The sequence below is a fragment of the Bacillus sp. FSL R5-0709 genome, assembly GCF_038004785.1.
In the GTDB taxonomy this organism is placed as follows: Bacteria; Bacillota; Bacilli; order Bacillales; family Bacillaceae_G; genus Bacillus_A; species Bacillus_A mycoides.
This window is the reverse complement of sequence record NZ_JBBORT010000001.1, coordinates 2,904,315-2,961,985: the sequence shown is the minus strand read 5'-3', so window position 1 is coordinate 2,961,985 and position 57,671 is coordinate 2,904,315. Positions and strand designations below refer to the sequence as shown.

The 57,671-nt window shown below is 36.4% G+C and carries 50 protein-coding genes and 3 pseudogenes (2 of these 53 cut by a window edge); 45 read left to right on the top strand and 8 right to left on the bottom strand.

The features are described 5' to 3' along the window. The 9 genes from MKX37_RS15155 to MKX37_RS15115 form a co-directional block, all read left to right on the top strand. Nucleotides 1-443, top strand: the 3' end of a protein-coding gene (locus MKX37_RS15155) for a rhamnulokinase (protein WP_078422126.1). Its footprint begins 1,051 nt before the window's first position; the window shows 443 of its 1,494 coding nt (coding positions 1,052-1,494); the start codon falls outside the window, past its left edge; the stop codon is at nt 441-443. 1 nt (nt 444) lies between these two features. Next, nucleotides 445-2,235 carry an L-fucose isomerase gene (locus MKX37_RS15150; RefSeq protein ID WP_078422127.1) on the top strand — a complete coding sequence of 597 codons (1,791 nt, stop codon included), beginning with the start codon at nt 445-447 and terminating at the stop codon, nt 2,233-2,235. Between the two features lie 195 nt (nt 2,236-2,430). After that, entirely contained in the window at nt 2,431-4,500 is a 2,070-nt protein-coding gene (locus MKX37_RS15145) for a bifunctional aldolase/short-chain dehydrogenase (protein WP_078422128.1), read from the top strand. Nucleotides 4,501-4,650: 150 nt separating this feature from the next. Further along, nucleotides 4,651-8,121 (top strand): glycosyl hydrolase family 95 catalytic domain-containing protein, encoded by a 3,471-nt coding sequence (locus MKX37_RS15140; RefSeq protein WP_078422129.1) that lies wholly within the window; start codon nt 4,651-4,653, stop codon nt 8,119-8,121. Between the two features lie 723 nt (nt 8,122-8,844). Beyond that, entirely contained in the window at nt 8,845-10,929 is a 2,085-nt protein-coding gene (locus tag MKX37_RS15135) for a sigma-54 interaction domain-containing protein (RefSeq protein ID WP_078422130.1), read from the top strand. A gap of 1,372 nt (nt 10,930-12,301) precedes the next feature. Next, complete coding sequence (locus tag MKX37_RS15130; protein ID WP_078422131.1) at nt 12,302-13,756, top strand: YfcC family protein; 1,455 nt, start codon at nt 12,302-12,304, stop codon at nt 13,754-13,756. Nucleotides 13,757-13,789: 33 nt separating this feature from the next. Further along, a complete protein-coding gene (locus tag MKX37_RS15125) occupies nt 13,790-14,914 on the top strand; it encodes a M20 family metallopeptidase (protein ID WP_078422132.1) in 1,125 nt (374 codons plus the stop codon). 29 nt (nt 14,915-14,943) lie between these two features. Further along, the gene (locus MKX37_RS15120) at nt 14,944-15,123 is read left to right on the top strand and encodes a hypothetical protein (RefSeq protein ID WP_078422133.1); all 180 of its coding nucleotides are present in this window, start codon (nt 14,944-14,946) and stop codon (nt 15,121-15,123) included. 169 nt (nt 15,124-15,292) lie between these two features. After that, entirely contained in the window at nt 15,293-15,655 is a 363-nt protein-coding gene (locus MKX37_RS15115; RefSeq protein ID WP_078422134.1) for a hypothetical protein, read from the top strand. A 529-nt stretch (nt 15,656-16,184) separates the two neighbouring features. Here the strand turns inward: MKX37_RS15115 and MKX37_RS15110 are convergent. The 3 genes from MKX37_RS15110 to MKX37_RS15100 all read right to left on the bottom strand — a co-directional run bounded on the left by MKX37_RS15110 (nt 16,185) and on the right by MKX37_RS15100 (nt 16,912). Next, entirely contained in the window at nt 16,185-16,367 is a 183-nt protein-coding gene (locus MKX37_RS15110) for an HAD family hydrolase (protein ID WP_252195478.1), read from the bottom strand. After that, nucleotides 16,310-16,600, bottom strand: a complete 291-nt coding sequence (locus MKX37_RS15105; protein WP_254865752.1) for an HAD hydrolase family protein — start codon at nt 16,598-16,600, stop codon at nt 16,310-16,312. Before MKX37_RS15105 ends, MKX37_RS15110 begins: the two co-directional genes overlap by 58 nt. 102 nt (nt 16,601-16,702) lie before the next feature. Next, nucleotides 16,703-16,912: a hypothetical protein gene (locus MKX37_RS15100; protein ID WP_235713481.1), complete on the bottom strand. Its 210-nt coding sequence runs from the start codon at nt 16,910-16,912 to the stop codon at nt 16,703-16,705. Between the two features lie 1,337 nt (nt 16,913-18,249). Here MKX37_RS15100 and MKX37_RS15095 point away from each other — a divergent pair. From MKX37_RS15095 to MKX37_RS15085, 3 genes are read left to right on the top strand one after another with little or no spacing between them, the layout of a single operon-like run. Continuing rightward, complete coding sequence (locus tag MKX37_RS15095) at nt 18,250-19,842, top strand: spore germination protein (RefSeq protein ID WP_078422135.1); 1,593 nt, start codon at nt 18,250-18,252, stop codon at nt 19,840-19,842. Then, complete coding sequence (locus MKX37_RS15090; protein WP_078422136.1) at nt 19,839-21,026, top strand: Ger(x)C family spore germination protein; 1,188 nt, start codon at nt 19,839-19,841, stop codon at nt 21,024-21,026. Before MKX37_RS15095 ends, MKX37_RS15090 begins: the two co-directional genes overlap by 4 nt. A 27-nt stretch (nt 21,027-21,053) precedes the next feature. Beyond that, complete coding sequence (locus MKX37_RS15085; RefSeq protein WP_078422152.1) at nt 21,054-22,142, top strand: GerAB/ArcD/ProY family transporter; 1,089 nt, start codon at nt 21,054-21,056, stop codon at nt 22,140-22,142. Between the two features lie 180 nt (nt 22,143-22,322). Here the strand turns inward: MKX37_RS15085 and MKX37_RS27465 are convergent. Beyond that, nucleotides 22,323-22,406 (bottom strand): annotated as a pseudogene (locus MKX37_RS27465) (YxeA family protein); the annotation flags it as partial. A 125-nt stretch (nt 22,407-22,531) separates the two neighbouring features. Between MKX37_RS27465 and MKX37_RS15080 the strand changes: the two are divergent. The 4 genes and pseudogenes from MKX37_RS15080 to ppsA form a co-directional block, all read left to right on the top strand. Continuing rightward, nucleotides 22,532-22,837: pseudogene (locus MKX37_RS15080) on the top strand (hypothetical protein); the annotation flags it as partial. A 303-nt stretch (nt 22,838-23,140) separates the two neighbouring features. Next, nucleotides 23,141-24,406 (top strand): Y-family DNA polymerase, encoded by a 1,266-nt coding sequence (locus MKX37_RS15075; RefSeq protein WP_078422137.1) that lies wholly within the window; start codon nt 23,141-23,143, stop codon nt 24,404-24,406. Beyond that, nucleotides 24,403-24,744, top strand: a complete 342-nt coding sequence (locus tag MKX37_RS15070) for a YolD-like family protein (RefSeq protein WP_002165494.1) — start codon at nt 24,403-24,405, stop codon at nt 24,742-24,744. Before MKX37_RS15075 ends, MKX37_RS15070 begins: the two co-directional genes overlap by 4 nt. A 130-nt stretch (nt 24,745-24,874) precedes the next feature. Continuing rightward, nucleotides 24,875-27,481, top strand: coding sequence for a phosphoenolpyruvate synthase (gene ppsA, locus MKX37_RS15065; protein WP_078422138.1), 2,607 nt, complete (start codon nt 24,875-24,877; stop codon nt 27,479-27,481). Between the two features lie 55 nt (nt 27,482-27,536). Here the strand turns inward: ppsA and MKX37_RS15060 are convergent, their stop codons facing one another. Continuing rightward, entirely contained in the window at nt 27,537-28,154 is a 618-nt protein-coding gene (locus MKX37_RS15060; RefSeq protein ID WP_016127224.1) for a TetR/AcrR family transcriptional regulator, read from the bottom strand. Between the two features lie 170 nt (nt 28,155-28,324). Between MKX37_RS15060 and MKX37_RS15055 the strand changes: the two genes are divergently transcribed. The 12 genes and pseudogenes from MKX37_RS15055 (at nt 28,325) to MKX37_RS15000 (ending at nt 40,593) form a co-directional block, all read left to right on the top strand. Continuing rightward, the gene (locus MKX37_RS15055) at nt 28,325-29,506 is read left to right on the top strand and encodes a YhgE/Pip domain-containing protein (RefSeq protein WP_016127223.1); all 1,182 of its coding nucleotides are present in this window, start codon (nt 28,325-28,327) and stop codon (nt 29,504-29,506) included. Between the two features lie 424 nt (nt 29,507-29,930). Next, the gene (locus MKX37_RS15050; RefSeq protein ID WP_002013637.1) at nt 29,931-30,629 is read left to right on the top strand and encodes a response regulator transcription factor; all 699 of its coding nucleotides are present in this window, start codon (nt 29,931-29,933) and stop codon (nt 30,627-30,629) included. Next, nucleotides 30,622-31,716, top strand: coding sequence for a HAMP domain-containing sensor histidine kinase (locus MKX37_RS15045; protein ID WP_002165502.1), 1,095 nt, complete (start codon nt 30,622-30,624; stop codon nt 31,714-31,716). The genes MKX37_RS15050 and MKX37_RS15045 overlap by 8 nt, the downstream gene beginning before the upstream one ends. A 202-nt stretch (nt 31,717-31,918) precedes the next feature. Continuing rightward, nucleotides 31,919-32,970, top strand: a pseudogene (locus tag MKX37_RS15040) (efflux RND transporter periplasmic adaptor subunit). Then, nucleotides 32,967-33,641, top strand: coding sequence for an ABC transporter ATP-binding protein (locus MKX37_RS15035; RefSeq protein WP_078422139.1), 675 nt, complete (start codon nt 32,967-32,969; stop codon nt 33,639-33,641). Before MKX37_RS15040 ends, MKX37_RS15035 begins: the two are co-directional and overlap by 4 nt. A gap of 2 nt (nt 33,642-33,643) precedes the next feature. Continuing rightward, a complete protein-coding gene (locus tag MKX37_RS15030; protein ID WP_059038084.1) occupies nt 33,644-34,828 on the top strand; it encodes an ABC transporter permease in 1,185 nt (394 codons plus the stop codon). 186 nt (nt 34,829-35,014) lie between these two features. Further along, nucleotides 35,015-36,382 carry an FtsX-like permease family protein gene (locus MKX37_RS15025; RefSeq protein WP_078206970.1) on the top strand — a complete coding sequence of 456 codons (1,368 nt, stop codon included), beginning with the start codon at nt 35,015-35,017 and terminating at the stop codon, nt 36,380-36,382. A gap of 222 nt (nt 36,383-36,604) precedes the next feature. Next, nucleotides 36,605-37,039 carry a ferritin-like domain-containing protein gene (locus tag MKX37_RS15020; protein ID WP_002013647.1) on the top strand — a complete coding sequence of 145 codons (435 nt, stop codon included), beginning with the start codon at nt 36,605-36,607 and terminating at the stop codon, nt 37,037-37,039. 215 nt (nt 37,040-37,254) lie between these two features. Continuing rightward, nucleotides 37,255-37,722, top strand: coding sequence for a DUF2691 family protein (locus MKX37_RS15015; RefSeq protein WP_033730759.1), 468 nt, complete (start codon nt 37,255-37,257; stop codon nt 37,720-37,722). Nucleotides 37,723-37,745: 23 nt separating this feature from the next. Continuing rightward, nucleotides 37,746-38,261: a GNAT family N-acetyltransferase gene (locus tag MKX37_RS15010; protein WP_002084694.1), complete on the top strand. Its 516-nt coding sequence runs from the start codon at nt 37,746-37,748 to the stop codon at nt 38,259-38,261. Continuing rightward, a complete protein-coding gene (locus MKX37_RS15005; protein WP_033730757.1) occupies nt 38,262-39,140 on the top strand; it encodes an aminoglycoside phosphotransferase family protein in 879 nt (292 codons plus the stop codon). Nucleotides 39,141-39,264: 124 nt separating this feature from the next. Next, nucleotides 39,265-40,593 carry a YjiH family protein gene (locus tag MKX37_RS15000; protein WP_033730756.1) on the top strand — a complete coding sequence of 443 codons (1,329 nt, stop codon included), beginning with the start codon at nt 39,265-39,267 and terminating at the stop codon, nt 40,591-40,593. A 67-nt stretch (nt 40,594-40,660) separates the two neighbouring features. On the opposite strand, the gene MKX37_RS14995 is transcribed toward MKX37_RS15000, so the two are convergent. Beyond that, the gene (locus MKX37_RS14995; RefSeq protein ID WP_078422140.1) at nt 40,661-41,053 is read right to left on the bottom strand and encodes a hypothetical protein; all 393 of its coding nucleotides are present in this window, start codon (nt 41,051-41,053) and stop codon (nt 40,661-40,663) included. A gap of 458 nt (nt 41,054-41,511) precedes the next feature. Here MKX37_RS14995 and MKX37_RS14990 point away from each other — a divergent pair, with 458 nt between their 5' ends. The 15 genes from MKX37_RS14990 to pcp all read left to right on the top strand — a co-directional run bounded on the left by MKX37_RS14990 (nt 41,512) and on the right by pcp (nt 53,694). Further along, the gene (locus tag MKX37_RS14990) at nt 41,512-41,856 is read left to right on the top strand and encodes an ArsR/SmtB family transcription factor (protein ID WP_000014568.1); all 345 of its coding nucleotides are present in this window, start codon (nt 41,512-41,514) and stop codon (nt 41,854-41,856) included. A 29-nt stretch (nt 41,857-41,885) separates the two neighbouring features. Further along, nucleotides 41,886-42,401 (top strand): SRPBCC domain-containing protein, encoded by a 516-nt coding sequence (locus MKX37_RS14985; protein ID WP_002013656.1) that lies wholly within the window; start codon nt 41,886-41,888, stop codon nt 42,399-42,401. 88 nt (nt 42,402-42,489) lie between these two features. Next, nucleotides 42,490-42,870: a VOC family protein gene (locus MKX37_RS14980; protein WP_002033018.1), complete on the top strand. Its 381-nt coding sequence runs from the start codon at nt 42,490-42,492 to the stop codon at nt 42,868-42,870. A gap of 159 nt (nt 42,871-43,029) precedes the next feature. Beyond that, a complete protein-coding gene (locus tag MKX37_RS14975) occupies nt 43,030-43,617 on the top strand; it encodes a GNAT family N-acetyltransferase (protein ID WP_002128007.1) in 588 nt (195 codons plus the stop codon). Between the two features lie 322 nt (nt 43,618-43,939). Continuing rightward, nucleotides 43,940-44,572, top strand: coding sequence for a YdcF family protein (locus tag MKX37_RS14970; RefSeq protein ID WP_002128006.1), 633 nt, complete (start codon nt 43,940-43,942; stop codon nt 44,570-44,572). 154 nt (nt 44,573-44,726) lie between these two features. Next, nucleotides 44,727-45,875 carry an acyl-CoA dehydrogenase family protein gene (locus tag MKX37_RS14965; RefSeq protein ID WP_050000594.1) on the top strand — a complete coding sequence of 383 codons (1,149 nt, stop codon included), beginning with the start codon at nt 44,727-44,729 and terminating at the stop codon, nt 45,873-45,875. 823 nt (nt 45,876-46,698) lie between these two features. Then, nucleotides 46,699-47,376, top strand: coding sequence for a copper homeostasis protein CutC (locus MKX37_RS14960; protein ID WP_002033012.1), 678 nt, complete (start codon nt 46,699-46,701; stop codon nt 47,374-47,376). A gap of 23 nt (nt 47,377-47,399) precedes the next feature. Further along, nucleotides 47,400-47,951, top strand: coding sequence for a signal peptidase I (gene lepB, locus MKX37_RS14955; protein WP_002013664.1), 552 nt, complete (start codon nt 47,400-47,402; stop codon nt 47,949-47,951). A 156-nt stretch (nt 47,952-48,107) separates the two neighbouring features. Then, complete coding sequence (locus MKX37_RS14950; protein WP_002165511.1) at nt 48,108-48,860, top strand: IclR family transcriptional regulator; 753 nt, start codon at nt 48,108-48,110, stop codon at nt 48,858-48,860. Between the two features lie 14 nt (nt 48,861-48,874). Then, nucleotides 48,875-49,588: a 5-oxoprolinase subunit PxpB gene (gene pxpB, locus MKX37_RS14945; protein ID WP_002127997.1), complete on the top strand. Its 714-nt coding sequence runs from the start codon at nt 48,875-48,877 to the stop codon at nt 49,586-49,588. Then, nucleotides 49,579-50,568 (top strand): 5-oxoprolinase subunit C family protein, encoded by a 990-nt coding sequence (locus tag MKX37_RS14940; protein ID WP_078422141.1) that lies wholly within the window; start codon nt 49,579-49,581, stop codon nt 50,566-50,568. Before pxpB ends, MKX37_RS14940 begins: the two co-directional genes overlap by 10 nt. 18 nt (nt 50,569-50,586) lie before the next feature. Then, nucleotides 50,587-51,348, top strand: coding sequence for a 5-oxoprolinase subunit PxpA (pxpA, locus tag MKX37_RS14935; protein ID WP_050000596.1), 762 nt, complete (start codon nt 50,587-50,589; stop codon nt 51,346-51,348). Between the two features lie 22 nt (nt 51,349-51,370). Next, a complete protein-coding gene (locus MKX37_RS14930) occupies nt 51,371-52,066 on the top strand; it encodes a DUF969 domain-containing protein (RefSeq protein WP_000593391.1) in 696 nt (231 codons plus the stop codon). A 1-nt stretch (nt 52,067) separates the two neighbouring features. Continuing rightward, nucleotides 52,068-53,030, top strand: a complete 963-nt coding sequence (locus MKX37_RS14925; RefSeq protein WP_001021656.1) for a DUF979 domain-containing protein — start codon at nt 52,068-52,070, stop codon at nt 53,028-53,030. A gap of 16 nt (nt 53,031-53,046) precedes the next feature. Further along, nucleotides 53,047-53,694 (top strand): pyroglutamyl-peptidase I, encoded by a 648-nt coding sequence (pcp, locus tag MKX37_RS14920; RefSeq protein ID WP_002127993.1) that lies wholly within the window; start codon nt 53,047-53,049, stop codon nt 53,692-53,694. Between the two features lie 497 nt (nt 53,695-54,191). Here the strand turns inward: pcp and MKX37_RS14915 are convergent, their stop codons facing one another. Continuing rightward, entirely contained in the window at nt 54,192-55,679 is a 1,488-nt protein-coding gene (locus tag MKX37_RS14915; RefSeq protein ID WP_002127991.1) for a peptide MFS transporter, read from the bottom strand. A gap of 225 nt (nt 55,680-55,904) precedes the next feature. Beyond that, nucleotides 55,905-56,141 (bottom strand): DNA cytosine methyltransferase, encoded by a 237-nt coding sequence (locus MKX37_RS14910; RefSeq protein ID WP_078203533.1) that lies wholly within the window; start codon nt 56,139-56,141, stop codon nt 55,905-55,907. An 83-nt stretch (nt 56,142-56,224) separates the two neighbouring features. Here MKX37_RS14910 and MKX37_RS14905 point away from each other — a divergent pair, with 83 nt between their 5' ends. Then, nucleotides 56,225-56,953, top strand: coding sequence for an NAD-dependent protein deacylase (locus tag MKX37_RS14905; protein ID WP_002127990.1), 729 nt, complete (start codon nt 56,225-56,227; stop codon nt 56,951-56,953). Between the two features lie 257 nt (nt 56,954-57,210). After that, nucleotides 57,211-57,671, top strand: partial view of a peptidoglycan D,D-transpeptidase FtsI family protein gene (locus MKX37_RS14900; RefSeq protein ID WP_176126844.1) — the 5' portion only. The gene runs 1,696 nt beyond the window's last position; the window shows 461 of its 2,157 coding nt (coding positions 1-461); its start codon is at nt 57,211-57,213; its stop codon lies off the right edge, out of view.

Here is a 57,671-nt window from a genome sequence, read left to right as displayed (position 1 = left end):
TGCCAAAACAAATCCGGGATTTCTGTATAAAGAGTGGTCAACAACCGCCTGAAACGGAAGGAAGTTTCCTTCGTTGTATTTTGGAGAGTCTTTCACTCAGGTACAGGTGGGTCTTAGAGAAACTGGAAGTTTTAACTGGAAAATCGATAGAGGTTATCCATATGGGCGGTGGTGGCATTCAAAATGATTTGTTTTGTCAATTTACCGCAAATGCGACAAACCGCCCTGTTATAGCAGGACCGGTTGAAGCGAGTGCGATTGGAAATGCATTATCGCAATGGATTGCACTTGGGAAAATAAAAGATTTAAAGGAAGGTAGAGAAATTGTTGAAAGTTCGTTTCCTGTTAAACATTATCAACCTCAAAATCAATCAGAATGGCAGGAAGCATACGGCCGTTTTATCGAAATAATTGACCAAAATGTAATGAAAAAGGGGTTTTAAAATGAAAACTGTTCATAATAGATTTTACAATAAATTACCAAAAGTCGGTATAAGACCGACTGTTGATGGGAGAAGAAATGGTGTACGTGAATCTCTTGAAGATATGACGATGAATCTAGCAAAATCGGTAGCGAACTTATTAACTGAAAATTTGCGTCACTATAATGGGGAAGCAGTAGAATGTGTCATTGCTGATACATGTATTGGTGGTGTGGCTGAGTCGGCTAAAGCAGCTGAAAAATTTGCAAGAGAGGGAGTCGGTGTTTCTATCACTGTTACACCATGCTGGTGCTATGGTTCTGAAACGATGGATATGAATCCCGACATTCCAAAAGCAGTATGGGGATTTAATGGAACAGAACGTCCAGGGGCAGTGTATCTTGCGGCTGTCCTAGCCGCCCACAATCAAAAGGGTATTCCGGCTTTCGGAATATACGGGAAAGATGTGCAAGATTTAAGTGATACATCCATTCCTGAGGATGTGCAGGCAAAACTACTTCAATTTGCAAAGTCTGGTCTTGTTGTTGCCGCTCTAAAAGGGAAATCGTATCTTTCGATGGGGTCTGTATCTATGGGGATTGCCGGTAGTACAGTCCAACCTGAATTTTTCCAGGATTATTTAGGAATGAGAAATGAATACATTGACATGTCTGAATTCGTAAGAAGGATAGATGAAGAGATTTATGATAAGGAAGAATATGAAATGGCTTTAAACTGGGTAAAAGAGTATTGCCTAGAAGGCCAAGATAATAATACGGAAGACATGCAAAGGTCAAGGGAGCAAAAGAATAAAGATTGGGAAACTAGCGTCAAAATGACGTTAATTGCAAGAGATCTTATGGTTGGAAATCAAAAATTAGAGGAACTTGGCTATGGTGAGGAAGCGCTAGGATACAACGCCATTTCTGCAGGCTTCCAAGGTCAGCGTCAATGGACGGATCATTTCCCGAATGGTGATTTTATGGAAACAATTTTAAATTCCTCCTTTGATTGGAATGGAATTCGTCCGCCATACATTATGGCTACTGAAAATGACAGTTTAAATGGAGTCACGATGCTATTTGGTCATTTATTAACAAATACGGCTCAAGTTTTTGCGGATGTAAGAACGTATTGGAGCCCGGAGGCAGTAGAACGTGTGACAGGTCATAAACTTGAAGGATTGGCAGCAAATGGATTTATTCATATGATTAACTCCGGTTCAGCTGCACTTGATGGTACAGGACAACAAACGAAAGATGGAAAGCCTGTTATAAAACCGTTTTGGGAAATTACGGAGGAAGAAGTTCAAAACTGTTTGGCAGCTACTTCCTGGAGACCGGCTTCAACAGGGTATTTCCGCGGAGGTGGATTCTCGAGTGATTTCTTAACGAAGGGAAATATGCCTGTAACAGCAGCCCGTCTCAACCTTGTTAAAGGATTAGGTCCGGTTTTACAAATTGCAGAAGGCTATACGGTTGAAATACCAGAAGAGGTTCACGACATATTGGATAAGAGAACCGATCCAACTTGGCCAACAACTTGGTTTGTGCCAAATTTAACAGGAGAAGGTGCCTTTAAGGATGTTTACACCGTAATGAATAATTGGGGTGCCAATCATTGTGTAATAAGTTACGGACACATTGGCAACGATTTAATTACTCTTGCTTCGATGCTCAGAATCCCTGTAAATATGCATAACGTCAAAGAGGAGCAAATCTTTAGACCGAGTGCGTGGGGAATGTTCGGAACAAAAGATCCAGAAGCAGCAGATTACCGCGCCTGCCAAAACTTTGGCCCATTATACCATTAATGAAAAGATCCCCTGATTGTATATCGGGGGGTACTATAGAGCATATTTTTCCGCATTGGAATGAAAGTACTTTACATGTAAATGAATTGTAGTACTTAAAAGAATCGCAAGTAATATGAAACTCTTGAACATACGGATACACACTATTTTAGTATCTGAAATAATAGAACAATAAAAAATAACGGGGGTAAGAATATGGTTAATAGCTTATGGAACGAAACAAAGGCATCACAATTATCGCAAGGAGTAGACGAATTAGTTTATCGTTCGAATTTAATTGGAACAGACCGTGCAGTATGTAATTGGGGCGGTGGAAACACATCGGTAAAGACATTTGAAAAGGATTTTCGTGGTCATGATGTAGAGGTCATGTGGGTTAAAGGAAGTGGATCCGATTTAGCGACTATGAAAGCACAAAACTTTACTGGTTTAAGAATGGAAGACATTCGTTTATTAATTGAGCGTGAAGAAATGCCAGACGAAGAAATGGTAGAGTACTTATCGCATTGTATGATTGACAACAAACATCCACGTGCATCTATCGAAACGTTATTGCATGCTTTCTTACCTTTTAAACATGTGGATCATACACATCCAGATGCCATTATTAGTCTTTGCTGCGCACATAATGGAAGACAAATTGCGGAGGAAATTTATGGTAATCGTTTCGTTTGGGTTCCGTATGTGCGCCCTGGATTTACGTTATCTAAAATGATTGCAGAAGGAGTGAAAAATAATCCAAATGCTGAACTAGTGTTAATGGAAAAACACGGATTAGTCGTTTGGGGAGATACGGCGAAGGAGAGTTATGAAAAAACGATTGCTGTCATTAATGAGGCAGAACAATATATTCATGAGCGAGTGACTGAAAGTACTGTATTTGGAGGTCAAAAATATGAAGCACTTTCAGTAGAAGAGCGTAGAAGTATTCTTGCAAAAGTAATGCCGATTATTCGCGGGGCAGTTAGCGATGAAAAGAAAATGCTATTATCTTATGATGATGCAGATGAAGTACTTCAATTTGTAAACAGCCACAATGCACGAGAGCTTTCGCAAGTTGGAGCGGCTTGTCCTGATCATTTAGTTCATACAAAGCGCAGTCCTCTTTATATCGATTGGGATCCGCAAACGAAAGACACGGACGGATTAATAGAGAAAATGAAAGCTGGTGTGGAAAGCTTTAAAGAAGAGTATAAAGCTTACTTTGAACGTAACAAATACGAAGGAGACAAAATGTTTGAATCTGCACCTCGCGTTATTTTAATTCCTGGTATCGGTATGGTGAATACCGGTAAAAATGTGGCGATGTCAAAGGTAAGTGGTGCGCTGTATCATAGGGCGATTTCGGTAATGAAAGGCTCCACAACACTTGGACATTTCGTTTCTCTAAATGAAAATGAATCTTACAATGTTGAGTACTGGCCGTTAGAGCTATATAAATTATCATTAGCACCAGCTGAAGCGGAATTTTCTCGTAAAGTTGCTTTTATTACAGGTGGCGCTGGCGGAATCGGAAGTGAAACAGGACGCTGCCTCGTTTCAGAAGGTGCGCATGTAGTGCTTGCTGATTTGAACTTTGAAGGAGCAGAAAAAGTCGCGGCTGAAATTAACGAGAAGTATGGCGAAGGTCGTGCGCTCGCGGTAAAAATGGATGTAACAAAAGAAGAAGAAGTGAAGGCGGCATTTGAGCAGGCAGCTCTTGCTTACGGAGGCATTGATTGTATCGTAAACAATGCAGGACTTGCGACATCTAGTCCATTTGATGAAACAACGCTTCAGGAATGGAATTTAAATATGAACGTGCTTGGAACGGGATACTTCTTAGTGGCACGTGAAGCGTTCAAGCAAATGAAACAGCAAGGAATTGGCGGAAATATGGTATTTGTCGGATCGAAAAATTCTGTGTACGCAGGGAAAAACGCTTCGGCATATAGTTCTGTAAAAGCACTTGAAACACATTTAGCAAGATGTATTGCAGCTGAAGGCGGTGAGTATGGTATTCGTGTAAATTCAGTTCTTCCAGATGCGGTTCTGCAAGGATCAGCTATTTGGGGTTCAAAATGGCGTGAAGAACGTGCCGCAGCATACGGTATCGAGCCTGATCAGTTAGAAGAGCATTACCGTAAACGCACAACATTGTTGGTTAATATTTATTCGAAAGACATTGCTGAATCCATTGCTTTCTTTGCCTCTTCAAAGGCAGATAAAACAACTGGATGTATGATTACAGTTGATGGTGGCGTAACCGCAGCATTTACTAGATAAGTATTTCGCTTGTGAAAAGGTGTAATAGGCGAATATTTTTTGCCTATTATACTTCCATATAAAAGAATAGCGAATTTCATGGGGAGAATAGAATAAGTCAATGTGCAGAAGGGGATATTTTACATTCGCTTTTCAAAAGGGGATGGAAATTTGAAACTTAAAAACTTATTAACAGGGGGAGTGCTTTTTGGTACTTTATTATTCTCTTTAGGAAGTACTGGAGAGTTTAGTAAGGTAGAGGCAACATCACCTATTACGATTGAAACTCCAAAACCAGAGGGAAAGAAATTAACACTTTGGTACAATCAACCGGCAAAAGATTGGGAAAAACAAGCATTGCCAATTGGGAATGGTTATATGGGTGGCATGGTCTTTGGCGGAGTCCAGCAAGAACGTATTCAGTTTAATGAAAAAACGCTTTGGACTGGCGGACCAAGTAGTACGAGTGAGTATACTTACGGGAATCGTGATGGGGCAGCGAGTCACTTAGGTAGCATTAGGGAAAAGTTAGCAAAAGGTGATAAATCTGGAGCAGAAAAGGAATCTTCACAATTTCTCACAGGTCTTGAAAAAGGGTTTGGTTCCTATCAAAATTTTGGAGATATATACTTAGATTTTAATATGCCAGACGCGTCTTCATTTTCTAATTATCGTAGGGAATTAAATATAAATGAGGGAATTGCTACTGTTTCCTATAATTATAAAGATGTTCAATACAATAGAGAATATTTCACAAGTTATCCTGATCGCGTTATGGTTATGCGTTTAACGGCTAGTGAATCTAAAAAGCTTTCATTAGATGTTAGACCGACGAGCGCACAGGGAGGGGAAGTAACGTCCGTAGATAATAAAATCACTATGAAAGGACAAATAACGAATAATGGAATGAAATATGAAGCAGCATTCAAAGTACTGAATGAGGGCGGCACATTAACAGCAGAGAATGGAAAAATTAAAGTAGCAAATGCAGATAGCTTAACAATTATTATGACGGCGGCTACTGATTATGAAAATAAATACCCTGCTTATAAAGGGGAAGATCCACATGAAAAGGTTGAAAAAACCATGGCCGCTATTTCTAAAAAGAGTTATGAGGTTTTAAAATATACACATATTAAAGACTATCACTCTTTATTTAATCGTGTTTCTTTAAATTTAGGAGGGGAAAAACCATCTGTTCCAACAAATGAACTACTAGCATCTTACAGTAAAGAAAACAGTAAGTATTTAGAAGAACTATTCTTCCAATATGGAAGGTATTTGCTCATTTCTTCTTCAAGACCAGGAACGCTTCCTGCCAATCTACAAGGGGTATGGAATAATTCGAACACACCACCGTGGGAAAGTGACTATCATTTCAATATAAATTTGCAAATGAATTATTGGCCTGCAGAAGTGACGAATTTATCTGAAACAGCTTTGCCATTAATGGATTATGTTGATTCATTAAGAGAACCAGGAAGAGTTTCAGCTGAAAAACATTTCGGTGTTAAAGGCGGCGGATGGACCGTTAATACGATGAATAATCCATTTGGGTTTACCGCTCCTGGATGGGGATTAGGCTGGGGGTGGGCACCTAGTGCGAATGCCTTCATTGGTCAAAATGTTTGGGAACATTACAAATTTACGGATGATAAACAATACTTAAAAGAAAAGATTTATCCAATAATTAAAGAAGCGGCGGAGTTTCATAGTAAGTTTTTAGTCGAAGATCAAAATAAGAAGTTGGTTGTTTCTCCGTGCTGGTCTCCGGAGCTTGGTGGTATTTCTAATGGATGTGCTTTTGACCAACAGTTAGTGTATGAATTGTTCTCGAATGTAATTGAAGCGAGTGAGGTTTTACAGATTGATAATGTATTTCGAGATGAGTTAAAGGCGAAAAGGGACCGATTATTCCCGCCAATTCAAATTGGTAGATATGGTCAGGTGCAAGAGTGGAAGGATGATATAGATGATCCTGGTGAAACGCACCGGCATATATCCCAGCTAGTGGCACTATATCCAGGAAGTATGATTAATTACAAAACACCAGAATGGCTTCAGGCAGCTAAAGTTACTTTAAACCATCGTGGTGACGAGGGAACAGGCTGGAGTAAAGCGAATAAAATTAACTTATGGGCACGTTTATTAGATGGTGACCATGCTTATAAAATTTTGCAAGGGCAACTTACGGGAAGTACGCTCAGTAACCTATTTGATACGCATCCACCGTTTCAGATTGACGGAAACTTTGGCGCAACATCGGGAATTGCTGAAATGTTAATTCAAAGCCATACCGACTCCATTCAACTATTGCCTGCACTTCCGAGAGCTTGGAAGGACGGTTCTTACAAAGGACTAAGAGCACGCGGTGCATTTACGATTAATGCGGACTGGAAAAATGGCGTTCCTACAGTTATTCAGGTGACTTCGGATCATGGAAACGATGTAAAGTTAAAAAGTCCGATGTTCAATACACCATTTACTTTAACAAGAGTTGGAACGAACACACCGGTGCAATTTACGAAGAATGGCGATACAATTTCATTTAAAACGGAACAAGGTAAAGCTTATAAAATTGAGTCTATGCTCAGTTTCGATTTAGAATCTACGAACAGTGTAACTGCAGGAAATACAGTGAAGGTAAAAGCTCATTTATCTAACTTCGGTACATTGAAATCTTCTTCTGGGGAAGTGGTTGTAAAGGCTCCTGAGAGCTGGAATATGAAACCGATTAAGGTAGCTTTTGAAGGCGTTGAACCAGGGGGGTCTAAAACAATTGAGGCGGATATACCTGTTCCAATTGATATAGTTGCTAACAATTACGCTATTGAAGCGGAAGTAAACACAGATAGTGGGACGGTTAGTAAATCCAATCAAATAGAAGTTACTCCAGCAGTAAAGCTAATTTCGGCAAAGGTAGAACCAAATCCAATTATTGTTGAAGGTGGTTCTACTACATTAAAAGTAAAGGTTCAAAATGAAATAAAGGAAAAAGTGACACCTGGAAAAATTGAATTGCAATTACCAGAAGGATGGAATGCGCAGCCATCAACAACGGACTTTCAATTACCGGCAGGAGGAGAAGAAACATATTCGTTTGTTATCACTCCGCCAACTCAGTTTAAAGGAATGAAAGAAGTTGGAGTCTCCGTAAAATTGGGGAATTCGGTCGTGACTTCAACGAAAGTGCAAGTGGCTTCTGGCGGCATCTATCTTAGTGATATTCCGTGGATAAAAGCAACTGCCGGATGGGCAACAGTTCAAAAGGATAAAAGTACCGACGGAAACCCAATCTCATTACTCGGAACGGCAGGGCCGATTACGTATAAAAAAGGGATCGGAACTCATGCAAAATCAGAAGTTACCTATGATATATCAAAGGCAACATACAAACGATTTAATTCATATGTAGGAATTGATCAAGAATCTGGCGGTAAAGGTGGTTCAGTTGTGTTTAAAGTATTACTTGATGGAGTGGAAGTATTTAATAGCGGCACACTGTATTATAATACACCAGCCAAATTTGTTGATGTTGATCTTACTGGTAAGAAAGAATTAAAACTAGTAGTTGACGATGCAGGTAACGGTAATGGAAATGATCATGCGGACTGGGCAGATGCTTGGTTGAGTTATAAATAATCTATTATATTGGTATCAAAAAATACAAAACTTGATTTGTGCTATGGTAAATTGAGTATTGTAGGGGGATCATATTGCTATCAATCTTATAAAATAAAATCCCCCTAAAATGAAAAAATACGCTATTCTTTCTGTAGAATTATTAGGAAAGGATAGCGTTTTTGTATGTCTATTTCTATATTTGATGAATTTTAATTATTTATTATAGAAATTCAACACTTCTTATCTAAAATATTATATAAAGTCATATTCTCTGCCTACAGTTCGTAAATAACTGATAAAATGATTTCCATTAGGGAATTTTTCGCCTCTTTATATCTTTCCTAAGTATTTGCACCTGAACCGTATATAACGGTTTATTTTGTTTCGAGAATGTAACTTACGGACCAATAGAAGAGTATTTGGTCGTGCTAACTGGTCTTATCATCATTTAATTAGGCTAAAAATATATTTATAAAAGATAAATTGTATACTCATTTTTAATTTATATAATCGGTTAGAGGAAGTTAATCAAAATATAAAGTTGACTTTAACAGCTAGCTTTATACACTACTTGAACACCATTCCTTTTCTAGATTGATAGTATCAAGTATGTCCAAGATTTAGCGATTAGTTGCGAGTTAGCTGAGATTTTTGCACCAGTACTGTTTTTATTAGGTATGGTTTTAGATTTGTTTTTAGGTTATTATTATTCTAAAAAAGGGATTTTAAGAGGAGAGAAAAATGGGGAGACCAAGCATTTTACTGCTAACAAGAGGGGAAAAGCTAGCACAAACTTTTGAGACCAACTTGAGAATGTTTTTCGGTTCTAATATTCAGATTTATACCGTTCATGAGCAAGGGGAGCTGGATAGCCAATTAATGGATGAGTGTGAACTGATTCTAGTTTCCGCCGAAAGTATATTGGATCGTTTACCGAAACTACTCCATGAGCGGACACTATTTGCTAGAAGAACTGTTTGTTTGCCGAAGCTCGAACAACTGATGGATTTAGCTACGGGAACCCAATGTCTATTTGTTTCGAACAGTATGGACACGATTGTAGATGCCATTGAGCTTTTGAGTCGTCTGGGGTTTGAGCATTTGGATTTTATTCCATATGTTCCGCAGCCAGCGGAAATCCAGCCTGTATTTGAGGGGATTGATGTGGCGGTTACTCATGGATTAAAAGAACTCATCCCGGAGACGATTGATACAGTGATTGATTTGGGCATACGCCCAATCGATTTGACAACGATTTATGATATTGCTCAACAATTGAATCTTCCTATAGAAAATGCGCATTTCTATACAGCGGAATTTTTCAGTGATTTTGTCCGCCTTGGAAGAAATTTAGCCAATTCCGTAAACAATGAGAAACGGTTAAACCAAAAGTTAGAATCCGTATTTAATGCTGTTCATGAAGGGATTATCAGCATGGATGAATGGGGACACATCACGGTTTTTAATGAAGAGGCGGAGAAGATCCTCAGCCTGTCTGCAGAGAATTGCCTTGGAAAGACGTACTGGGATGTACTCCCTGAGTTTAACCTGAATCAGATTTTTCAGTCCCATGCGGAGGAGTCCAATCAATTATTGGAGATACGGAACAAGGTTCTTCTGGTTACCAAAGTCCCACTGATGCTGGATGGGCATTTAATGGGCGTCGTTGTTACGTTTCAAGACGTTACGATTGTCCAACGAAATGAACAGAAAATCCGCAAAAATAGCAGTAGACTTGGATTGACGACAAAATACTCTTTCGAAAATATTATAGGTGTAAGCGAATCCATCAGCTCTGTGAAACAGGTTGCTGTCAAACTGGCAGAAAGTGATTTTACCGTATTAATCACAGGAGAAAACGGTACGGGCAAGGAAGTATTTGCCCAAGCGATTCATAGGTATTCCACCCGGCGGGATGGCCCATTCGTCCCAGTCAATTTTGCCGGCCTTACAGAAAGTTTGGCAGAAAGTGAATTGTTTGGATACGAAGAGGGTTCTTTCACAGGAGCTAAAAAAGGCGGGAAAATGGGCCTATTCGAATTGGCCCATAATGGAACCATTTTTCTGGATGAGATTGGGGATGCTCCTCTCAGTATTCAGGCAGCCTTGCTGCGTGTGCTCCAAGAGCGGCAGGTGATGCGGGTAGGAGGAAATCGCGTAATTCCCATCAATGTCAGGGTGATCGCTGCCACAAACCGAAATCTGAATAGTATGATGTCAAAGGGTGCTTTTCGGGAAGATTTGTACTATAGACTTAATGTTTTGCCGTTAAATATCCCAAAACTTAGAGAACGACAAGAAGATCTTTTTATCCTCATTGATTATTTCCTTTATGATAATGGGAGAATGCTACGATTTACACCTGAAGTGAAAAATCTTCTTTTAAACTATAGCTGGCCAGGTAATATTCGGGAGTTGGAAAATTTCATTAAGTATTTGATGGTAACCGTAGAAGGAGATACAGTGAAATTACAACATATTCCTGAACGTATATTGAATAACAGCCTTATCTTGTCATCTTCTCACGGTTCAGCATTCGAAGGCGAAATAGTAGAAAGGGAGGACATCCTTCAATTCTTGTCACGTCATGGTTCCCTGATGGATTATGAGGATATATTGACGATTCTATGGAATATCAGTAAACGGCAGGAGCGGGTGGGGCGAACTGTTTTACGATCAATGCTCTCCCGTCCCTTATCCGAAGCTCAAATTCGCAATAAGCTATCGATTCTCAAACGATGCGGGTGTGTCACAGTAGGTGTCAAGAAGCAAGGTACAACGATCACGCCAATGGGAATACAGGTTTTACAAAGTATCAGAAATTAATTAATTGAAGAAGATGCCCTAGTGGTCATTGCTTTGTCTGCCCTAAGTAAAACGACATAAATGTAAACCTTTACATACAGGGCGGTTTTTGATTAGATTTTTTATCTCTTTGAAAACATGAAGGGTTTATTTTGTAAGAATGATATTTGTTTAGTTATCCAGCTACCATGAAAATTAAGGTTTGTAGCTTGGAATAAACGGTAATGCTTAAATAGACACAGTTTATTCTTTATAAAACATGGAGAGCGTCAAATTCCTCATGAATCTATGGGCTATATTGACTGGATTAAAAATTAGTATTGATAGTTCTGAACCGATTTCATTCTCTTTGGTGAATCACTGATTTTTGTGCTTCATGCGTGGCTAAAGGGTACTTTAACACAATAATGAATAAAATTAAAAATCCGAAAATATGCAATTTTTTATTCGCAATTTGCATACTTTCGGATTTTTTCATTCATAAAACATACGGCGTGTAAACAATTTTGTCTAAGTAATTGAGGCTTTTGCATCCCACTTAGCCACGCTTGAAGTGTGGGATTCTTACGAACACCAGTGTAACCACTAGTTATTTAGAAGGCTCTTCCGTAGTCCCTACAGTTGATACAAATCCGTATGGTTTTTCAATCTTGTTTTCAGTTTGACACTTGGTTTTCATGCCACAAGTTTAATGTTTTGTCTTTTGCGACTATGGAATGTTATAGGGAAACGACAGCCAACAGGCGAATTCTATTTACGCAAAAAGCCAATTTATCCCCCACCTGCTCAATGGGATATATCCTTCACGTTCTTTGAGGAAGGAGTCTTCTTGGCTAAAATGATAAATTAGAGTGTTGCTAACAATTCGAGTGTAATTCAAAGTAGGAGAATCGTCTTTTTAATTTTTATAATATGTCTTGCGTAGTTTTTTTGCGTTTGGTCAGCACCCCCTCTCATTATCCTCGTTATTATGATAGAGAACGGACAATCTTGAGGAATACGAATCCGCCTTTTCGGCAAAATCACCTTACTTTTAAATGTATTCATGGGCACCAAATCTTTCTTCGGAGGGGGATTTAATCTACTATTATGAACTGATAATATAGTAATAGTTATATTTTAGGTTATAGAATAACCAATAAAACAACCTAAAAACTGACCTAATACTAATAAAATAACTTAAAAATTGACTGAATATCAGCATTTAGTAGAATATTCTTATCAATTAAAGTTGGCATAATTCTTGCATTATAAACTGTGACTTCTGAAGTTTATAACACAATGAAAAGAGGGGATGACTTATTGAAGAGTCAATCAAAATAAGGGGTTCAAAGCGCCAAAGGAAAAAAGAAGAGAAAGATGAAAAAAGAATTTCGGAATTGGAGGATATTTCATGCAATCAATTAGGAAAGAGACAGCAGTTGAAAAGACAGCCGCTCATGAGAAAGTAGATAAGAATAGAAGGTTCGCACAGCTTGACGCTTATGTTCTATTATTTTTTGTTGCATTGATCTGCGCTATTGCCACATACATTTTACCGTCAGGTGCATTTGACAAGATAAAAAAAGGAGATGTCACCCTAACGGTACCTGGAAGTTTTCATTATATTGATTCAAATCCCACAGGTTTCGTAGACTTCTTTACTACGATCCAACACGGAATGGTAAAAGGTGCGCCGCTTATTTTCCTTATCTTATTTACAAGCGGAGCCTTAGCAGTCATTGAAAAATCGGGTGCGATCGATGCGATTCTTAAGTCCACCCTTACTCGATTCAAGAATCGTTTACTGTTGTTAATTATCCCTGTGGGATTGCTATTTTCTGTTTTGGGAACGACTGGGATTTTAGTCAATGCTGTAATCGCTTTCATTCCATTGGGATTACTTATCGCACGTGAATTGAAATTGGATCCTATTTTCGGCGTTTCTCTTATTTATCTAGGAACTTTTGCTGGTTGGAACGTACCTGTTTTTGCTCCTCAAACGCTTGGGCTATCCCAGCGTATTGCCGAACTTCCGCTTTTCTCGGGAATGGGCTACCGGATTATTATCTACCTAGCATTTTTGGCCGCTACTCTTATATATATATATTTGTATGCACGCAAAATTCGAAAGGACCCGACCAAGAGCATCCTTGGCCCAGAATCGTTCACTTCTGGGATTGTAGTGAAAGGTGCTGAAGTAGAGACTACGGTAAAGGTTTCCTTGCAGCAAAAGCTAATTTTATCGTTTGCGGGATTGTCCTTGCTAGGTTTTATAGTTTTCTCTCAGAAATTTAAATGGACGGAAAATGAAATGGCTGGTCTTTTCATTTTTATTGCCATCGGCGCCGGTTTGATCGCTCGAATGAGTGCAAATGATATTGCATTGACATTTATTCAAGGTTGTAAAAAAATGGTCTATGGAGCTCTTATTGTCGGGATGGCTAGAGCCGTGGGCTTAATCCTTGAGGATGCAAGGATATTAGATACCATCGTCAATGCGTTGGCCCAATTCCTTGAACCGTTGTCCCCGATGGCTGCTTCGATTGGAATGTTTACCGGAAGTGCAGCTCTGCACTTTTTGATTTCTTCTGGTTCCGGTGAAGCTACCGTGTTGATGCCGATTCTTGTTCCTTTGGCAGATTTGCTGCATATTACACGTCAAGTAGTTGTTCAGGCAGTTATGTTGGGAGAAGGAGTAGTAAATACCATCAATCCGACATCCGGTGTGCTGATGGGTATACTAGCAACGAGTGGCATCTCCTATGGAAAATGGGTGAAGTTCATGCTTCCATTAACGGCAGTTTGGTTTGTCCTCTCATGTATTTTCATCATTATCGGTGTGATGATTAACTGGGGACCTTTCTAAAAAAATTAACCATTAATTAAGGGGATTTCAAATATGGATAAAGTACTAGAATATTTAAAGCAACACCAAGAAGAGATCTTGGAGGATCTAAAAACACTTGTGCTAGCTGAGTCGCCTTCGCATTCGAAAGTACGGGTGGATCAATGTGGAGAAGTAATTCAACAGCTGTTTAAGAAGCATCTTGACATTGAGGCGGAAGTGATTCCCCAAGAGCATGCGGGGGATCACCTGCGGTTTAGTTATGGGAAAGGCGATGACCAAATCTTAATCATATGCCATTTTGACACTGTTTGTGAGGTAGGAAGACTTTCCTACCGAGTAGAAGGGAACAAGGCGTATGGACCAGGCATCCTGGATATGAAAGGAGGAATTATCCAAGCTCTTTGGGCGCTGAAAGCCTGCCGTGAGTTGGAGATTTCCTTAAACAAGAAAATCGTTTTCTTTTGCACTAGCGATGAAGAGGTTGGAAGCAACACGTCTAGGGCATTGATCGAACAGGAAGCTTTAAAGAGCCAGGTTGTTCTCGTTCCGGAGCCGGCAGCGCCACATACAGGTGCACTTAAAACAGCCCGAAAAGGAGTTGGCAAGTTTTCAATCCAGATTAAAGGAAAAGCAGCGCATGCAGGTCAGGATCATCAGGATGGAATCAGCGCGATACAGGAAATGGCTCATCAGATTTTATTCTTGCACTCACTTACCGATTATGAGTTGGACACAACTCTTAATGTCGGCGTGGTACGAGGGGGAAGTGGCTTAAATGTGGTAGCAGAACAAGCGGAACTGAATGTGGATCTACGAATCAGCCAGTTCGGTGAGGGGGAGCGTGTTTCGAAAATCATTCATGGGCTAAAGCCGCATCTGGAAGGGATATCCTTACAGGTTGCAGGTGGAGTTGTCCGCCCGCCTATGGAAAGAACAGCTCAAAATGAAAAATTATTTAATCTGGCAAAAACATGTTCATCTGAATTAGGGTTTCACTTGACTGAGGAATCAGTGGGTGGGGGCAGTGATGGGAATTTCACTTCCGCATTAGGCATTCCAACGCTAGATGGGTTAGGTCCAGTGGGAGAAGGTAACCATGCCGAAAATGAGCATATTAAAATCAATCAACTTCCTGTTAGGGCTGCTCTGATTAACCACCTTCTTCGTAAGCTCTAATTTTAATAAATAAAAATGGAAGTGCCGATTTGATACTTGGATTTTTTCTACATAAGAAAATTGGTTCTGGTGCAAAAAATTTTGCAATACAACAAACTACTGATTTTGCTTTGAAAGTCAATAGTTTACTAGGCAAAGAGCATGCAAAAGTTGAAATCTTCCTTAATGCAATCCATTCTTCAATGAGATTTGAAACAAAAAAATATTGAACGTATTTTTGATTTCCTTGACAAGGGAGGTTGTTATAAGTAGGTTCCTTTATTTGAGTTATGTTAACTCGATTTGTATGAGATATACATATATTCAATATTACTTTTTATTTTAGATGTTTCGTAAGTTAAAACTAAACAGATTCGATTTTTGAAGGAGAAACTAAGAATGCCTAAATACGATGAGTTATTTCAAGATTACGTTTTTGAACTAATCAAGGCTGTTATCGAAGAAAAAGAACGATTTGAAAGAATTCGTATGATAAATCAGGATAAATTTGAAAGTAAGCAAGAGTTAGAAAAATGGATTCAAGAGATATTTGGACCTATCTCTAATCAAGGACGAATTATAGCTGTCTTTAGGGAATATTGGTTGAAATGTGAAGAATTAAATATGCTAGGTGAGGGGTACGCTAATCCGAGAAATTTTGTTACAGATTGGTTATCAGGAACGCACCAAGAACTGTATGAGATTATAAAATCTATGCCATATTATCCAATTGGGATTGATGAAGAAGGAAACTATTGTTAATTTCCGCTAACCGATTTATGTGAATTAGCAATTCTTCCTGTGAGGTTTATATAACCTATCATTATTGGTAGTATCCAAAAAAATCTCACTTCGTATCTTTTTTTAGATCAGAAGTGAGATTTTTTGTTTTGGGGGCGACTTGATTTCTTAGCTTGATGGGCATGGGTTATCGCCAGAATTTTGGAAAATGCTGGCGGTAACCCGTCTGAAACTTTAAGTGAAATGGGAGAACTTATTTTTGTTTGTGTCATCGCACCTTTCAACGAAGAGTTTTCATTTCGATATATACCTTATGCGGCTTTATTATGGGGGCTAATAGTGCGAAAGAGCATTCAAATGTGTTTAATAAATTGTATTTGTCCCATTAAAAAATATTTTAGAATATTGAATAAAGTGTTAGACTGTTAAAAAATAGTTGTAGACTGAAAATGTTTTTTGATATGAAAACATTCTTTATTAACATAAAATCAAAGTATCGTAAAACCTTTAAAAGTCCCTTTAGAAGAACTGAAGGGACTTTCCATTCATATTAGTTTTTACTTGGATTGGCAGCAAAGATTATTTGTTCTAACATCTGTGCCACACCTTCTTCATCATTGCTTCCGGTAACAAAAGATGCAATTTCTTTTAACTCAGGAATAACATTACCCATTGCTACTGGGAATCCACCTTCCCTAAATAAGTTAAAATCACCCCAAAAAGCATAACACAATCCATAGATATGCTCTTAGCTGCACAGATATCAATAACAGCACGCTTTTTCGACACATCGTTATCCATAATTTGAATCAAGCTTTCCGAGTCAGTGCATATGATGTTAACTTTGTTTGCAAAGAGTTCCTGTAAACTTTTATAGTCATAGCATTGAGAAATAAGTATTTTGGAAGCTTGTGTCTTTCTTAGTTCATCAATGGTTATTACTGTAGGGATTGTTGTAACTTTCATGACCTGTTTATAGTCTAAAGTTTGGTTGTTGTACTAAGCAGCTTCAGACTCTATGGAAATATAAGAATTTGGCTGATTTGTATGTATATAGTTTAGAATTTCTTACGTCAACATTTGTTCAAGTGGGTAATGTTTTTTACCTAATTGATTATCTATGGATAAAGCACCGTTATAATAAACAACAGATACTATTGCCTGAAGCTTTCTGCATAAAAGGTCATTAACAGAAATTGGTGACCGTACTATTGCAAATATAACAGCAAGACCTTTTTCATGAGCTGTCAAAATGGCTTTTTTACGTCTTCCGGACACTTCTTTTTGTGAATTTAATAGAGTTCCACCGAGATCTAAGACAATGGCTTTGAAATCATTTGTAAGTTTCGTGTATATTTCCCCTTTTTTAATATATTAACACTCTTTTAATGTTCTATATTGAGCTATGAAATCCTGTATACATGTAAGGTTGCCATATAATCTAATACTTTATTTTATTAAAAACTTTCTTCACGAAATGAAACCTAGTCATCAGTCTAAATCTTTATTTTATAAATGTAGAAAATATGAAATTAGGGAAATATTTAATTAATGTCTACTTTATTGAATTTCATTTTTATTATGTAGTTTCTATGTAACAGAGAAAAAAGCATCTTATTTAGATGCTCACAGATTGATTCTGTATCGTAGATTAAAAGAACTTGAATAAAGTTCTTTTTTTATTTGTAATTAAATCCCAGAGTGGCCTCGTACCCAGAATCGTTTTCGTACCCTAAGTAGAGGAACTCACGGCAAAAGTGAGATGATGTCCCTTATTTAAAAATGCTTGAATTTTACTTTACGATTTGCAATGTTCAGACCGATCACTGGATTCATAAGCGATCTCCTCCTATGACCTATTCACCGGTAAACCCTAGTGGTTTTTGAAGTGTCATAGGTTCGCTTGTTATACGAGTTCTGCCCAAATCATGCTTCTACAAATAGAGGGTGAACTGTTTAGTTAACGGAGGAAAATCCCGCGCATGTAAAGCTCTACCTCAGCTACTACCATTTTAATTTTTAGATAGTTTTTATATTTTTATACATTATATAAAAAAGTCCCCTATAAAGGTGATCTTTTTTCAAGTGTCTACTCTATAGGGGACTCTTTAAAACCTGGCTAACCTTATAATACGAAAATCAGGTTAGCACAACTGGCCTGCGAAATAGGAATTTCATAGTAATGTCTAGCGAATAAAGATAAATTAAGCTGATCTACTCTATAAGTGAGGTATGTAATTTCGATATTGAATATGAACCAATTCAAGAGACCATGAAGAAAATCTTTAAGCCATACTTCAAATTGATAGCAACCCAAAAAGTAGTGATTACTGAGTTATGTAAATGGGTCTACCCATTTGTAGATTAATTAACTTACAGAAATACTTGAATAATTTTCCTGCGGGAGGAGATTTTAAGAAGGATGTCGAGTGTGTATTTTCTTGTTGGAATTTTTCAGATAAATGATTTTATCTTTCGAAAAGCATTATTTAATCAAAACTATTTGGTGGAAAGGTATGTAAAACTTTGCTGTCAAGGGATCATTAACACTAGGGCCCTAGTATAAAAAATCTACTTTTTATAAAAAACATAAACCATATGACAAATGGGGGAGTATGATGAAAAATCTTAGTAAAAAGCGTTTGAGAAAAGATATTCAGGAACTTGAGAGTGCAAGTATGCTGCTCCAAAATGATCAAGAGCGTGAACTCGAACAAAGTGTATCTGCAAATGAAGAAGTTTTGAAACAAGTTTTTGACAATTGTTCCGATTTTGTTTTTCGTACAGTTCTCATAAATAGTCAAATTAAAATTCTTTTTATCTATGTAGATGGATTAGTGGATACTAAAATTCTGGAACAGGTTGTTTTGAAACCAATGATGTTCGAAGGTATGCCTAGTGGATTAAATAGTGTGGATTCAGTAGGAGAAATGATCCGAAATCAGCTTATTGCTGTTTCTCAAGTAAAGACGGTTTCTAAAGTTCGTGAGGTTATAGAAGGAGTATTGAAAGCTAACATCGTCATTTTAACAGATGGAGAGAGTCAAGCGCTGATTGCGGATTTAAAAGGATTCGAAAAACGCAGTATTGAAGAGCCAGCTGCTGAAATCTCTGTTCGTGGTCCTCGGGACGGGTTTACGGAAACGTTAAGGGTCAATACGAGCCTTATTCGCCGAAGAATTCGGAGCCAAAAACTAAAAATGGAACCTTATACGATTGGGGAATTATCACAGACAGATGTGGTGATTGCCTACATTGAGGGGATTGCTCCCGATTCGGTTTTGGACGAAGTTCGCCAAAGGGTACAGCGAATTCAAATTGATGGGGTGTTGGAGTCAGCTTTCATTGAAGAGTTTATTGAGGATCAACCTTTTTCTCCCTTTCCGCAAATTCAAAATACCGAGCGACCAGATGCAGTGTGTGCAAGTCTATTAGAAGGGAAAGTGGCCATTTTAGTGGATAACACACCTTTCGTTTTGATCGTTCCTATGACATTTTGGACAGGTCTGCAAGCAGCAGAGGATTATTATGAACGCTCCATCTACACAACTTTTATTCGATGGATACGTTTAATATTAATCAATATTTCATTATTTCTTCCGTCTCTCTATGTCGCTATTACAACCTTTCATCCGAAATTAATCCCAACAAATTTGCTTATTAGTATTGCAGCTGCGAGAGAAGGCATTCCTTTCCCGGCTGTCATAGAAGCGCTAATGATGGAATTTATATTTGAAGGTTTGAGGGAAGCGGGCGTTCGGTTACCAAAACCCATTGGATCAGCAGTTAGCATTGTGGGAGCACTTGTTATCGGACAAGCTGCGGTGCAAGCAGGTATTATTTCGGCACCTTTGGTCATTGTTGTTGCGACAACCGGTATTGCATCATTTGCATTCCCGCGCTACAACTTAGGAACAGCTTACCGGATGTTACGCTTTCCGATGCTGTTATTGGCGGGGATGCTTGGGCTATATGGTATTGCAATAAGCACCCTTGCGATTTTGATTCATGTAACTAACATTCGTTCTTTTGGCATTCCGTATTTAAGTCCGGTTGCGCCTCAGACTCCGGGTGATTTAAAGGATGTTTTGCTCCGAACACCTCGTTGGAACATGACGCACCGTCCTATAATGGTATCTGGTGAAGAAAAAGTCCGTTTTCCAGATGGACAAAAGCCAGGTGCGAAACGGGGAGGGGAAACAGAATGAGCCTGTACAAGGCATTTTGTATGATATTGGTCATTTCTTTATTTTTCTTGACGGGCTGCTGGGATCGTACGGAGTTAAATGATCTGGCAATTGAATTAGGATGGGGACTTGATCAAGCGAAGAATAATAAGGTTGAAATTAGCGCTCAGTTTATCATCCCATCAAAAATGGGAATGGGACAGAGCGGAAGAAGTAATGCAGGAAAAGCGGTTTTTATAGAATCCGGAACTGGAAGGGATACACATGAAGCTGTACAAATGATGCAAACAAAAATGTCGAGAGAAATCTTTCGAGGGCACCAGCGTGTCATATTGATTGGAGAAAAAATGGCTAAAAATGGTCTCACGCCAGTTTTAGATGCATATAGCCGCGATCCTGATATTCGATTACGAGCAGGTGCGTTTGTAATAAAGGGGAATACTGCAAAAGAGTTTCTGAAGGCATCCATCCCTTTAGAGGCTATCCCAGCACTTGGGGCACTTAAAGAGCATATGCAAATAGAGGCATTGGGAGATACGTCTTTATTAAATTTTCTTATTGCTGGTACGAGTGATGGAGTCACCCCAATTTTGCCTGCTATTAAGCTAAATACGTCTAATAAAAAAGGTAAAACCGAGGTCAAAGGGTTTCAAATTGTAGGGGGTGCAATATTTAACAACGATTTGAAATTGGTAGGATACTTAAATATGCAGGAATGGTTAACCACTCTTTGGGTAGTGAATCGTTTAAGTAAACAGACGATTACAGCAACTGCCTCTAAAGGGAATGGTAATGCGAGTTTATATATGACAAAAATCAAAAGAAAAATCATACCTACTATTCAAGGGGACACAATTAAGTGTGACATTGTTTTTTCAGGTGAAGGAACGATTCAGGAGAATAATACGAATTTAGATCTTTCGCAGCCAAAAAATCTTACTCTTTTAGAACATGTATTGGAAAAACAATCCGAAAAACAAGCTCTCCAAACTATTAAAAAGGTTCAAAAACAATATGGAACCGATATCTTTGGATTGGGCGAAGCCATTCATCAAAAATATCCATCTGAATGGAAAGGGCTAAAAAAGAATTGGAGTAAACAGTTTCGAAAAGTGCAGGTTTCTGTTCATACAAAGCTTACTATTCGGCGAGTAGGACTGACTGGACCATCGTTGCAGTTAAAGAAAAATGAAATAAAAAAATAAGGAGGAATATGGAGTGTGAGGAATTCAATGAAAATCTCTGGTAGGCAAATCTTTTGGATGATGTTCACATTTGAAGTAGGACAATCAATTCTTCTGATTATCCCATCAACGATTCGTACTGCCAAACAAGATGCATGGATCTCGATGGTGATTGCAGGGCTTGTTGGGATTGCCATTACTTTTCTGGCAACCACACTTGGTTCGCTTTATCCGAAGCAGACTCTAATTGAATTTAGTCAAACCATTCTTGGTAAATGGCTAGGAAAGCTGATGATGATTCCCTACTTCTTTGCATGGTACATGATAATTTGGATAACCGTCCGTGAATTTGGTGATTTTATTATCACCTCGTTGTTTCATAACACTCCTTTGTGGGTCATTGTACTTACTGCAATGTTACTGCTCATTTTTATTATTTACCAAGGTGGGGTGGAAGGCATTGGACGCTTAAGTGAAATCATTGGGCCAATGGTACTTTTAATGATCATATTTGTAATCATTTTGAATCTTGGCAATATGAATTGGGATTATATGCTACCTATTTATCAAGATTCTGGATGGCTTCCAATCCTTAAAGGTTCCTATACCCCTGTAGCCGCTTTTTTTGGAGAGGCTGCCATGATGACAATGTTCGTCTTCTTTATGGACAAACCAGACCAAGCGCCATCACGGGCGATGTGGGGAGTAGGACTGGCCGTTTTCATGGTAACGATCGGAACATTAGCGGTAATTTTAACATTCGGTCCAAATTTATCTTCAAGGTTTTTGTATCCGGTTTACGATTTGAGCCGGTACATATCCGTCATGGAGTTCATTCAAAATGTGGATATTCTGATTGTTATTATTTGGTTTTTTAGTATTTTTGTTAAACTGGCGTTATACATGTTTCTCGCTTGTTATGGAACAGCACAAATGTTTCATTTGAAGGATTGGCGAAAAGTAGCTTGGGTCCTTGCTCCTATTTCGTTTATCATAGCTGTGTCGGTTAAAAATATCCAGACATTTACCCATTATTACTACATATTTTTCGTAATTCCAATTGCATTTCCCGTCTATGAGCTAGGGATTCCCTTACTGTTATTGGTGGTTGGCAAAATTCGAAGGAAATATGTATAAATCTAATTGACAACGTACTTGAATGCAATAATCAAAGTGTGCTTAGTTTTTGATTAAAATCAAAAGCGTATTTGCACATTTATTTCAGTTGAATGTATTTTTCAATTTGTGGACTCTTAGCATAACTATTGAGACTTTATAAATCAGAGGAGAAAGAGCCCATTCACAAGAATTGGCTCTTTCTCCTCTGATTTTCTCAGCAATATCCTTTTCAGAAATACCCTCATACGAGTAAATATACCTGCCTTTCACACGAGTTTTTAATTAAGTTTTTCTTAAAAGGATTTTTAAAGTACGATTCTTTGCTAGGAGTGATAATCTTGTATGATTATTTTCCTTTACTAAATCGTATTATTCTCTTTGTAGTTTTATGTGAGTGAGCGTGTCATATATTAAAAAAGTATGAAGAAAATCGTGAAAATATAGTTTTATGGGACGAACTTTCTCCTCAGCTATTAGAACGAGAATTAAAAGGAATTGTTGGATTTAAAATTAAAGTGCAAGAAGTTCAAGCTGCATATAAATTAAGCCAGAATCGTAATGAGGAAAATTATCCTAATATCGTTGATAAATTGCAAGCGGAAAAAAATCCCGATTCTCAGCAAATGGCAAAGGTAATGAAAAAGAGGGTTAAAATTATAAATCAGTACTATAGGACACTTTATGATTTTTTAAGATATAGTTACTTTAATTGAATGAGAAATATAAAAAGTCGATTTCCTGTACGTTAAGTGAAGTGGCATTTCATTCACATAATCCGTATTATCTGAAGTTAATAAAGTCTATTACACTCTCTTCTTTAAGAACGCTTCCATTTATCTATTTACACTTTTCAGTATAGAAAACAATTCTTATGAATATAGAGGGGAATTCTTTAAGTTTTTCTTAAAAATTTTAATAACGGTTATTTTAACCAAAATTTTCATGAAAATACCTTTAAAAAGAACGTTAGTTCGTATATAATAAGAACAGACGTTCTTTTATTAGGAGTGATAACCTTGTATGATTATTCTCTTTTACCAAATCGCATTATTCTTTGTGTAGATCTTCGTAGCTTTTATGCGAGCGTATCATGTATTAAAAAAGGACTTGATCCACGTTATACAAAATTGGCTGTCGTAGGAGATGTAAACCGCAGTGGATCAATTGTATTGGCAGCAACACCGCCATTAAAAGCGTTAGGAATAAAGAAGATGGCTCGTTTGTACGAAATACCGAAGCGGCAAGATATTATTATTGTGAATCCAATTATGCATACGTATGTGAAATGTTCAAATTACATAACGGGCTTAGCTTTACAGTATGTTGCGCCGGAAGATTTTCATCAATATAGTATCGATGAGTTTTTCATGGATATGACTGCAAGTATTCATTTATTTGCGAGTAATCCGTGCGAATTCGCATTAAAGTTCAAGAGAGAAATATATGAACGTACACGGATCGAAAGTACGATTGGTATTGGTCCGAATTTATTATTGAGTAAAGTAGCGATGGATGTTGAGGCGAAAAAGAATAAAGATGGAATAGAACAGTGGACGTATGACGATATACCCGAGAAGTTATGGAGTATTAGACCACTCAGTAAATTTTGGGGTATATCGTATAAAACTGAAATGAAATTGAATCGAAAAGGTATACATACAATTGGAGAATTAGCTCAGTATCCTTTGAAATATTTAAAGCAATCTTTCGGTGTAATAGGGGAAGAATTACATCTACATAGTAACGGGATTGATTTTAGCAGAATAGCAGAGAAATACGTTCCAGCGACAACATCTATAGCGAAAAGCCAAATATTATTACGGGATTATTCGATAGAAGAGTTCATAGTTATTTTATTAGAGCATATAGAAGAAGTTTGTTATAGGTTGAGAAGGGAAAAGAAATACGCGCAAACGATACATTTTTCAGTCGGGTATAGCAAGGAATACGGAGGAGGAATAAAAAAAGCATATACGTTAAACAGAGCAACAAATTTAACGATGGATATTTACAACGTTTGTACATATTTTTTATACGAACGGCATACAGGAGAGCCGATTCGATCGATAAGTCTTTCCTTAACAAATTTAATACATGAAGGAGAAGAGCAAATTTCGCTTTTCGATAACATTATACAAAGAGAAAAAGAAATGAGATTAAAGAAGGTTATGGACGAAATTCGAACACGATTTGGTAAGAACAGTATTTTACGTGGGGTTTCTTACACAAGCGTCGCAACAGCAAGATATAGAAACACATTACTAGGAGGGCACAAATCGTGAAGAATGCTAATATGCCAAAAGGAAGAGGGATGGTAAAGTGGCAACCGTTTGCTAGTATGCCAGAACAGTTCGTCTGTATTAAAGAAATGATACAGGAGCAAACAAAAGTCCCGCGTCCAATTTTAACGCAAGATGCAAAAGAAAGGATTGAAAATAAGCTGTTAATTTCATATTTAGGTGAAGAAGAGGTTTTACTTACATATTATAAAGAGGGCTATCTATATAAAAATTACATAACAGTAGCTGATATAAATCCATTAAATAAGACGATTACTTGTACCGATGCTTTTCATAATCAAAGGATGTTTAAGTTTGTTGATGTAATTGAAGTGAATTAGAGGGGGAGAAATAAAAAATCATCTCTTCCTAACTTAATTATATCATGTAAATCAAGTTCGAAATAGACTGTTTATTCTCATTTACTACTGCTACAATCAAGAACACACACATAGTAAGGAGAGATGTTACATGAGTTCTTTCGTTCTCGATTTTCAGGAAATAGAAAAAACGCAGCTTTCGCTCGTTGGCGGAAAAGGATTGAATTTAGGGGCATTATCAAACATTCAAGGTATACAAGTGCCAGAAGGTTTTTGTGTTACAACGGTAGGGTATGAAAAGGCCATCGAGCAAAATGACGAGCTTCAAACTTTGTTGCAGCAGCTAACAAAGTTGAAAATGGAAGAGCGATCCCAAATCGGTGGAATTAGTAAGAAGATTAGAGAAGTCATTATGGCAGTAGAAATCCCTTCTGAAGTAGTGGAAGCGGTAGCTCATTATCTCTCACGTTTTGGAAATGAACATGCGTATGCCGTGCGTTCTAGTGCTACGGCTGAAGATTTACCGTATGCCTCATTTGCTGGTCAACAAGATACGTATTTAAATATTATCGGAGAAGAAGCGATTTTGCAGCATGTAAGAAAGTGCTGGGCTTCTTTATTTACAGAGCGAGCAGTTATGTACCGCATGCAAAATGATTTTGAACATAATCAAGTTTCTATATGTGTTGTCGTTCAAAAAATGGTTTTCCCTGAGGCTTCGGGCATTTTATTTACTGCTGATCCGGTTACTTCTAACCGAAAGGTAGTATCAATCGATGCCAGTTTTGGACTTGGTGAGGCATTAGTATCAGGACTGGTCTCTGCCGATAATTATAAAGTAAAAGAAGGCAAAATTACCGGAAAGATGATAGCAACTAAAAAATTAGCTATTTATGCTTTAAAAGATGGCGGAACGGAGACGAAACAGATTGATCCGGCTCAGCAAAAGCTTCAAACATTGTCTGAACCACAAATATTACAACTAGCACAGATTGGAAGACAGATTGAAGCTTATTTTGGTTGTCCGCAAGATATTGAATGGTGTTTAGTGGATGATACATTTTATATTGTCCAAAGTCGCCCAATCACGACTTTATATCCAATACCAGAAGTAAATGATGGGGAAAATCATGTGTATGTATCGGTTGGTCACCAGCAAATGATGACCGACCCCTTGAAGCCATTAGGAATGTCTTTATTCCAGTTAACATCTTTTGGACAGAGGTTTCAAGCTGGAGGAAGGTTGTTTGTTGATGTTGCACAAAGATTGGCTTCGCCTACTAGTAGAGAACTTTTATTAAATATGATAGGGAATTCGGAACCGCTTATTAAAGATGCATTAACAACTGTAGTCGAGCGAGATGATTTTATTACATTGTTACCAGATGATGAAAAAGAAAAGAGTGTTGGTAAAAGTGGACCACCTGCAAGTTCACAACCAAAAATCGAAAACAATCGAGCAATCGTTACGGATTTAATAAAGATGAATCAAGCATCAATCGAAGAGTTAAAACGAAACATGCAAACGAAATCAGGGGTGGATGTACTTGATTTTATTTTGGAAGATATGCAGCAATTAAAGAAAATATTATTTCATCCGCAAAGTATGGCTGTCATTATGGCAGGTATGGATGCTTCAACATGGATCAATGAAAAAATGGAGCAATGGCTAGGCGAAAAGAATGCAGCAGACACACTTTCTCAATCAGTACAAAACAATATTACGTCTGAAATGGGGCTAGCATTACTCGATGTTGCTGATGTGATTCGGCCATATCCAGAAGTTATTGCGTATTTACAACATGTAGAAAATGATAACTTTTTAGATGAATTCGTTCAATTTAAAGGCGGAGAAAAAGCTAGAGATGCCATTCTAACTTTTCTAAATAAATACGGAATGAGATGCAGCGGAGAAATCGACATTACGAAAACGCGCTGGAGTGAAAAGCCAACAACCATTATCCCGATGATTTTAAATAATATAAGAGATTTTGAAGATGGTGCTAGTAAACGGAAATTTGAAGAAGGACTGCAGGAAGCTTTGAAAAAAGAAGAAGAGTTAGTAGATCGATTGCAGCATTTGCCGGATGGTAAACAAAAAGTAGAAGAGACGAAGCGAATGATTCGTAACATCCGGAATTTTATCGGTTATCGTGAATATCCAAAATACGGTATGATTAATCGCTATTTCATATATAAGCAGGCAATATTGAAAGAAGCCGAGCAACTCGTGCAAAATAAAGTTATTGATGAAGTAGAAGATATATACTATCTAACTTTTGAAGAACTTCACGAAGTTGTCCTTACGAATAAACTAGATTACGAGCTTATTCATAAACAAAAAAATGATTACAAATTATATGAAAAACTAACGCCTCCACGTGTAATGACGTCTGATGGAGAAATCATTACTGGGAAGTACAAACGAGAAAATCTCCCGGCTGAAGCAATCGTAGGTCTGCCTGTTTCTTCAGGAGTGATTGAGGGGAGAGCACGCGTTATTTTAAATATGGAAGATGCGAATTTAGAAGATGGAGATATATTAGTTACTGCCTTTACTGATCCTGGCTGGACACCATTGTTTGTGTCTATAAAAGGGTTAGTCACTGAAGTTGGCGGACTGATGACACACGGAGCAGTTATTGCACGTGAATATGGATTACCAGCAGTCGTCGGGGTAGAGAATGCTACGAAATTAATAAAAGACGGACAACGAATTCGGGTACATGGAACAGAAGGCTATATTGAAGTGTTGTAATGAAATAAAAGATCATCCGCTATTATAGTGGATGATCTTTTATTATATAGCGGACTTATTTCTTTAAACCAGCCGCATAAAAAGGTCCATGAACTGCGATTGTTGATAAAATACGAGCAATCTCCTCAGGTGTTTCTTTTTGTCCGTTATTTAACCATTGTTGAATGACACCTATATGAGCAGATGCCATATAAGAAGCTAAGTATTGGCTTGGGACAAGTAAATTCTCCTTATTAATGAGAGGACCATTCGTATCTTCAAATAGTGTTTTCCACATAAAGTCTTTCAGTTTCGTTTGGAAAGATAAATCTCCTTTTGGGCTTAGTACAGCTTTCATAAAATCACTATTTTCATTTAGAAATTCAAGAATAGAAGCGATAAGTATAAATGGCATTGTTGGGGAAGGGCTTGATCCAAGATCAGCAATAACTTCCGGTAATCTCTGTTTAGCAATGCTAGAAAATTCATGCATAATTTCTTCTTGGCATTTTGTCATTAAATCAAATTTATCTTGGTAATGTGTATAAAATGTACCACGATTTATGTTTGCTTTCGTAGTAATATCTTTCACTGTTATGGCGTCAAAACCTTTTTCCTCAATTAATTCCACTAATGCATTTCGTATGGCAGTTTTCGTACGAATAACACGTAAATCTAAATTACTATCGCGCAAAGTATGTCCCTCCTTAATTTTAGCCAACACATTTCAAGGATGTGTCTTATAACCGACACATTCACGATTTTTGATTATTGTATAAGGTTCAACTCGAACATATAATTCAAATATAAATAAACAACACGTTGTTGGTTATTATAAATCAAATTAAAGGAGGAGAAAAGAAAATGTTTAAAAACAAACTTTTATTGTTATCTCCAGTTATTGCACTACTTGTTGTTTTTATTTTTTCATTAACATTATTTCCAACCGTTCAACCTAAGCCGAAAAACTTACCAATCGCAATTGTAAATGAGGATCAAGGAGTAGAAATTCCGAATCAACCGAAGATGAATATGGGGCAAACGATTGTTGATAATATGAAAAAGACATCAAAATCAGAGGAAGAACCTGCGGTAAAGTGGGTAGAAGTGCAAAATAAAGAAGCAGTTCAAAAAGGCTTAAATAATCAAGAATATTATGCAGCATTGGTTATTCCGAAAGACTTTAGCACAAAACAAGCATCATTACGAACACCACAGCCATCTTCGCCAGAGGTAGAAATATTCATCAATCAAGGAATGAATACAGCAGCATCAACTATGGCAGGACAAATGTTAAATGCGATCGTTGATAATATGAACAATACTGTTCGTACACAACTATTAGAAGGATTGAAAGCAAAAGGAGCTACATTAACAGCAGACCAAGTTTCAAATGTAGTAACACCTATTACGAAGAAAGTGACAAATGTGAATGAAATCGGCAAAAATAGTGCGAACGGTAACTCGCCAATGTCTTTATTCCAGCCGTTATGGATTGCAAGTTTAGCGAGCGCAGCAATTATCTTTATTGCGATAAGTAAAACGCAAGTGGGTACAAGAAAAGAGAACTTCGTATTGAAACTAAAACAAATAGTAACAGGAGCAATTGCTACACTTGTAATTGGATTTGGTCTTACATGGATTGCGGATGGAATGGTAGGATTAAATATCCCGAATTTCACGGATACGGCTTTGTTCTTATCCATTACTTCTTTTTGTTTCTTCTTAATGATTTCTGCGGTGCTTTCATTAGTTGGACTAAAGGGTATAGGTATATTCGCTCTATTACTTTTCTTTGGGGCACCGCTATTAGCATTAGCGCCTGAAATGATGTCACCATTTTATCAAGATTGGGTGTACGCATGGTTGCCAATGCGATTTATGATTGAAGGGCTTAGAGAAATATTCTTCTTTGGAAAAGGATTAGCTTGGAATACTCCTCTTACTGTACTCGTTTGGATTGGTGTAGTAAGCGTGGTTATTATACTTGGAACAGCTTTCAAACGTAGTGTAGTAAAGGAGCAAAAAACTGAAGTGAATGCATAAAAATAAGTAAAGGAAAAACCGTTTCACTAGTAGTGGAGCGGTTTTTATGTTGAAATACAAGTAAGGGTACAAAATATATTGATATAATGAAAGGAAGTTAGTTATTTGTGAAACTAACTGTCACTTAGCTAGGCTTGATATGAAGGGATCCTACTGTAAAATCTGTTGTACTATATAATTATTATCTCTGATATACTTTAGTTTTGTTAGTTTTTCTACATTTTCTACCATAAAATGTGAAATCGTAGAGGGTGTTGCAAAGTTAACAAAACATAAACATGCAAAAAAAATGCAGAAGAAATATAGTACTCGAAGTTATCTCTAAAAAGTAAGAATCTCATAATAATGTTCTTTTAAGATGATATAAACAAAATAGACTAGTTTAAAATTGGACGTATGAAAAAGGAATGAGGGGAAGAGCAAAATGAAGCAGATTTCAATTTTAATAGCGGATGATGAGGTGGAAATTGCTGAATTAATTGGGATACATTTAGAGAAAGAAGGTTATCATGTTGTGAAAGCTACTGATGGAGAAGAAGCTGTTCTTATTATTCAATCGCAACCAATTGATTTAGTTATTTTAGATATTATGATGCCAAAAATGGATGGTTATGAAGTAACGCGACAAATTCGTGTGAAGTATAATATGCCAATCATTTTTCTAAGCGCGAAAACATCTGATTTTGATAAGGTGACAGGTCTTGTACTAGGTGCGGATGATTATATGACAAAGCCTTTTGCCCCAATTGAATTAGTTGCGCGTGTAAATGCACAACTACGTCGATTTCTTACGTTAAATCAACCGAAAGTAGAGGAGAACAAATCCGTTTTAGAAGTAGGCGGAGTGGTTATTAATCTTGAGCAACGAAAGCTAAATGTATACGGAGAACAAATTGAATTAACCCCAAAAGAGTTTGATATTTTATATTTATTAGTGAGCCATCCGAAAAAAGTGTACAGTGTGGAAAATATCCTTCAGCAAGTGTGGGCGGATGATTATTATGATGGGGGAAGTACAGTTGCGGTACATATTCGTACTTTACGAAAAAAAATTGGGGAGGATACAAGAAAGAATAAGTTAATAAAAACGGTATGGGGGGTAGGTTATACTTTCAATGGCTAACATGATGAGAAGTTTTCGTTTTAAAATGATTGCTTTGTTTGCGCTAAGCATGGTGTTAGCAGCTGGCGGAACATATATAATCTATAAAGTATTACAGCTTTATTATAGAACGATGGTACATTACGAAGATTACTTAGCCCAATTTAGACCAATCGTAGATATTAAATTCTTTTTAATGTGTTTTATCCCACTATCTGTTGTATTCTTTTTCTTTTTAACAAAACCATACTTAAAATATTTTAATGAAATTTCTAACGGTATTCACCATCTTGCTAACGGTGATTTTACAAAGAAAGTTCATATTACTTCAAATGATGAATTTGGCGAGATTGCGCGTGAAATTAATATAGCGAGTGAAAAATTAAAAGAGGCGGTTGAGAGAGGTGATTTTGCAGAAAGTAGTAAAGATCAGCTCATTGTTAACTTAGCACATGATTTAAGAACGCCTTTAACATCAGTTTTAGGTTATTTAGATTTAATTCTTAAAGATGAGAATTTGTCAAAGGAGCAGATTAAACGTTTTTCTATGATTGCATTTGCGAAATCGCAGCGACTTGAAAGTTTAATTGATGAGTTATTTGAAATTACGCGAATGAATTATGGCGTGCTAAAGTTAGATAAAAAAACAATTAATATAAGTGAGTTGCTTATACAGTTAGATGAGGAATTGTATCCATTATTGGAGAAACATCATTTAGAAGCTAGGTTGAATGTTAATCCTCATTTATATATTTACGGTGACGGGAATTTGTTAGCTCGAGTATTTGAAAATCTTGTAACAAATGCAGTTAGATACGGAGATAATGGACAATTTGTTGATATGAATGGATATATTGATAATGGAGAGGTTATCGTACAAATTATTAATTACGGAGATAGCATTCCAGAAGAAGATTTGCCTTATCTTTTTGACATGCTTTATACAGGTGATAAAGCAAGAACAGGGCAGCAGGGCGGTACGGGCCTTGGGTTATTTATTGCTAAAAATATTGTTGAACAGCATAATGGAACGATTTCAGCAGAAAGTAATATAATTAGAACAATATTTGAAGTAAGATTGCCAAAAGAAGAGAGTTCAAGAATTTAATAAAAATTTAATGTTTACCCCACTTTTTATTTAACTAGTTTTTTCTATCCTATACGTATGTTAGGTCAAGGAGGAACTGGTAATGAAAAAGTGGGGCTTTTTATATTGTACATAGTATGTACGGGGCTTTATATATCAAAAACTATTAAAGAAGAGGACATACAGTTTCTAAAAATAAAACACATGAAAAAGTGAGGATATTATGAAGAAAGCAAAAAAACTAGTCATCGTTGGTGTAATTACAATTGGTTTAGGGGTCGGGTCTTATATGACATTTGCAGGAGAATCTGAACCAGTTAAAACTTATAAAATATATGAAGTGACAGAAAAACAAATAGAGAATGAGAAAAAATTAGGTGGCGAAGTTATCCCAAATGGTATAGAAGCAATTTCATTTGATCCAACAAAAGGTACGAATGAATTAGCTGTTAAAAAAGGTGATGAAGTAAAAAAGGACAGCTTCTTTTTAAATATAATGACCCTATTACTAAACAAGGTGTAACATTGCATCAGAAACAAATGGATGCAGCGAAGCAGAAACTAAAAAAAGATAAAAACGCTGGTCTTCCTGAGGAAGCGTTAAAAGCATCAGAAATCGAAGTGCAACAATTAGAATCGCAACTTGAAATGAAAAAGTTTGAAGTAGAAAAAGCTGATGAAATAATTAAATCAGCAAAAGAGAAAGTGAACACACTTTCTGTAACGAGCCCGGCTGATGGTGTAATTGATGACATTGTCAAAAATAATGATGCTGGTATGAGCGGAATTACGCTTCGTCACGCTGGTCCATTTAAAGTAAAAGGCCAACTGTCTGAATATGAGCTTGCGAGTGTGAAGATTGGGCAAGAAGTAACAGTTTCATCAAAAACTGTATCTAGTAAGACGTGAACAGGAAAAGTTACAGAAATCGGATCCACACCATTAAAAAATATGGATGAAAACAAAACAGTTTCCAGCTATCCATTCACTGTTACATTGAACGATAGTGAAGGATTACAAAACGGTTTCCACGTAAACGTGACAAACAAAACAGGTGAAGCAACAGGTACAATCGTTCCGAAAAGCAGTATGGTGAAAAAAGGTGACAAAGATGTTGTCTTCGTTGTAAAAGATGGAAAAGTGAAAGAACAAGTGGTTACGGTTGAATTTGAAACGAATCATGAAGCAAAAGTTTCTGGAGTGAAAAAAGGTGTACAAATTATCTCTGAACCTATGAAAAATGTAAAAGATGGTATGGAGGTTAACACAAAATGATTCATTTAAAAGGCATCACGAAATCTTTTCAAAACGGTACAGAGTCCGTCAAAATATTACATGGAATCGATATAATACTGAACCAGGGGGAATTCACTTCCATTATGGGACCATCTGGTTCTGGTAAGTCAACCTTAATGAACATTATCGGTTGTTTAGATAAACCAACGGCAGGTACGTATGAGCTAGCTGGTCAAAATATTTCAACCATGTCTGAAACAGAACTTGCACACGTTCGTAATAAAGAAATCGGCTTTGTATTTCAAAATTTCATGTTACTACCAAGGCTTACAGCACTTCAAAATGTAGAATTACCTCTTATTTATGCAGGAGTTGATAAAAAAGAAAGACGTGAGCGTTCGTTAGCTGCTTTAACGAAAGTTGGGTTAGCTGACCGTGCTACCCATCTTCCAAGTGAGCTATCAGGTGGTCAAAAACAGCGTGTTGCTGTAGCGCGTGCGATTGTAAATAATCCGAAATTTATTTTAGCCGATGAACCAACTGGTGCACTTGATACGAAAATGAGTGAACAAATTATGGAGCTCTTTTACGAATTAAATAAACAAGGTTCAACGATTATTATGATTACTCACGATCGTGAAATCGGAGAAGCAGCAGTACGTCAAATTGTAATTCGTGACGGCAATATCGTACAAGATTGGAGAGAATAAATTTGAATACGAATGAAAATATACGCATGGCCATATCTTCTATTTTTGCGCATAAAATGCGATCTATATTAACAATGCTAGGCATTATTATTGGAATCAGTGCAATTATTACAATTATTTCAATGGGAGATGGACAGACTGCAAAGATGCAAAAGGAACTTGCAGAGAATCAGCATATGGATGAACTTAAAATAGAATACTTCAACCCGGATTCTCCGACAGAAAAAGCAAAAATTACACCACATATGGTAAAGCAATTGCAAGTGATACGAGGTGTAAAAGATGTGTATCCCAATGTGCATATGGACGTAAAAGTATATACGGGATCAAAAAATGTTTCCTTTAGTTTAAATGGGGGAACAGGAAACTTTATGCAGGACTCTAAAATGAAAATGGTACATGGGCGAGAGTTAACACCGGATGAACTAAAAAAGCCAATTCCTGTTGTAATTGTAGCTGAAGATTTATTTAAAACACTATTTGATAATTGGAAAGATGATTTGTATATAGATATAAAAGGAAAACCATATAAGGTTGTTGGGGTGTACAAATATGAAGACGGTTTTCAACGTCAATTTAAATTGTATGAAGGATATACATCTATCGACAATGCACCTTTAATTGCAGGGATTGAGGAATACGATACAGTGAAAATTAAGTTAACTTCTCCAAGTGAGCGAGAGGCTGTAGAAAAACAAGCTATATCTGTATTGGATGAATTGAAATCCCCAGAATTTGAGCATTCTTTTACAGTCGAGGATACGAAAGCATATGGTCAAAAAATAGAAGAGTCAACACGAACGATGAAAATAGTATTTGCTAGTATTGCTGGAATTTCCTTAATCGTAGGTGGTATTGGTGTGATGAATATCATGCTTGTATCCGTTACAGAGCGTACACGTGAAATAGGTATTCGAAAAGCGCTCGGTGCAACGAGAGGAAAAATATTAACACAATTTCTCATCGAAGCATGTATTTTAACGTCATTAGGCGGGGCGGTTGGTTTTGGATTAGGTATGTTTTTTGCTTGGATCGCTTCGTCAATAGGTGAATGGCCACTAGTTATTTCTGTAAGTCTTGGATTACTCTCAGTTGGAATATCGATGTCAATTGGTATTGTCTTTGGCATACTGCCGGCTAATAAAGCGGCTAAATTGGATCCGATTGAGTGTCTGCGGTATGAATAAGTGAAAAGGGTAATTTTTTAGTAAGGTGTTTTCAAAAAAGAGTAAATACTCCTGCGAGTATTCACTCTTTTTTGGAAACAAATCATTGATGTAATGTCTTCCATTTCTGGAGGGATGGCTGGTGACCTTATCTAGCATTGCCCTTTGTAATATTTTGCATCAATCATTTCCTGGAGGTTAAGATAAATGAATTTATTTAATATAGTTCAACGTAACATACGGCGTAATTTTAAAGAGTATATACTCTATTTTGTATCGTTAGCTTCAAGTATGCTTATCTATTTTATATTTGCATCACTTCGATATAGTACTCAAATAAAAAAAGAAATGGTTAATAATGTGATGATTAATAGTGTTCTTCAATCTTCAAAAGTGATTCTCATTATTTTTATAGCTATATTTATTATTTATTCTACTAATTTTTTTATAAGGAAACGAAAAAAAGAGGTAGGATTATATTCTTTACTAGGAATAACTAAAAAACAAATTGGTACGATGTTATTTTGTGAGACTATGATAATGGGAGGCGTTGCTTTAGTAGTTGGCATACTGATTGGCAGTATGAGTTTTAAGTTATTTTTAGAACTGCTAATGAGTTTAATGAAATTAAATGTACCTATTCATTTCGAGTTATCTATAAAAGCGATAATAGACACGTTCATCGTCTTTTTATCTATTTTATTATATACAGCATGGAAAAACTCTCGCATTATTTATAAATTTCCATTGATTGAAATGTTTCAAGCTAATCATCAAGGAGAACGGATGCCAAAAGGTTCTGTACCTAGGGCGTATATAGGTCTTATTTTAATGGGATTAGGATATATACTAGCAGGCTTCTTCCGTGAAGTAGTAAATATTGTGCGGAATCCCATTGATCCTATGAACCCTATTATAAATCCTATAATGATTCCAGTTTTTATTTTGTTTTTAGTTGTTTTTGGGACATATTTTCTATTCACTTCTTATACAGTTATTGTTTTAAAGAAAATTAGAAGTAAAAGAGAAATATTTTATAGCGGTATAAATATAATAAACATTTCGCAATTACTATACCGAGTAAAAGGAAACGCTAAGTTACTTGCAATAATTGCTATATTAAGCGCTACAGCTTTAACTGCAATTAGTACAGTCGCAGCAGGGTATTATGTAGGGCAATCTGAAACAAATGGAGATTTTATGCAACTGTATGGAGTTGCGTTATTTATTGGAAGTTTTTTAGGGGTTATATTTGTATTGGCGACAGGTTCAATTATATATTATAAACAATTATCTGAAGCGTATGCTAATCAGAGATATTATGAAACTCTTCGTAAAATAGGTGTTACGAAAAAAGAGGTAAGAAAGTCAATTTCGAAGCAAGTTAGCTTTAGTTTTATTTCACCTCTAATAGTCGGACTTGTTCATAGCTTATTTGCGATACCAATAATAAACAACATGCCTATATATAACATCATTATTCCTATTTTAATTAGTAGTGGTGCATATTGTATAATTTATGTTGGATATTATGTGTTAACTATTTATTCGTATTTTAAAATTGTGTATAAATAAAATGGAATGATACGTGTAATAGATAAAAAACGGTTCACTAATAGTGAACCGTTTTTTTTTGTGAACTCATTATTACTCTATAAGAAAATAAAGCAGTGATAGATAGGTTCTTCAATATTTTAAAGGTAATCGAAGAGTTTGGATTTGCGGTTCTTTTTTGTATACATGCTCCTACTATTTCAAAATGCATAAAATGTTATGCGAAATAATGGAGGGGATACGATGTATAATTCGAATTATGATAATTGGTATAGACAGAATGATAAGCTAATTAGTGATATTGAAAAAGCTATAAACGGAGAGTATAGCGCTATAAGTTGCTATGCAAAATTAGCTAACATGGCTCCAAATCAAGTAGAACAAAAACAAATTCTTGAAATCCGTAATGATGAAATAAGGCATTTTCATCATTTTGTACAAATCTATACGAATTTAACTGGCAGACAGCCGAAACCACAGATTACGGAAAATTGCCCTAATACGTACTTACAGGGATTAGAGTTCGCTATACAAGATGAGCAAAAGACCGTAGATTTTTACTTGGAAATTTCAGATGAAGCAGCAGATGCATCTATGAAAGAGTTATTGCGCAGAATAGCTGCAGATGAACAAAATCATGCGGTGTGGTTTTTATATTATTTTGTGAAGTCGAAGTGAGTGTTCAAAATGAATGGCTGATGTGCTGAACATATTAGAAATTATTTTAAAACGCGGTGCAACAATTGAATAAGATATGTAAATGTAAGCAGAAGGAAACCGTTTCACTAGTAGTGGAGCGGTTTTTTATGATGTGCATAGGTATCGACAAAATATAGTAATTAAATTTGATATATAATGTATGAAACAAAAATAAATAAGCTAGGAGCAGACATATGAAAAGAGGGATTACAGTAGATATTCTAGATGGATATGATAATTTACTTTGGAAAGTGTTAAAGCCAATTGATATTACTGCATTTGATTGGCAAGTCATGGGAAGGGAGGAAGCTTATACAATAGTAGGGAATGAATTAGGTCCAGAATTATTTTCAGAAAATAACGAGATCATGGAAGGATCAGAATTAAAAAAGCTAATAAAAGATAACATATATTATCTTTTATTTGTAGACTTAAAAGCATATCCAAAAGGGAAAGTACTAGGAGAAATTGAAACATATGAAGAATTTAAGAAGAGTAAGTGTGAAGTAGTCGTATTAGTAGCGGATGGTGATTATATACAAATTTATGCAAAAAACCAAGAAGAGATTGAAATGATATATGAAAACGCACTGAATCAAGGATTTTATGTAGAATATATTACAGATGAAAATGATGGAAGGACTCGTATGTCAGTATGGTAGCAATTTGAAAGGGGAACGGCAATATGGAGAGAAATATAAGTAAAGAATATACAATTCGAATTGCTACTGAAGATCAAAGTGATAGTATTATCATTTTATTAAAAGAAGTAGCACAATGGCTACAATATAAAGAAGTGGATCAGTGGCAGTATCTTTTAGGAGAGGAAGCTACGGCTGAAATACTAGAATGTATAAGAGAGAAATATACATATGTTGTTATGAAAGAAGATGAAATAGTTGGTACGGTTACAGCTTCTCCTAAACAAAATGAATGGGATGAACATATTTTTGGAAAAGAGGAAGTTTCTAATTCATTATATATTCATAGATTTGCGGTGAAACGGAAGTATAAGGGGGATGGAATAGGAGAATGGATTATACGGTGGGTAGAAGAGAATGTGCAACATGACAAAGAGTATTTGAAGTTAGATTGCGTCCGGCATAATCGTATATTGAATGATTTTTATAAGAGAAGTGGTTTTGACTATGTTGGCAGTACGGATGGACTTAGTAAGTTTCAAAAGAAAAGAGGAGAGTGAATGAATCAAATTAACGTAAGTTTAGTTGAACAGTTAATACAACAACAGTTTCCCGAATGGGCCCATTTAGAAGTGAAACCTGTAAAGTTTAGTGGGCATGATAATAGGACGTTTCACTTAGGGGATGAGATGAGTGTAAGATTGCCAAGTGATGCAGCATATGCACCGCAAGTAGAGAAAGAAAATAAGTGGCTTCCAATATTAAGTAAGGAACTTTCTTTACCAATTTCTGCACCAATTGTGAAAGGGAGTCCATCTGAAGAATATCTATGGCCTTGGTCTATTAATAAGTGGATCGAGGGGGAGACCGTTACGAAAGAAAATGTTCGTGACTTAAATGAATTTGCGGCGGACTTAGGCTCGTTTTTAATAGAGTTACAATCAATTGATGCGAGTAACGGGCCAATAGCTGGAGAACATAATTTTTACCGAGGCGGGCTTATATCTGTATACGATGAAGAAGCGAGAGTGGCTATTGAAAATAATAAGGATGTTTTTGATGAGACATTATTAAAGCATCTTTGGAATGTAGCACTTCGTTCAACATGGGACCACAAACCAGTTTGGATTCATGGAGATGTTGCACCAGGAAACTTACTCGTTAAGGATGGAAAACTTTGTGCCGTAATTGATTTTGGTATTTTAGGAGTAGGAGATCCGGCTTGTGATGCAGCGATGGCCTGGACATTTTTTGATAAGAATAGTAGAAACGTATTTAAAGAAGTATTACGCATGGATGAAGAAACGTGGAATAGAGCGAGAGGATGGGCGCTTTGGAAGGCGTTAATTACATATGATGCGAATAAGACTAGTAATAAGATAGTGGCAGAAGAATCTTATCGTGTAATTCAAGTAATTGTGGATGATTATAAGAGGTAATAGAAAAAGCTTATTTTGATTGTATATTTCAAAATAGGCTTTTTTACATGATTAAATATTCGAATTAAAAGAAGGAATCCGACGTTAATATACAGAATATTTAGATAATAGGAGGTGTCTAATTTTGAATGAAATTGAATTAAAAAGTAATGTAATTAAGACAGGGCGAGAGAAGGGGATTATACTTCGCTTTATACTTGCTAGTCTAGTTGGTGTGTTTATGTTTTTTGTTCCTGTTACGATAAACGGTGCTTCGTCTATTATGATTGATCATATCGTATCATGGATTAGGACTTCGGTTCCGAGCGTAGTACCTTATTACGCACTACTTGTTATGGCAATGGGTGCGATTTATCCGTTTTATACGAAGAAATGGAATGCATCTATTGTAGACATTTGTTTTTCTATTTTAAAAGTAGTAGGTGTTGTTTTCGGCGTATTATATTGTTTGAAAGTAGGACCAGCATGGTTCTTTGCGCCAGATGTTGGACCGTTTTTGTATGAGAAGTTAGTTATATCAGTAAGTTTACTCGTTCCAATTGGCTCAGCATTTTTAGCGTTATTAGTCGGGTACGGATTGCTTGAGTTTATCGGCACGTTTTGTCGTCCAATTATGAGACCGTTATGGAAAACACCTGGGCGATCAGCAATTGATGCGGTTGCTTCCTTTGTAGGAAGCTATTCGTTAGCCTTATTAATTACGAACCGTGTTTACAAAGAAGGAAAGTATACGACGAAAGAAGCAGCAATTATCGCAACAGGTTTTTCAACAGTATCCGCAACATTTATGATCATCATCGCAAAAACATTAGATATTATGCATTTATGGAATGTTTACTTTTGGACTACTCTTGTTGTAACATTCATCGTGACCGCTATCACCGTAAGAATCCCGCCTCTTAGTAGAAAACCAGATACATATATTACGAAAGAAGGGTTCCCAGAGCCCGTTTATAAAGAGAAAATGTTAGAGCGAGCTTGGGAAGATGCATTAGAAGTATCGAAGTCTGCGCCAAGTATTATGAAAAATATCGCAGTGAATTTAAAAGAAGGATTTATAATGACGATGGGGATTTTACCATCAATTATGTCAGTAGGATTAATTGGTATCGTCTTAGCAAAGTTTACGCCAATATTTGATTGGGTAAGTTACATTTTCTATCCATTTACGTGGCTATTACAATTACCAGAAGCAGACCTAGCTGCTAAAGCAGTATCAGTTGGTATTGCAGAAATGTTTTTACCTTCTCTTTTAGTTGTAAGTGCACCGCTTGTTACAAAGTTTGTTATTGCGGTTGTGTCCGTTTCATCCATTTTGTTTTTCTCCGCATCAATCCCTTGCATATTATCGACAGATATTCCGTTAAAAGTATCTGAACTTATTATTTTATATGTGCAAAGAACGATTTTAACGTTGCTTATTATTACGCCGATTGCTTATTTGTTGCTTTAAACATGTAGAGTTAAGTTTCTGAAGTTATGCCATTTTCTGATTATTAAAATCAGAAAATGGCATAACGTTAATTATGTTCTAAAGTAACTCTAGATGATTTTTTCATAAATAACGTATGAGCTAAGTATATAATCATACCAATACGTGTGATTAATACTTCTGCGAGTAGAAAAACTCCGCTTACTTTTATCCATAGGGCTAAAAGTGAACCTAATGTAGGTGAAATCACCATAGCGCCGTGCACCATTGTATTTGCGGTACTAGTTACTCTTCCCATTAATCTTGCAGGGGTTTGAAGTAAGTAACTATAGCATACAGAGATAGAAGCGATAAATATACCAATAAAAAACCAAATGATTAACGATAAAAATAAATTAATCGATAAAAAGCCGAACCCTCCAAGTCCAGTAAGGATCAACATTCCTCCAAGTAATATAGCTGAACCGTTTAAGATATTCATTTTGTTTACTGTATTTCCCTATTTTCCAATGGTTATAGCTCTGATTAAAGCGTCTAACCCAACGATACTTATAAAGATTCCAAACAAACTATCACGTATGTCCATTTCTTTTGCCAATAAAACAACTAAACTATCAAATAAAAATATGAAAAAAAATACTGTAGCGTTAAATAGTATTAAAAGTGTTAAAGCTTTCTTGGACCAGATAAAAACAAAACCTTCGCGGAAATCGTTCCAAAACCCACTGACTAAAGCATCACTTTATCGTAAAACATAGGCTTGTGAAATGTTTTTAATCCATTATTATTATTAAGTAACGATTTGGTATTACTTTAGTTTTCGAATATTCCTTGACGGGAATATTCCTATTTGGTTATAATCGATTCAACAGGAAAAAAATATTAGTGATGATATTGATGTGTTATAACCGGAGACCATCACTTAACGAGGTGAGTGATATGTCGGGGAAAATTCCGGGCGTGAATATGACGACGTTGAGCGCTTTATCTGAACCGAATCGTATGAATATCGTTGAACTCTTGCGTGACGGTCCCTTAACCGTTGGGGAAATCGCCGAACATTTGGGATTAAGGCAACCACAAACTTCGAAACACCTAAAAGTGTTAAGCGATACAGGGATTGTGGAAGTGCAGGCTGAAGCTAATCGCCGGATTTACAAACTCCGACCTGAGCCTTTCCAAGCACTTGATTGTTGGGTGCAGTCATTTAAGCGTGTGATGGAAGAGAGATTCGATAATTTAGATGAGTATTTGAAGGAATTGCAAAACAAGGAAAAGTCATAAAATCAGTTCATATTTAAGGAGGAATTAACATGTCAAACAATACAATGGTATCAAGAGTAGAGAACGATCGGGTATTAGTACTGGAGCGCGTTTTCGATGCGCCGCGTGATCTTGTATTCAGTATGTTTAAAGAACCAGAGCATTTGAAACATTGGTGGGGACCAAGAGGTTGGGAAATTCCAGCATGCACTGTCGACTTCCGTCCGGGAGGCGTTTGGCACTACTGTATGAAGTGTGTCAATCAGAACTTGGAGCAATTTTTTGGTATGGAATCATGGGGAAAAGCAGTCTATAAAGAGATTATTGAGCCAGAAAAAATCGTCTACACTGATTACTTTTCAGATGCTGAAGGCAATGTAAATGATTCTATGCCGTCAACCGAGATGACATTGGAATTCATCGATTTAGGTGGAAAGACAAAGCTAATAAACCGTGCTGAATATGTTTCCGAAGAAGCCCTTAAGACCGTTATGGACATGGGCATGCTACAAGGTATCACCGAAACTTGGGATCGTTTGAACGAGCGATTAGAGTCGCTGAAATAGATTTTTGTACCGTAATTTTATTTTCGATGATAATAAAGTTTAAAACATTTGGTTTAATAAAAATTTTTGTAAGGGAGAGTTAAAATAGATGATTAATAATGTTGGTCAAATTATGTTGTATGTGAATAACCAAGATGAAGTGAAGGAATTCTGGACAGAAAAAGTAGGATTTATTGTAATTTCAGAGGAAGATAACGGTCAAGGAATGCGATGGATTGAAATTGCTCCAACTAAAGAAGCTGAAACAAGTATTATTCTCCATAATAAGGAGTTAATTGCTAAAATGCAGCCTGAGTTAAATCTTGGTACACCTTCCTTAATGTTCTTCTCAAAAGAATTCGATCGTTTATATAGCGATTTAGTAAACAAAAACGTTACAGTCGGAGAAATTGTAAATATGCCTTCAGGTAGAATATTTAATTTTGCAGATAGCGAAAATAATTATTTTGCAGTAATGGAAAAAAAGTAAATTTCAATTCAATTTATGAGTGCGATGCTTGAATAAAGGCATCGCATTTTTTATTTTAAAGATATATTTTATTCCTTAACATAAATATAATTATGTGTTCTTATATAACGATTTAACGGTAGTGGAGTATGATATAGTTACAACAAAGGGGGCTTAAAAATGGAAGTAATTCACGAAAGAGCAAAGTTACGGTTAATGGATAGCAATGATGTCGAAAAAATGTTTTCAATCGTGGAAGGAAATCGAGATATTTGGGCGTATTTAATCTCTAAAATGGATACTGTTCAAGATATGCAGCAATATGTTCAAAAGGCGATAAAAGCTTATGGGGCAGGGAAGGATTTGCCATTTGTTGTTGTTGATCAAAAGACAAATGAAGTAGTAGGAAGTACACGCTTATATAACATTTCAGTTGAAGATAAGACGGTGGAATTAGGGAAAACGTGGTATGACCCAAGTGTGCAACGTACGAGTATGAATACAGAATGTAAGTATATGTTATTACAATATGCTTTTGAAAAGTTGCATATGCGGAGGGTACAAATTAAGACGGATGCACGAAATGAAAAAGCACAAAGAGCAATTGAAAGACTCGGCGCAGTAAAAGAGGGTGTACTTAGAAACGAAAGAAAATTACCGAGTGGGCATGTTAGAGATGCAGTTGTATATAGTGTTATTGCAAATGAATGGCCAGCAGTAAAGGAAAGGTTATTAGAAAAATTAGAGTCATATAAAGAAAAACGATAATTCATATTATTAAAGGTGTATTGATCGTCAAGATGAAAAATATACCTTTTTTCTTACAAAACAGTTACTTCTTTTGTTTCATCATTCCATTATGATAAAAAATTCGTTACAATGTAGTTGTATGGTAATAAACTTATAAATTACACAAATGTAATGAAAACCGCAAACGAAAAATGAATTGATAATCCTCAATTTTAAATGAAAACCCTTTAATGCATATATATGATAAGAAAAATTCCTTCTTTTAAACAAATTCAAACAAAATGATTTGATATATACGTTTTTATATAGAAGTATGGATGATGTACGGAGGCAGTTATAAATGAAAGAAAATAAGAAAAGTAAGAAAAGAAAAATCTTGCAAGTATTCTTGCTTATGATTTGTTCTATTATTTTATATGTAAGTTATGCAGCTTACGATATTTGGAGTTATCGCTTTAAAACAGATGATGGTGTGAAGACAGATGCTGGTATCGTGCTGGGAGCAGCTTCATGGAACGGAAAACCATCTCCTGTATTTAAAGAAAGAATTAATCATGCAATTTCCTTATATAAGAACGGTAATATTAAAAAGATTATTTTCACAGGTGGTACAAAGTTTGAGGCAGAGCTTGAGGAAGCGCGTACTGCTAGAGTGTATGCACTGAAACATGGTGTGAAAGAAGAGGATATTCTAATTGAAACAAAATCCCTTTTCACAGAGGACAATTTAAAGAATGCAAAGCAAGTTGGAATAGAGAACGGAATACGCACATATACGATTGTGAGTGATCCACTTCATATGAAACGTGCAATGAAAATTGCAAAGCATATTAAAATTGAAGCGTATGCATCACCAACTCCAACGTCAGCGTATAAAACGTTAGATACAGAAATCCCTTTCTTTTTTAAAGAATTATGCTCGTATATTGGATATGTAACCTCTTTGCCATTAAAGGCATTGAAAGGGGATTAATATAAGAAAAGAACCTATCCTTTTTATAGGAACTTTTCTTATTGTTCAAAAGCATTGTATTTTTATCGGAATAGTGAAACAATAGAGAAGTAACTTCATATAATCATAATGACAAAATGAACGGTTTATGAATCGAACATAAAGGAGATTATGTATGGCACTCTCATTTGTTGAAACAGAAGAACAATCTTTAGTTATTGAGAAAATAAATAAATTGATTCCGAAGTTCATGGAAAGGGAGCATCAACTAAGTGAATTAGGATCATTTCCGTATGAAAATATTAATAATTTGAAAGATATCGGATATACGAAATTAACGTTGCCAAAAGAATTGGGAGGCAATGCGATTTCTTTATATGACTTCGTTTTATTTCAAGAGAAAATAGCAGAAGGCTGCGGTGCTACCGCATTATCGATTGGATGGCACCTTGGCATTGTAAAGGAATTAGCTGAAAATCGTTCTTGGAATGAGGAAATGTTCACTTGGTTTTGTGAAGAAGTACGTAATGGTGCGCTTTTTAATCGAGCAGCGACAGAGCCGAATACAGGTAGTCCTACGCGCGGCGGGAAACCAGAGACGTTAGCTGTCAAAAAAGGTGAGAAGTGGATTATAAATGGAAGAAAAACGTTTACGACAATGGCACCAGTACTTGATTATTTTATCATTTCAGCAAGTATTGAAGGCCAGGAAGATATCGGAGAGTTTGTCATTCCAAAGAATACGCAAGGCGTGACAATTGAAGAAACGTGGGATAGCATCGCAATGCGAGGAACTGCGAGCCATGATCTCGTTTTACAAAATGTAGAGATACCAGATCGCTTTTTCACTGATATAAAGGGTTCAAAAGTTAAAGCTAAGGGTATTGGCTGGTTGCTACATATACCAGCATGTTATTTAGGAATTGCACAATCAGCAAGAAATTATGCAGTTCAGTTTGCGGTATCATACAAGCCAAACAGTTTAAATCATTCTATAAGTTTATTACCGAATGTTAGAAGGTTAGTTGGAGAATTAGAACTTGAGCTTATGCAAGCTCGTGTCTTTTTATATCAAATTGCGAAAAAATACGATGAGGCAGAAGATAAATTATCATTGCAAGCAGAACTTGCGGCAGTGAAATACGCGGTAACAAATGCGGCGATATCTATTGTAGATAAAGCAATGCGCATCGTAGGAGCGAAAAGTTTATCAGAAAAAAATCCGCTTCATCACTATTATTTAAACGTCAGAGTAGGACTACACAATCCGCCGATGGATGATGTAACACTGTCTATGCTGGCGGATGCGGCGTTTCGGTCGTAATGAAGAAATATAAAGTCTGTTCCGTTCAGGAACAGGCTTTTCGTTGTCGGTGAATCGTTGATATAATTCCATGTATTATGTCATTGTTCAAAGAAGAGGGAATTCTCGTTTTACAAAATAAAAAGGCTATCCTTTTGATAAGAGGATAGCTTTTTTATTTTGTTCTATTGTGGCTGCACTTCAAGATTCATACTACTTTCAGAACCGTCTTGATTATGTGCAAATAATGAATACTCACCTGGTAAAGGATTGGCGATGAGTGAACGTAAAGGAAAGGATTTACTTTCATTTGGCTGTAACGTGTGTTTTACTAAACGATCTTCTTTGAATTTAATTGAATAGGTAAAACTGTTTGTACCAGTATTTTTAATCGTAATATGTAAGTCACCTTGGCCGCTAAAGTCAAAGCCTGTACCAGTATCGCCTCTGAATACAGTTGAGTTATTAAATGAAGATGAACGAAAGGTTTGAGTTTCTTCTTTATTGATTGATGAAAGGGTAATCGTTTCTGTTTCTATACTTGAAGTTGAGAAATCTAGTTTTGTATTTGGTTTTGTTAATAAAGTAATCGCGAAAAGTGATGCAATTACAATAAATGAACTAGAGATAACGAACCGTTTTTTTTGTAAGAAGCATATATTTATCTCCTTTCATAAGGATATAAGAATGTATAATTTTAAGAAAAACATAACATATAGGATATTTATTATCAATTCAATAAATCTTTCTTTTCATTCTTCTTTTTATAGTTTTATAGTGGAATGCTATGTTTCTTATTTCACCTACTGTATAATAAGAAAAAAGTACGAAAAGAGGTTATCTCATGCTAGAGGTTATTGCAACTTGTTTAGAAGATGTGAAGCGAATTGAAAAGGCTGGTGGAAATCGAATTGAACTCATTTCATCATATACAGAAGGTGGTTTAACACCGAGCTATGCTTTTATAAAAAAAGCAGTAGATGCAGTGCAAATACCAGTTCATGTTATGATTCGTCCGCATGCGAAGTCTTTTACATATACGGAAGAAGAAATTGAAATGATGAAAGAAGATATTGTAGTTGCTCAAAATCTTGGAGCTGCTGGTGTTGTATTAGGTGTGTTAAATGAACAAAATGAAGTTGATGAAGAGAAATTAGTAGATTTATTATCTGTTGTAGATGGAATAAATGTAACGTATCACCGTGCGATAGATGATACAGAAAATCCAGTAGAAGCGATGAAAGTTTTGAAGAAATTCAATAAAGTTACTCACGTTTTAACTTCAGGCGGACAAGGAAATGTAGTAGATAATATTCCGGTTCTTGCAGCAATGCAAAAGGAAAGTGAAGGGAATATACAGCTTGTTGTCGGAAGCGGAGTAACGAAAAAGAATGTAAAACAATTGCTAGATGAAACTGGAATTTCTCAAGCTCATGTCGGTACAGCGGTAAGAGAAGGGAAATCATGTTTTTCTGAAATTGATCCTAATTTAGTACAAGAATTAGTTCAAATAATAAAATAAACACTTAAGAAAGAGGAGAAACGATGAAGGAAAATACGAAGAAAGAATTATTCTCATGGGCTAAAACGATAGGATTTACCCTTGTATTAATCGCTATTATTCGCGGTGTTTTATTTACACCTTCATTAGTACAAGGGGAATCGATGATGCCAACTTTAGAAAATAATGAGCGAGTTCTCGTGAATAAGATTGGTTATAGTATAAGCGGGTTAGACCGTTTTGACGTTATCGTCTTCCACGGAAAAGAAGGGTACGATTTAGTAAAACGAGTAATTGGTTTACCAGGTGATACAGTTGAGTATAAAGATGATGTTTTATATGTAAACGGAAAAGCGATGGAAGAACCGTATTTAAAAGAATTTAAAGAAAAGGCGTCAGGTCGTGTATTAACTCCTGATTTTACGTTAGAACAAATCACAGGGAAAACGAAAGTGCCAGAAGGCCAAGTGTTTGTTTTAGGAGATAATCGTGAAGTATCTAAAGACGGTCGTATGTTTGGGTTTATTTCAGAAGATGAAATTGTCGGAAAAGGACAAGCTGTTTTCTGGCCATTGAAACAAGTGAGAGCGTTATAAAGTAAAGCAAAAGTATGGGAGAAATATTCTTCCATACTTTTTTGTTTGTGAAAAATATATTGATAGAATTGAAAGAATATTTTATAATTTTAAATTATAGGTTTGTTTCGAAAAACGGAATTTAAGTTCCGAAATTCGGAACTTAAAGGAGATAGGATGAGTATAAATAAAACGGCAGTTAAGACAATGGATATTTTGGAGTTGTTTTATGAGCATGAGGAGCTAAGTTTAACAGAGATGGTTCAGCTTACGAATATGCCGAAAACATCTGTTTATCGTTTAATTGGCTCGTTAGAAGAAATGGACTTTTTACAAAAAACAGAAAAGGGAAAGTATCGTCTCGGAGTCGTTTTTTTACGATTTGGTCAACTTGTTTCACAAAGGTTATCCGTAAGAAATATTGCGATACCTTATATGAAAGAGCTTAGAGATAGTTTAGGGCAAGCAGTAAATTTAATTATTCAAGATGGTAATGATGCAATTTATGTTGAAAAAATGGAAGGAGCTCAGCCGGTACGTGTTTATACGGCGGTTGGAAGAAGGGCTCCTCTGTATGCGGGTGCATGTCCGAGAATTTTACTATCGTATTTTTCTGAGGAAGAGAAAAGAAAGTACGTAGAGGAAACAGATTTAAAGCAGTTTGCGGATGGAACGATCGTGAATAAGGAGCATTTGTTAGAAGTATTGCATATGGCGAAAAAAGAAGGGTACACAATTAGCTACTCTGAATTAGAAAATCATACAGCAGCTATAGCAGCACCAATTTTTGCAAGTGATGGAACGGTTGTAGCTGGCATTAGTATTTCGGGATTAGCAATTGAGTATAGCGAAAGTAACATTTCATATTTTACTGCGAAAGTGAAAGAAACAGCATACCGTATTTCGAAAGAACTCGGCTTTTGGGTATAGAAAGAGGGAGTGGGATGAAATTTTCTGCGTTAGGGGATCAAGCAATTATTGTTACATTTGGTGAAGAAATTGGGATGGATATATACGAAAAAGTACAACGATTATTTCAAGCGCTGAGGCGGCATCCGTTTGCAGGAATGGTTGAATGCGTTCCATCGTTTACTTCATTAGCGGTGTACTACAATTTGTACGAAGTATGGAAGCAAAACGAGAGAAGTGAAAGGCCATATGATCACGTTTGCCAGTATATACAGGAGCTGTGTGATTCTTATAAAGAAGAAGTGAACCGAGATGTGAAACATATTTCTATACCGGTGTGTTACGGGGGAGAATATGGACCTGATTTAGAAGAGGTTGCATATTATCAAGGATTACAAGTAGAGGATGTTATTCGAATACATAGTGAAACAACATATTTCGTGTATATGTTAGGTTTTACACCTGGGTTCCCATATTTAGGCGGATTACCGAAAGAACTAGAAACACCTAGAAAAGAAACGCCGCGGTTACAAATTGCTCCTGGTTCAGTAGGTATTGGCGGAAATCAAACAGGTATTTATCCGCTTGAAACACCAGGAGGCTGGAATATTATCGGCCGAACACCTATTTCTCTATTTAATCCAAAAGAAGAAACACCAACATATATTCAAAGTGGTATGTATTTACGATTTATACCAATAACAAAGGAAGAGTACGTATCGCTTGAGGGGGCTAAAGAATGGATGTAGAGGTTTTGCATGCAGGAATGTTTACAACAGTCCAAGATTTAGGACGATCTCATTATCAACAATACGGTGTACCTGTTGGCGGGGCTATGGATAAAAATGCGCTCAGGATGATTAATATGTTAGTAGGTAATGAGGAGAATGAGGCTGGACTCGAAATTACAATAATGGGACCTAAATTGTTAATCAAGAAAACGACTTTGCTCGCGATTGGTGGAGCAGATATGGAACCGTTGTTAAATGGAGAACGCATTCCATTATGGCGTCCCATATTAGCTGAAGAAGGAAGCATGCTTTGTCTCGGAAAAGCGAAAAGCGGTTGCAGGGCGTATGTGACTTTTGCGGGTGGTATAAATATTAATCGTACGATGGGAAGTAAAAGTACTTACATACGTGCTGCTCTTGGCGGTATTGAAGGGAGAATGCTGAAAAAAGGAGATTATTTTCAAATTGGTACAGGGGCAGAAGTTGGGAGTCGTTTCATTCGGAATTTACAAGAAGAAGAGCGTATAAAAACGAAGTGGGCAATTTGTAACAATACTTTACCAAAATATAAGAAGCAGCCTATTCTTCGCGTCATAACAGACTTTGAATATGATCAATTTACAGAAGAAAGTATAAAGTCGTTTTTTTCGAAAGAGTATAAAGTATCCAATTATGCTGATCGCATGGGATATAGGCTTGACGGAGATGTTTTAAATAGAGTTGAAGAGATAGAAATTTTATCGAGCCCAGTTACATTCGGAACAATTCAAGTACCGAATGGTGGACAGCCTATTATATTAATGGCGGATAGACAAACGACAGGTGGTTATCCGAGAATTGGAAATGTAGTTTCAGTAGATTTACCTCTTCTAGCGCAGCTGAAACCAGGAGACTATGTAACTTTTGAAAAAATAACTATGGAAGAAGCTGCACACTTATATATAGAACAGGAAACAAGTATGAGTCTATTAAAGAAATTCATCGCTTTACGAAGCTGAGATTAGGAGGAAAACATCGTGACTACAATCGATTTGAACTGTGATTTAGGAGAAAGTTTTGGAGCTTATAAAATGGGGAATGATGATGAAATTCTTCCGTTCGTTTCCTCTATAAACGTTGCTTGTGGTTTTCATGCGGGTGATCCGGCCGTTATGAGGCAAACGGTTGAAAAAGCTCTGCAGCATAACGTAGCAATAGGAGCGCATCCTGGATTTCCTGATTTAATTGGATTTGGAAGAAGGAATATGCACGTTTCAGCAAGTGAAGTGTACGATTATGTTTTATATCAAATTGGCGCATTAGAAGGATTTGTTAGAGCTGCCGGAGGGAAAATGCAACATGTAAAACCGCACGGTGCCTTATATAATATGGCGGCAACTGATTCGGAAATTGCGGATGCAATCGCAAAAGCAATTTATCATATTAACCCTGGATTATTACTTTACGGATTAGCGAATAGTGAGGCATTTATAAAGGCAACAGAAAAATATAATATAACTCTCGTACAAGAAGCTTTTGCTGATCGTACGTATAAGCAGGATGGAACTTTAACGAGCCGTACAGAAGAAAATGCTCTTATAAAAAATGAAGATGAAGCAATAAAACAAGTACTTCAAATGGTGAAGGAAGGGTATGTAGAATCGGTTAATGGGGAGAAAGTAGCAGTTCAGGCGCAAACGATATGTTTACACGGGGACGGAGAGAAAGCAGTACAATTTGCGGAAAAAATATACAGAACATTCGAACTTAACGGTGTTTCTATAAGTGCACCGAAATAATAAATGAGGGGAAGTGCTGGAAATGATTAAATTAATTGGGATACTACTTGTTGCAGTTGGGTTTTTATTTAGATTAAATACACTGTTAGTAGTTATGGTTGCGGGTATTGTTACTGGTATGGTTTCAGGCTTAAGTTTTTATGATGTGATTAGCATGTTCGGTAAATTTTTCATAGAAAACAGATATATGTCTATGCCAATCATATTAACTTTACCGGTAATCGGAATTTTAGAGCGTTATGGTTTAAAAGAAAGAGCAGAAGCACTTATAACGAAATCAAAAGGAGCAACAACTGGAAGAGTATTAATGTCATATTTTACGATAAGAGAATCATCAGCAGCACTTGGACTGAATATTGGTGGTCATGCGCAAACGGTAAGACCACTTGTTGCGCCAATGGCAGAAGGAGCTGCGCAAGGTAAATATGGTAAACTCCCTGAAAAATTGAGAGAAAAGATTAAAGCAAACGCAGCAGCTGCGGAAAACACAGCTTGGTTTTTCGGAGAAGATATTTTTATCGCAACTGGTGCCATTTTATTAATGAAGGGATTCTTCGATTCAGTAGGTATGCATGTCGGTGTATGGGATATGGCGCTTTGGGGTATTCCAACTGCGATATCTGCCCTTATTGTGAGCTGGATTAGGTTTAGAAGGTTTGATAAGTATATAGAGAAAACAATGAAGGCAGAAGAAAAACAAGAGAAGGAGGCTATATAAGATGAACATCATAACAATGGATACAATTTATTATGTATTAGGAATAATCGTTGCATTTATCGCTGTTCGTATTGCATTTGATCGTGAACATCCAAACCGATTCGGTTCTAGCTTATTTTGGGCATTGTTTGCAGTTACATTTTTATTTGGAAATGTAATACCTTCGTTTTACGTTGGCTGTATCGTACTCGCTATGGTCGTGTTAGCTTCATTAAATAAAGTAACAAAATCCGAGGAGAAAGAAGTACCAGTGCAAGAACGTGTGAAACATGCTGAGAAATTAAAGAATAAAATTTTTATGCCTGCACTGTTAATACCTATTTTTACAATTATCGGTACACTGACATTAGGGAAAATCAAATGGGGAAATGTCTCTCTTGTTGATCCTGATAAAGTAACGTTAGTTGCATTAGCGTTAGGTGCATTACTCGCATTCGTTGCAGCGATGCGTATTACAAAAGCGAAAATAACAACGCCTGTTCAAGAAGGAAGCAGATTACTACAGGCTGTCGGCTGGGCTGTTATTTTACCACAAATGTTAGCAGCGCTTGGCGGTATTTTCGCAAAATCTGGCGTTGGCCAGGTCGTTTCTGATTTAGTCGGACAAGTGTTACCAACAGAGTATCCATTCGTTGCTGTTATGGCGTACTGTTTAGGAATGATGCTATTCACAGTTGTAATGGGAAATGCTTTCGCTGCGTTTGCGGTTATTACTGGCGGAATTGGCTTGCCTTTAATTGTTCAAATGCACGGCGGGAACCCAGCAATTATGGCAGCACTCGGTATGTTTGCTGGATATTGCGGAACACTGATTACTCCAATGGCGGCAAACTTTAACATCGTTCCGGCAATGCTCTTAGAATTGAAAGATAAGAATGCTGTCATTAAGGCGCAAGTACCAATTGCTCTGTCCATTTTCATTATAAATATGTTTATAATGTACGGCCTTGTATATCGTTTCTAATTAGGAGAGTGAAACTATGAAAACAGTATTAGTAACAGGATTTGATCCGTTTGGCGGAGAAAGCATCAACCCAGCTTGGGAAGTCGCAAAAAGTTTACATGAAAAAACAATTGGAGAATACAAGATTATAAGTAAACAAGTTCCAACGGTATTTCATAAATCGATACAAGTATTAAAAGCGTATATAGAAGAGTTGTCGCCTGACATTATTATATGTATTGGACAAGCTGGGGGCAGACCAGATGTTACGATAGAGCGAATAGCAATTAATGTTGATGATGCAAGAATTGCTGATAATGAAGGGAACAAGCCGGTGGATATGCCGGTTGTAGAAGAAGGACCTATTGCGTATTGGTCTACACTTCCGATGAAAGCAATCGTGAAAAAACTTCGCGAAGAAGGTATACCGTCATCTGTTTCACAAACCGCAGGTACATTCGTTTGTAATCATTTATTCTATGGTCTCATGCACGAACTAGAGAAACATGATAAGAAAATAAAAGGCGGATTTGTTCATATTCCGTTCTTGCCAGAGCAAGCGAGCAATTATCCAGGGCAACCGAGTATGTCACTTTCTACGATTCGTAAAGGGATAGAGTTGGCAATTGAGGTAGCGACGGAAGTGGAAGTAGATATTGTAGCGTGCGGCGGTGCGACGCATTAAGTAAAAAGCATGTTAATTAAAGAGGGCTGATGCAGCCCTCTTTGTGTGTTTGTATTTTGTAATTGAAGATGCAGTATAGAATATAAAGGGAAAGGTTGCAATGGGAGTATTCTAACAAATATGGAATTGTTCCAAATAAAAGGCAACTTTTTAAATAGTTTCTTAATGATGTAGAATTTTCGTCTATATGAATGGATAAAAAGTTAAGTTCTGATAAACTCAAAGATATACAAAGTAATGATTTTAAAATGGTGTGATAAAAATATCACACCATTTTTATGTAAAACAAACAGAGTGAATTTTTTCCATTAGTAAAGTATAACTGGGTAAGAGATAATCATCAGAATTGTTAATTGTACTATGATTTTTCAAAACTGATAAATTTAAATATAAGTACGGTAAGAATGCAATATTTATCTAACCTTTACAAAAAAGAGTAACCCGTTTGGCTACTCTTCACATAGAAACTTGTATTTGTTTATTTCAATAAGAGACCGTTATTGAAGTCCCTTCATGAAACTTTGGATTTTTGATGATAATGCAAACAGCAGGATGCTAACTAAAATGGAGATAGCACCAATAACACCAAAGTAAATTGATTCTGTTGCAGGATTATACAGTTTAACAACTTGGGCATTTATTGCTTGCGCAGACGCAGTTGATAAGAACCATAAGCTCATGGTTTGCGAAGAGAAAGCAGCTGGAGCCAGCTTCGTCGTTATTGATAACCCTGAAGGAGATAAACAAACTTCTCCAATTACAATTAAAAAGAAGCTAAGGACTAACCACATAGGGTTCACTAAAGAGTGAGTACCGTTGATTAAAGCCGGAATAATCATAACTAAGAATGATAAACCTGCAAATAGCAATCCAATAGCGAATTTTTTTGCCGTTGAAGGCTGCTTCTTGCCTAACTTTATCCAAATCCATGCAAAAATCGGTGCAAGCGTTACGATAAAGATTGGACTTAATGATTGGAACCAAGCGGAATGCAATGTAATTCCATTGAACTGTAATTGAGTTCGTTGATCCGCGTATGTCGCTAAGATAATAGCACCTTGTTCTTGTATAGACCAAAATATTGTAGCTGCAATAAAGAGTGGTATATACGCAAGAAGACGAGATTGCTCTATTTTTGTTGTTTTAGGACTACGATACATATAAATGAAATAATAGGCTGGAATAACAATCCCTAAGATACTAATCAGGAATGTAAAACGATTTATAGTTAACAACCCAGTTGGAATTGTAACCACACCTAGCAATATTAATACAACCAGACCAACACTGAAATACTTAATAGTCTTTTTTCTTTCCGAATCTGATAATGGATTAGGTACTTGTGTACCGATTAGACCAAGGTTTTTCTTTTTTGTTCCAACAAATACCCCTAACCCAATTGCCATACCAATTGCCGCAACTCCAAAACCAAGGTGGAAATTATATTGCTGACCTAATGTTCCGACAACTAAAGGTGCAAGTAAGGCACCTAAGTTAATACCCATGTAGAATATACTGAACCCTGAGTCACGACGCGCATCTGTTTCACTGTATAAACTTCCTACGATGTTCGATATGTTAGGCTTTAACAACCCTGTTCCTAGAACTAAGAAGACCATAGAGATAAATAACGCACTTTTACTACCCGGTAAAGCTAAAATAAGATGGCCAATCATAATTAAAACGCCACCAAAGAATACGGTTTTACTTGGACCAAATAAACGATCCGATATCCATCCACCGATAATACTAGACATGAACAGTAAGGAACCGTAAATTGCCATTATCGAGGTTGCGGTAGATTGATCAATTCCTAATCCACCTTTTGAGACCGAATAGTACATATAATACAGTAAAATAGCTCTCATCCCGTAATGAGAAAACCTTTCCCAAAACTCAGTGAAGAATAAAGAGAATAATCCTTTTGGATGCCCAAAAAATCCTGTTTGAGGAATACTTTGAACAAGTTCGTTTTTTTCTTTCATAATGTTAATATTACCCCTTATTAATTTTTTATATTATACAAGTATAACTTAAGAGGTTCCCAGTAGTCCATAACTATCTAAGCCCGTCGATGAAGAAAAGCAGCCTTCTGGCTGCTTTCTAAATGAATTGAAAAATCGTCATTTACTCATTAGACACACCTTTCACTGAATCTACCTCTAAACAATCCAGAATTGATTGTGAGAGTGCTTTAGCTATTAAGAATGCTACGCCATTACTAAAATAAGTGTATATTGTTGATTTAATGGTATATGAGGCGGAATAACGTATGTATCTGGAACACTCATTAATCTTAAGCATTCTCGAACGGTTAACCTTCTATTTTCTTGTGGATGAATAAACTCTCTACCATCCTTTGCAATATGAGAAGTGATAGTGTAGGATGGTTGATCCCAAGATAACTTTCTTACACCATTAAATTGGTTTGGGTTTAGATAATGCAACGTAGTAAGTAAACCGAATTGTACAACACCTACTGTAAACAACTGGTATAATAAGTATAGGAAAATACATAGAGGTGATTTTTGTGCAGCAATATGAGGAAGTACGTTCGATATTAGAAAAAGCAAAGAAAATTACAGTGTTAACAGGGGCTGGTGCAAGTACGGAAAGTGGAATCCCTGATTTTCGTTCAGCAAATGGATTATATGCTGATGCGAATATAGAGATGTATTTGTCGAGAGGCTATTATAATAGAAATCCGAAAGAGTTTTGGAAGCATTATAAAGAAATCTTTCAAATTAATACGTTTCATCAATATAAACCAAATCTTGGGCATCGCTTTTTAGCAGAGATAGAAGAACAAGGAAAAGACATAACGATTTTAACGCAAAATATTGATGGTTTACATCAAGTAGGTGGTAGTAAACATGTAATTGATTTACATGGAACACTGCAAACAGCGCATTGTCCAAAGTGTAAAACGGGGTATGATTTACAATATATGATTGATCATGAAGTGCCGCGTTGTGAGAAGTGTAATTTCATACTAAATCCAGATGTTGTTTTATACGGAGATACGTTACCTCAGTATCAAAATGCGATCAAACGTTTATATGAAACAGATGTACTTCTTGTAATGGGGACGTCACTCAAAGTACAGCCTGTCGCGTCATTCCCAGAAATCGCAAAGAGGGAAGTAGGCGCAACAACAATTTTAGTAAATGAAGAATTAACGGGACAAGAATACAATTTTGATTTTATTTTTCAAAATAAGATTGGTGAATTTGCCAAAGGGTTATCTTCGATTAAATAAGTTTTTGTTTTCGTAAAGAAACTGAGGTGGATGATGTCCACCTCAGTTTTTTTGTATGAATTATATTCATGTTATTGCGTATTAAGGGGAATGGTAATAAATAGGATATAAAATACAAAAACTGAAAATTAAATCTTTTATTTCTTTTGTAATTAATATAAAATTCTATATATATCATAAAATTAAATTTGATACATAATGATGTATTTGATTGCACTGTAGTGAACGTATGTTTTATGTAGAGAAATGTTAATAGAATGAAGCGAGGGAGAAAAATGAGACAGAAAAAGGAGAAACAGAAACAGTCGAAAAAGAAAAAGACTCATATTCCATTTCGGTTAAATGTACTATTTTTTATCGTTTTTCTTTTATTTTCAGCTATTATTATTCAATTAGGTAAAGTACAAATCATCGACGGAGAAACGTATCGAAATGAAGTGAATAAAAAGGAAGATGTAACGGTGAGTACTCCAGTTCCGAGAGGGAAGATGTTTGACCGGGAAGGGAAAGTTATTGTAAATAATAAACCGTTACGAACTGTTACATATACGAAGATGAAAGGAGTGGACTCAAAAGAGGTTTTAATAGTGGCAAGAAATTTAGCAAAGCTAATTGAAATGCCGCAAGAAGATATGGACAAGTTAACAGAGACAGATAAAAAAGACTTTTGGATGCAGTTAAATGAAAAACGTGCAGCAACAAAAGTAACGAAAGAAGA

What these genes read in the sequence shown, in the direction of transcription:
- MKX37_RS15115 (WP_078422134.1), top strand. Translation starts at nt 15,293, where the DNA reads ATGCCTAAATACGATGAGTTATTTCAAGATTACGTTTTTGAACTAATC.
- MKX37_RS15005 (WP_033730757.1), top strand. Translation starts at nt 38,262, where the DNA reads ATGAATCAAATTAACGTAAGTTTAGTTGAACAGTTAATACAACAACAG.
- MKX37_RS14970 (WP_002128006.1), top strand. Translation starts at nt 43,940, where the DNA reads ATGAAAGAAAATAAGAAAAGTAAGAAAAGAAAAATCTTGCAAGTATTC.
- MKX37_RS15150 (WP_078422127.1), top strand. Translation starts at nt 445, where the DNA reads ATGAAAACTGTTCATAATAGATTTTACAATAAATTACCAAAAGTCGGT.
- MKX37_RS14940 (WP_078422141.1), top strand. Translation starts at nt 49,579, where the DNA reads ATGGATGTAGAGGTTTTGCATGCAGGAATGTTTACAACAGTCCAAGAT.
- MKX37_RS15050 (WP_002013637.1), top strand. Translation starts at nt 29,931, where the DNA reads ATGAAGCAGATTTCAATTTTAATAGCGGATGATGAGGTGGAAATTGCT.
- MKX37_RS15045 (WP_002165502.1), top strand. Translation starts at nt 30,622, where the DNA reads ATGGCTAACATGATGAGAAGTTTTCGTTTTAAAATGATTGCTTTGTTT.
- MKX37_RS14975 (WP_002128007.1), top strand. Translation starts at nt 43,030, where the DNA reads ATGGAAGTAATTCACGAAAGAGCAAAGTTACGGTTAATGGATAGCAAT.
- MKX37_RS15055 (WP_016127223.1), top strand. Translation starts at nt 28,325, where the DNA reads ATGTTTAAAAACAAACTTTTATTGTTATCTCCAGTTATTGCACTACTT.
- MKX37_RS15025 (WP_078206970.1), top strand. Translation starts at nt 35,015, where the DNA reads ATGAATTTATTTAATATAGTTCAACGTAACATACGGCGTAATTTTAAA.
- MKX37_RS14930 (WP_000593391.1), top strand. Translation starts at nt 51,371, where the DNA reads ATGATTAAATTAATTGGGATACTACTTGTTGCAGTTGGGTTTTTATTT.
- MKX37_RS14950 (WP_002165511.1), top strand. Translation starts at nt 48,108, where the DNA reads ATGAGTATAAATAAAACGGCAGTTAAGACAATGGATATTTTGGAGTTG.
- MKX37_RS15145 (WP_078422128.1), top strand. Translation starts at nt 2,431, where the DNA reads ATGGTTAATAGCTTATGGAACGAAACAAAGGCATCACAATTATCGCAA.
- MKX37_RS14965 (WP_050000594.1), top strand. Translation starts at nt 44,727, where the DNA reads ATGGCACTCTCATTTGTTGAAACAGAAGAACAATCTTTAGTTATTGAG.
- MKX37_RS15085 (WP_078422152.1), top strand. Translation starts at nt 21,054, where the DNA reads ATGAAAATCTCTGGTAGGCAAATCTTTTGGATGATGTTCACATTTGAA.
- MKX37_RS15015 (WP_033730759.1), top strand. Translation starts at nt 37,255, where the DNA reads ATGAAAAGAGGGATTACAGTAGATATTCTAGATGGATATGATAATTTA.
- MKX37_RS15095 (WP_078422135.1), top strand. Translation starts at nt 18,250, where the DNA reads ATGATGAAAAATCTTAGTAAAAAGCGTTTGAGAAAAGATATTCAGGAA.
- MKX37_RS15010 (WP_002084694.1), top strand. Translation starts at nt 37,746, where the DNA reads ATGGAGAGAAATATAAGTAAAGAATATACAATTCGAATTGCTACTGAA.
- MKX37_RS14985 (WP_002013656.1), top strand. Translation starts at nt 41,886, where the DNA reads ATGTCAAACAATACAATGGTATCAAGAGTAGAGAACGATCGGGTATTA.
- MKX37_RS14925 (WP_001021656.1), top strand. Translation starts at nt 52,068, where the DNA reads ATGAACATCATAACAATGGATACAATTTATTATGTATTAGGAATAATC.
- pcp (WP_002127993.1), top strand. Translation starts at nt 53,047, where the DNA reads ATGAAAACAGTATTAGTAACAGGATTTGATCCGTTTGGCGGAGAAAGC.
- ppsA (WP_078422138.1), top strand. Translation starts at nt 24,875, where the DNA reads ATGAGTTCTTTCGTTCTCGATTTTCAGGAAATAGAAAAAACGCAGCTT.
- MKX37_RS14995 (WP_078422140.1), bottom strand. Translation starts at nt 41,053, where the DNA reads ATGAATATCTTAAACGGTTCAGCTATATTACTTGGAGGAATGTTGATC.
- lepB (WP_002013664.1), top strand. Translation starts at nt 47,400, where the DNA reads ATGAAGGAAAATACGAAGAAAGAATTATTCTCATGGGCTAAAACGATA.
- MKX37_RS15135 (WP_078422130.1), top strand. Translation starts at nt 8,845, where the DNA reads ATGGGGAGACCAAGCATTTTACTGCTAACAAGAGGGGAAAAGCTAGCA.
- MKX37_RS14990 (WP_000014568.1), top strand. Translation starts at nt 41,512, where the DNA reads ATGTCGGGGAAAATTCCGGGCGTGAATATGACGACGTTGAGCGCTTTA.
- MKX37_RS15105 (WP_254865752.1), bottom strand. Translation starts at nt 16,600, where the DNA reads ATGAAAGTTACAACAATCCCTACAGTAATAACCATTGATGAACTAAGA.
- MKX37_RS15125 (WP_078422132.1), top strand. Translation starts at nt 13,790, where the DNA reads ATGGATAAAGTACTAGAATATTTAAAGCAACACCAAGAAGAGATCTTG.
- MKX37_RS14915 (WP_002127991.1), bottom strand. Translation starts at nt 55,679, where the DNA reads ATGAAAGAAAAAAACGAACTTGTTCAAAGTATTCCTCAAACAGGATTT.
- MKX37_RS15130 (WP_078422131.1), top strand. Translation starts at nt 12,302, where the DNA reads ATGCAATCAATTAGGAAAGAGACAGCAGTTGAAAAGACAGCCGCTCAT.
- MKX37_RS15090 (WP_078422136.1), top strand. Translation starts at nt 19,839, where the DNA reads ATGAGCCTGTACAAGGCATTTTGTATGATATTGGTCATTTCTTTATTT.
- MKX37_RS15035 (WP_078422139.1), top strand. Translation starts at nt 32,967, where the DNA reads ATGATTCATTTAAAAGGCATCACGAAATCTTTTCAAAACGGTACAGAG.
- pxpB (WP_002127997.1), top strand. Translation starts at nt 48,875, where the DNA reads ATGAAATTTTCTGCGTTAGGGGATCAAGCAATTATTGTTACATTTGGT.
- MKX37_RS15020 (WP_002013647.1), top strand. Translation starts at nt 36,605, where the DNA reads ATGTATAATTCGAATTATGATAATTGGTATAGACAGAATGATAAGCTA.
- MKX37_RS14960 (WP_002033012.1), top strand. Translation starts at nt 46,699, where the DNA reads ATGCTAGAGGTTATTGCAACTTGTTTAGAAGATGTGAAGCGAATTGAA.
- MKX37_RS14980 (WP_002033018.1), top strand. Translation starts at nt 42,490, where the DNA reads ATGATTAATAATGTTGGTCAAATTATGTTGTATGTGAATAACCAAGAT.